Annotated in this window: 42 protein-coding genes and 5 pseudogenes; 20 read left to right on the forward strand and 27 right to left on the reverse strand. The window is 69.6% G+C overall.

The genetic code is table 11. The features are described from left to right. Window positions 1-121 precede the first annotated feature (121 nt). The 4 genes from ACLJQZ_RS46225 to ACLJQZ_RS46240 are packed head-to-tail and all read right to left on the reverse strand — an operon-like array spanning window position 122 to window position 3,755. Entirely contained in the window at window positions 122-658 is a 537-nt protein-coding gene (locus tag ACLJQZ_RS46225; RefSeq protein ID WP_410627858.1) for a flavin reductase family protein, read from the reverse strand. Between the two features lie 39 nt (window positions 659-697). Then, the gene (locus ACLJQZ_RS46230; protein WP_410627859.1) at window positions 698-1,030 is read right to left on the reverse strand and encodes a DUF4387 domain-containing protein; all 333 of its coding nucleotides are present in this window, start codon (window positions 1,028-1,030) and stop codon (window positions 698-700) included. Beyond that, a complete protein-coding gene (locus ACLJQZ_RS46235) occupies window positions 1,027-2,388 on the reverse strand; it encodes an acyclic terpene utilization AtuA family protein (RefSeq protein WP_410627861.1) in 1,362 nt (453 codons plus the stop codon). Before ACLJQZ_RS46235 ends, ACLJQZ_RS46230 begins: the two co-directional genes overlap by 4 nt. After that, window positions 2,385-3,755 carry an LLM class flavin-dependent oxidoreductase gene (locus ACLJQZ_RS46240; RefSeq protein ID WP_410627862.1) on the reverse strand — a complete coding sequence of 457 codons (1,371 nt, stop codon included), beginning with the start codon at window positions 3,753-3,755 and terminating at the stop codon, window positions 2,385-2,387. The genes ACLJQZ_RS46235 and ACLJQZ_RS46240 overlap by 4 nt, the downstream gene beginning before the upstream one ends. Before the next feature lie 115 nt (window positions 3,756-3,870). On the opposite strand from ACLJQZ_RS46240, the gene ACLJQZ_RS46245 reads away from it, so the two are divergent. The 3 genes from ACLJQZ_RS46245 to ACLJQZ_RS46255 all read left to right on the forward strand — a co-directional run bounded on the left by ACLJQZ_RS46245 (window position 3,871) and on the right by ACLJQZ_RS46255 (window position 7,758). Then, the gene (locus ACLJQZ_RS46245) at window positions 3,871-4,719 is read left to right on the forward strand and encodes an IclR family transcriptional regulator (protein ID WP_410627864.1); all 849 of its coding nucleotides are present in this window, start codon (window positions 3,871-3,873) and stop codon (window positions 4,717-4,719) included. A gap of 248 nt (window positions 4,720-4,967) precedes the next feature. Beyond that, a complete protein-coding gene (locus tag ACLJQZ_RS46250; RefSeq protein ID WP_410627866.1) occupies window positions 4,968-6,281 on the forward strand; it encodes an MFS transporter in 1,314 nt (437 codons plus the stop codon). 43 nt (window positions 6,282-6,324) lie between these two features. After that, window positions 6,325-7,758, forward strand: a complete 1,434-nt coding sequence (locus ACLJQZ_RS46255; protein ID WP_410627867.1) for an MmgE/PrpD family protein — start codon at window positions 6,325-6,327, stop codon at window positions 7,756-7,758. An 837-nt stretch (window positions 7,759-8,595) separates the two neighbouring features. On the opposite strand, the gene ACLJQZ_RS46260 is transcribed toward ACLJQZ_RS46255, so the two are convergent. The 3 genes and pseudogenes from ACLJQZ_RS46260 to ACLJQZ_RS46270 form a co-directional block, all read right to left on the reverse strand. Continuing rightward, entirely contained in the window at window positions 8,596-9,231 is a 636-nt protein-coding gene (locus ACLJQZ_RS46260) for a DsbA family oxidoreductase (RefSeq protein WP_410627869.1), read from the reverse strand. A gap of 28 nt (window positions 9,232-9,259) precedes the next feature. Next, window positions 9,260-9,622 (reverse strand): antibiotic biosynthesis monooxygenase family protein, encoded by a 363-nt coding sequence (locus ACLJQZ_RS46265; RefSeq protein ID WP_410627871.1) that lies wholly within the window; start codon window positions 9,620-9,622, stop codon window positions 9,260-9,262. Window positions 9,623-9,850: 228 nt separating this feature from the next. Continuing rightward, a pseudogene (locus ACLJQZ_RS46270) lies at window positions 9,851-10,369 on the reverse strand (OB-fold nucleic acid binding domain-containing protein); the annotation flags it as partial. 704 nt (window positions 10,370-11,073) lie between these two features. On the opposite strand from ACLJQZ_RS46270, the pseudogene ACLJQZ_RS46275 reads away from it, so the two are divergent. Continuing rightward, window positions 11,074-11,270 (forward strand): annotated as a pseudogene (locus ACLJQZ_RS46275) (ABC transporter ATP-binding protein); the annotation flags it as partial. Between the two features lie 84 nt (window positions 11,271-11,354). Beyond that, complete coding sequence (locus tag ACLJQZ_RS46280; protein ID WP_410627872.1) at window positions 11,355-11,774, forward strand: Ohr family peroxiredoxin; 420 nt, start codon at window positions 11,355-11,357, stop codon at window positions 11,772-11,774. 63 nt (window positions 11,775-11,837) lie between these two features. On the opposite strand, the gene ACLJQZ_RS46285 is transcribed toward ACLJQZ_RS46280, so the two are convergent. Both ACLJQZ_RS46285 and ACLJQZ_RS46290 read right to left on the reverse strand, forming a co-directional pair. Continuing rightward, window positions 11,838-12,866 carry an alpha/beta fold hydrolase gene (locus ACLJQZ_RS46285; RefSeq protein WP_410627873.1) on the reverse strand — a complete coding sequence of 343 codons (1,029 nt, stop codon included), beginning with the start codon at window positions 12,864-12,866 and terminating at the stop codon, window positions 11,838-11,840. Between the two features lie 94 nt (window positions 12,867-12,960). Next, complete coding sequence (locus tag ACLJQZ_RS46290) at window positions 12,961-15,927, reverse strand: AAA family ATPase (RefSeq protein ID WP_410627875.1); 2,967 nt, start codon at window positions 15,925-15,927, stop codon at window positions 12,961-12,963. Window positions 15,928-16,076: 149 nt separating this feature from the next. Between ACLJQZ_RS46290 and ACLJQZ_RS46295 the strand changes: the two genes are divergently transcribed. The 6 genes and pseudogenes from ACLJQZ_RS46295 to ACLJQZ_RS46320 all read left to right on the forward strand — a co-directional run bounded on the left by ACLJQZ_RS46295 (window position 16,077) and on the right by ACLJQZ_RS46320 (window position 21,466). Beyond that, the gene (locus ACLJQZ_RS46295; RefSeq protein ID WP_410627876.1) at window positions 16,077-17,618 is read left to right on the forward strand and encodes a tannase/feruloyl esterase family alpha/beta hydrolase; all 1,542 of its coding nucleotides are present in this window, start codon (window positions 16,077-16,079) and stop codon (window positions 17,616-17,618) included. A gap of 106 nt (window positions 17,619-17,724) precedes the next feature. Continuing rightward, window positions 17,725-17,843, forward strand: a pseudogene (locus ACLJQZ_RS46300) (IS701 family transposase); the annotation flags it as partial. A gap of 346 nt (window positions 17,844-18,189) precedes the next feature. After that, the gene (locus tag ACLJQZ_RS46305) at window positions 18,190-18,375 is read left to right on the forward strand and encodes a helix-turn-helix domain-containing protein (protein ID WP_410627878.1); all 186 of its coding nucleotides are present in this window, start codon (window positions 18,190-18,192) and stop codon (window positions 18,373-18,375) included. Between the two features lie 45 nt (window positions 18,376-18,420). After that, the gene (gene istA / locus ACLJQZ_RS46310; protein ID WP_410627880.1) at window positions 18,421-19,680 is read left to right on the forward strand and encodes an IS21 family transposase; all 1,260 of its coding nucleotides are present in this window, start codon (window positions 18,421-18,423) and stop codon (window positions 19,678-19,680) included. Further along, the gene (gene istB / locus ACLJQZ_RS46315) at window positions 19,677-20,507 is read left to right on the forward strand and encodes an IS21-like element helper ATPase IstB (RefSeq protein WP_410627881.1); all 831 of its coding nucleotides are present in this window, start codon (window positions 19,677-19,679) and stop codon (window positions 20,505-20,507) included. The genes istA and istB overlap by 4 nt, the downstream gene beginning before the upstream one ends. 125 nt (window positions 20,508-20,632) lie before the next feature. Further along, window positions 20,633-21,466: an IS30 family transposase gene (locus ACLJQZ_RS46320; RefSeq protein ID WP_410627883.1), complete on the forward strand. Its 834-nt coding sequence runs from the start codon at window positions 20,633-20,635 to the stop codon at window positions 21,464-21,466. Between the two features lie 249 nt (window positions 21,467-21,715). Here the strand turns inward: ACLJQZ_RS46320 and ACLJQZ_RS46325 are convergent, their stop codons facing one another. Both ACLJQZ_RS46325 and ACLJQZ_RS46330 read right to left on the reverse strand, forming a co-directional pair. Beyond that, window positions 21,716-22,396, reverse strand: coding sequence for a DUF998 domain-containing protein (locus ACLJQZ_RS46325; RefSeq protein ID WP_410627885.1), 681 nt, complete (start codon window positions 22,394-22,396; stop codon window positions 21,716-21,718). A gap of 118 nt (window positions 22,397-22,514) precedes the next feature. Then, window positions 22,515-23,588 carry a medium chain dehydrogenase/reductase family protein gene (locus ACLJQZ_RS46330; RefSeq protein WP_410627887.1) on the reverse strand — a complete coding sequence of 358 codons (1,074 nt, stop codon included), beginning with the start codon at window positions 23,586-23,588 and terminating at the stop codon, window positions 22,515-22,517. A gap of 108 nt (window positions 23,589-23,696) precedes the next feature. On the opposite strand from ACLJQZ_RS46330, the gene ACLJQZ_RS46335 reads away from it, so the two are divergent. Together ACLJQZ_RS46335 and ACLJQZ_RS46340 are read left to right on the forward strand one after the other, a co-directional pair. Further along, complete coding sequence (locus tag ACLJQZ_RS46335; protein WP_410627888.1) at window positions 23,697-24,398, forward strand: TetR/AcrR family transcriptional regulator; 702 nt, start codon at window positions 23,697-23,699, stop codon at window positions 24,396-24,398. Between the two features lie 54 nt (window positions 24,399-24,452). Continuing rightward, window positions 24,453-25,160: a TetR/AcrR family transcriptional regulator gene (locus ACLJQZ_RS46340; RefSeq protein ID WP_410627890.1), complete on the forward strand. Its 708-nt coding sequence runs from the start codon at window positions 24,453-24,455 to the stop codon at window positions 25,158-25,160. A 485-nt stretch (window positions 25,161-25,645) separates the two neighbouring features. Here ACLJQZ_RS46340 and ACLJQZ_RS46345 read toward each other — a convergent pair whose 3' ends face one another. The 4 genes and pseudogenes from ACLJQZ_RS46345 to ACLJQZ_RS46360 form a co-directional block, all read right to left on the reverse strand. Continuing rightward, window positions 25,646-25,813 carry a hypothetical protein gene (locus ACLJQZ_RS46345; RefSeq protein ID WP_410627926.1) on the reverse strand — a complete coding sequence of 56 codons (168 nt, stop codon included), beginning with the start codon at window positions 25,811-25,813 and terminating at the stop codon, window positions 25,646-25,648. Window positions 25,814-25,943: 130 nt separating this feature from the next. After that, a pseudogene (locus ACLJQZ_RS46350) lies at window positions 25,944-26,108 on the reverse strand (hypothetical protein); the annotation flags it as partial. A gap of 564 nt (window positions 26,109-26,672) precedes the next feature. Beyond that, on the reverse strand, window positions 26,673-26,825 hold the full coding sequence (locus ACLJQZ_RS46355; RefSeq protein ID WP_410627924.1) for an RNA polymerase sigma factor: 153 nt from the start codon (window positions 26,823-26,825) through the stop codon (window positions 26,673-26,675). After that, complete coding sequence (locus ACLJQZ_RS46360) at window positions 26,826-27,092, reverse strand: hypothetical protein (RefSeq protein ID WP_410627891.1); 267 nt, start codon at window positions 27,090-27,092, stop codon at window positions 26,826-26,828. A 514-nt stretch (window positions 27,093-27,606) separates the two neighbouring features. Between ACLJQZ_RS46360 and ACLJQZ_RS46365 the strand changes: the two genes are divergently transcribed. The 4 genes from ACLJQZ_RS46365 to ACLJQZ_RS46380 all read left to right on the forward strand — a co-directional run bounded on the left by ACLJQZ_RS46365 (window position 27,607) and on the right by ACLJQZ_RS46380 (window position 30,167). Continuing rightward, window positions 27,607-28,263, forward strand: coding sequence for a ferritin-like domain-containing protein (locus ACLJQZ_RS46365; protein ID WP_410627893.1), 657 nt, complete (start codon window positions 27,607-27,609; stop codon window positions 28,261-28,263). A 28-nt stretch (window positions 28,264-28,291) separates the two neighbouring features. Then, a complete protein-coding gene (locus ACLJQZ_RS46370) occupies window positions 28,292-29,050 on the forward strand; it encodes a ferritin-like domain-containing protein (protein WP_410627895.1) in 759 nt (252 codons plus the stop codon). Next, window positions 29,043-29,768, forward strand: a complete 726-nt coding sequence (locus tag ACLJQZ_RS46375) for a class F sortase (RefSeq protein WP_410627896.1) — start codon at window positions 29,043-29,045, stop codon at window positions 29,766-29,768. Before ACLJQZ_RS46370 ends, ACLJQZ_RS46375 begins: the two co-directional genes overlap by 8 nt. A 261-nt stretch (window positions 29,769-30,029) precedes the next feature. Next, window positions 30,030-30,167, forward strand: a complete 138-nt coding sequence (locus ACLJQZ_RS46380) for a hypothetical protein (protein ID WP_410627897.1) — start codon at window positions 30,030-30,032, stop codon at window positions 30,165-30,167. A 78-nt stretch (window positions 30,168-30,245) separates the two neighbouring features. Here ACLJQZ_RS46380 and ACLJQZ_RS46385 read toward each other — a convergent pair whose 3' ends face one another. Beyond that, the gene (locus ACLJQZ_RS46385) at window positions 30,246-30,785 is read right to left on the reverse strand and encodes a hypothetical protein (RefSeq protein WP_410627899.1); all 540 of its coding nucleotides are present in this window, start codon (window positions 30,783-30,785) and stop codon (window positions 30,246-30,248) included. Here ACLJQZ_RS46385 and ACLJQZ_RS46390 point away from each other — a divergent pair. Then, entirely contained in the window at window positions 30,775-32,121 is a 1,347-nt protein-coding gene (locus ACLJQZ_RS46390; protein ID WP_410627900.1) for a helix-turn-helix domain-containing protein, read from the forward strand. The two genes, ACLJQZ_RS46385 and ACLJQZ_RS46390, sit on opposite strands and share 11 nt — an antisense overlap. A 279-nt stretch (window positions 32,122-32,400) precedes the next feature. On the opposite strand, the gene ACLJQZ_RS46395 is transcribed toward ACLJQZ_RS46390, so the two are convergent. After that, complete coding sequence (locus ACLJQZ_RS46395; protein ID WP_410627902.1) at window positions 32,401-32,703, reverse strand: helix-turn-helix domain-containing protein; 303 nt, start codon at window positions 32,701-32,703, stop codon at window positions 32,401-32,403. Window positions 32,704-32,956: 253 nt separating this feature from the next. Between ACLJQZ_RS46395 and ACLJQZ_RS46400 the strand changes: the two genes are divergently transcribed. Then, window positions 32,957-33,436 carry a lytic transglycosylase domain-containing protein gene (locus tag ACLJQZ_RS46400; RefSeq protein WP_410627904.1) on the forward strand — a complete coding sequence of 160 codons (480 nt, stop codon included), beginning with the start codon at window positions 32,957-32,959 and terminating at the stop codon, window positions 33,434-33,436. A 172-nt stretch (window positions 33,437-33,608) separates the two neighbouring features. Here ACLJQZ_RS46400 and ACLJQZ_RS46405 read toward each other — a convergent pair whose 3' ends face one another. The 8 genes from ACLJQZ_RS46405 to ACLJQZ_RS46440 all read right to left on the reverse strand — a co-directional run bounded on the left by ACLJQZ_RS46405 (window position 33,609) and on the right by ACLJQZ_RS46440 (window position 40,705). Next, complete coding sequence (locus ACLJQZ_RS46405; RefSeq protein WP_410627906.1) at window positions 33,609-34,853, reverse strand: hypothetical protein; 1,245 nt, start codon at window positions 34,851-34,853, stop codon at window positions 33,609-33,611. A gap of 338 nt (window positions 34,854-35,191) precedes the next feature. Then, the gene (locus ACLJQZ_RS46410) at window positions 35,192-35,533 is read right to left on the reverse strand and encodes a phosphatase PAP2 family protein (protein ID WP_410627908.1); all 342 of its coding nucleotides are present in this window, start codon (window positions 35,531-35,533) and stop codon (window positions 35,192-35,194) included. Beyond that, window positions 35,509-35,877 (reverse strand): hypothetical protein, encoded by a 369-nt coding sequence (locus tag ACLJQZ_RS46415; protein WP_410627910.1) that lies wholly within the window; start codon window positions 35,875-35,877, stop codon window positions 35,509-35,511. The genes ACLJQZ_RS46410 and ACLJQZ_RS46415 overlap by 25 nt, the downstream gene beginning before the upstream one ends. Window positions 35,878-36,129: 252 nt before the next feature. Further along, the gene (locus tag ACLJQZ_RS46420; RefSeq protein WP_410627912.1) at window positions 36,130-36,801 is read right to left on the reverse strand and encodes a response regulator; all 672 of its coding nucleotides are present in this window, start codon (window positions 36,799-36,801) and stop codon (window positions 36,130-36,132) included. Continuing rightward, entirely contained in the window at window positions 36,798-38,036 is a 1,239-nt protein-coding gene (locus ACLJQZ_RS46425; protein ID WP_410627914.1) for a sensor histidine kinase, read from the reverse strand. Before ACLJQZ_RS46425 ends, ACLJQZ_RS46420 begins: the two co-directional genes overlap by 4 nt. Before the next feature lie 22 nt (window positions 38,037-38,058). Continuing rightward, complete coding sequence (locus tag ACLJQZ_RS46430) at window positions 38,059-38,907, reverse strand: ABC transporter permease subunit (RefSeq protein WP_410627916.1); 849 nt, start codon at window positions 38,905-38,907, stop codon at window positions 38,059-38,061. Next, complete coding sequence (locus ACLJQZ_RS46435) at window positions 38,904-39,833, reverse strand: ABC transporter ATP-binding protein (RefSeq protein ID WP_410627918.1); 930 nt, start codon at window positions 39,831-39,833, stop codon at window positions 38,904-38,906. Before ACLJQZ_RS46435 ends, ACLJQZ_RS46430 begins: the two co-directional genes overlap by 4 nt. A gap of 38 nt (window positions 39,834-39,871) precedes the next feature. After that, on the reverse strand, window positions 39,872-40,705 hold the full coding sequence (locus ACLJQZ_RS46440; protein ID WP_410627919.1) for an ABC transporter permease: 834 nt from the start codon (window positions 40,703-40,705) through the stop codon (window positions 39,872-39,874). 292 nt (window positions 40,706-40,997) lie between these two features. Here ACLJQZ_RS46440 and ACLJQZ_RS46445 point away from each other — a divergent pair, with 292 nt between their 5' ends. Beyond that, window positions 40,998-42,623, forward strand: a complete 1,626-nt coding sequence (locus ACLJQZ_RS46445; protein WP_410627921.1) for an alkaline phosphatase family protein — start codon at window positions 40,998-41,000, stop codon at window positions 42,621-42,623. A gap of 47 nt (window positions 42,624-42,670) precedes the next feature. Here ACLJQZ_RS46445 and ACLJQZ_RS46450 read toward each other — a convergent pair whose 3' ends face one another. Both ACLJQZ_RS46450 and ACLJQZ_RS46455 read right to left on the reverse strand, forming a co-directional pair. Next, window positions 42,671-44,176 (reverse strand): hypothetical protein, encoded by a 1,506-nt coding sequence (locus tag ACLJQZ_RS46450; RefSeq protein WP_410627923.1) that lies wholly within the window; start codon window positions 44,174-44,176, stop codon window positions 42,671-42,673. A 113-nt stretch (window positions 44,177-44,289) separates the two neighbouring features. After that, window positions 44,290-44,665: pseudogene (locus tag ACLJQZ_RS46455) on the reverse strand (hypothetical protein); the annotation flags it as partial.

The following is a 44,665-nucleotide window of genomic DNA, read 5'->3' on the forward strand; positions in this document are numbered from 1 at the left end:
TCATCTGGCGCTGCTGGCAGAACAGCACACCCTACGACCCGACCCTGCACGGAGGCGCCCAGCACCAGGCAAAACAACCACTCGCGGCCTGACTTTGACCCAGAGGTTGACACAAGGGGTGTCATGCCAGCTCCGTGAACGCGGTGTGCGTGCCGAAGAGCCGCCGGTAGTAGGTGAGCGGATCGGCTTCCTGCGCGTCGGCGGCGTGGACGTCGCCGAGGACGATGACGTGGTCGCCGCCGTCGACGAACCGGCTCACGCGGCAGGCGAGCCAGGTCGCGCCGGGCAGCCGGGGGAGACCGTGGTCGGCGGTCCACTCGACGTGGTCGAACTTGGCCGCGCCGCCTTTGCGGGCGAAGGTGAGGGCCAGGTCGGCGTGGCCGGTGCCGAGCACGTTGACACCGAAGCAGCCAGTGGTGCGGATCATCGCCAGCAGCTCGGAGCCACGGTCGAGGCACACCGCCACCATGGGCGGGGTCATCGACAGCGAGGCGAACGCGCTGACCGTGGTGCCGTGAGGCACCTGGTCGGCCATGGCGGTGATCACCGCGACCGGGGTCGCGACACCCGCCATGACGTCGCGGAATCGCTGCTGCAGTGCAGGGTCGGTCGTAGCGGGTGCGTTCGGGCTCGGGCACGGATGGGTGGTGGTCGGCATGGTTACCTCCTCGGAACTGCGGTCGTGGAGACTCGGGGGTCAGCCGGCCGGTGCGGGAATGGGGATGTCGAGCAGGGGCGCGTGCTGCTGGGCGCCGAAGGTGTCACGTTCGCCGATGCTGCCCTGGCGCCCCGGCCGGACGAGGGTGAGCTTGAACGCGAGCGCGGGTTGGAAGAAATCGCAGTAGCGGACGTCCTGCTCGTTCACTCCGTAGGCGCGTGCCATCGTCTGGAGAGTCAGCGCGCCACTGTCGCGCACGTGGGCGTAGGTGGCGTGATCGGTGAACATCACGTCGAAGGTGATCTCGTAGGGTCCGGCGTTCTTGCTGCGGATGACGGCGGCGAGCTGGGAGAGCGGCACGGTGGCGGTCATGATCCGACCTCCTTGGTGGCGGTGGTGAACAGGTCGAGCCCGTCGCTGTGCATCACGTGGTAGAGGGTGAACACGCAGACCGGGCCGATGGGGTTGTCCATCGGGTTGAGTGGCAGGGCGAGGTTGCCGGCGGTGGCCATCTGGCCGGGGTAGCTCAGGTGCAGGACCCCGACGCGGGCCGTGGTGCCGATCGCGTCGGCCAGGGCCTGCGTCGGGGCGGTCGCCTCGCCCAGGACGCCGACTTCGTGCGGCACCCTGGCCGAGGGTTCGGTCTCGCCCATGACGCCGTTGCGGCCATAGACGTGGAAATGCAGTTCCGCCTCGCCAGTGGCGAGGGCAGGGTGCAGGACACCGGCTGTTTTGTGCACCCGCTCTAGGAACGCGTCGATCTGTCCGATGAGGATCGGGTCGCGGACACCGCCGATGAAGATGCTGCGGTAACCGACGATCGCGGCGCCCTCAAGCTTGACAGTCGGGCCGTCGGCGGGCAGGAAGCGGCTGCCGGCGACGCGGACGGTCCGGTCGTCGACGGCGGTATAGGTGCACTTCCGGACGTCCAGGACGCCGGAAGGTCCGGGCAGCAGGTCGGGCCGGCTCTTCTCGTAGAGGGTGTGCGCGGCCACCGACAGCGGGGTGCAAGCCTGCCCCGGGCTGAGCGGGGTCAGCTCGAACGCGTCGGGATACACAGTGGCCAGTACCCCGCCGCCCTTGGGTTCGGCGCACGCGGCACCGCATTCGACGATTTTGCCCATGTGCCAGGCGATGCCGGGGTCGATGCCACGGGAGAGGCAGAACGCGGCGTGCGGGGCCGGGTCGTAGGCCCGGCCGGCGATGACGACGTCGACCGGGTGGTCCTCGGTCAGCAGCGGGAGGAAGGGTTCGGCGCCCATCTGCGCCACGATGGCCGTCGACGTCGAGATGTCCTGCGGGGTGGGGAGTTCGCCGCGCACGTTCGGCTCGATCCTCCCGTCGTCGAGCCGGGCGGCAACCACGTCGGGGGAGACGTCGGCGTAGATGGTGGCGATGCGCAGGCTCAGGTTCTCCTCGGCGGCGATGCGTTCGACCAGGGCGGTCATCCGGTCGACCTGGGCGTTGGTGCCGGCGCCGCCGGCGGAGCTGACGACGACCGGAATGTGATGCTTGCTGCCGGCGAGCAGCATCGGCCGCAGGTCACGCAGGTACGACTCTTCGGTGACCAGCGTCTTGCCCAGGCCCAGCATGTACGGCCCCGGGTCGGTGGATCCGGAGTCGACGATGATGGCGTCGACGCCCAGGTCGACGCAGGCCCAGAAATCCGCGTCGGAATAGCCGTAGCCGAGCATCCCGCACGGGGTCAAGATCCGCACCGGCGTGCTCACCGTCCCACCTCCACGGTCGCGGCCTTGGCCGAATCCGTGATCGGGAGGCCGAGGTTCGAGCGCAGGGTCGAGCCGGCGTACTCGGTCTTGCTCAGGCCGCGCCGTTGCAGTTCGGGAACGACGAGCCGGGCGAAGTCCTCGTAGGTGCCGGGCACGCTGGCCGCGGAGAGCACGAACCCGTCGCAGCAGCTGGTGAACCAGGCCTCCATCTGGTCAGCGACCTGGGTTGGGGTTCCGACGAACGTCGCGCCCTCGTTGAGGCTGCCCCGCCCGGAGTACCGCACGAAGTCGTCGACCGAAGGGTTCGCGGTGCCGCTGAGCTGGATCACCCGATCGCGCAGGCCGTGCCAGGACATCTGCGCGAGCTCGGCGTCGGTGAACGGTTCGTCGAGGGGACGCCCGGACAGATCGGTGTTGATGACCTCGCACAGCAGCGCCAGCCCGTCCTCGGGCCGCGCGAGATCGGCCAGCAACGCCTTCTTCTCCTGGGCGAGCTGCTCGGTCTCGGCGACGATCACGCCGACTGCCGGAGCGACGGTGACGGTGTCCGGGTCGCGTCCGGCGTCGGCGACGGCGCGCCGGATCGCCTGGTACTGGGCTATGCCGGCGTCCTTGCCGGAGTAGGCAGTGAAGACGACTTCCGCCCAGCGGCCGGCGAAGCGCAGGCCTCGGCCGCTGGAACCGGCTTGCAGCAGGACCGGCTGGCCTTGCGGGGACCGGGGCACCGGGAAGGTGCCGTTGAGGCGGAAGAACTTGCCGGCGTAGTCGGTGCGGTGCACCTTGGCGGGGTCGGCGAACAGCCCGGTGTCCTTGTCGAGGACCAGCGCGTCGGAGTCCCACGCCGACCACAGGTCGGTGACGATCTCAAGGAACTCATCAGCGCGGTCGTAGCGCAGGTCGTGCTCAAGGTGCTCACTCACGCCGAAGTTGGCGGCCTCGGAGTCGTTGAGCGAGGTGACCACGTTCCACGCCACCCGGCCACCGGTCATCAGGTCGAGCGTCGCGAACAGACGCGCCACGTGGAAGGGTTCGTAGTAAGTGGTCGAGTACGTGGCGCCCAGGCCCAGGTGCGAGGTCGCCCCGGCCATGGCCATCAGGATCGGGGTCGGGTCCATCTTCACCGACCGGATCCCGTGGCGCACCGCGAGGTCGTGGCTGCGGCCGTAGATGTCGGGCATCGCCAGCCGGTCGTCGAAGAACGCCATGTCGAACCGGGCGTCCTCGAGGGTGCGGGCGATCCGGGTGAAGTAGTCCGGGGTGAGGAAGTCCGTCATGGACAGCGTGTGGCGCCAGGAGCCGACGTAGTTCGAGCAGTTCTGGGCCTGCAGGAACGCGATCAGGGACATGGTGCGTGAGTCGTTCGGCATGAGCCACCTTCATCCTCGGCAGAGAACCGCGTCGTTCGCGTGCTGAGGCCAAGACTGGACATCGGCCGCCGATCGGTGCAACGTTAGTTTCGTGGCGTGAAACCAACGAGGTGTGATGAGTACTTCCGCAAGAGCCGGAGAAACGGTGCAGTCGGACATCCTGCGTCGGTCGCTGCGGGTGCTGGAAGCGCTCGCGGGGATGGAGCAGCCGGCCGGGCTGCTGGCGATCGCGGCGGCGGTGGACCTGTCCAAGGCCAGTGCGTACCGCGTCCTGCGCACCCTGCAGGAGGAGGGCTACGTCGACCATCTCGGACGGCGTGGCTACCGGGTCGGCAGCCGATCGATCGCACTCGCGTCCCTGATCGGCCCACGCCCGGCGCTGCTGCAACGCGCCCGCCCGGTCCTGTCCAAATTGGCCGCCACCGTGCACGAGACCGCGACACTGCACCTGCGCAGCGGCGAACACCGGGTCCTCGTGCTCGGCGCCGAGCCGGCCACGAATCCGCAGCGACGCGGTGTCCACGTCGGTGAGCGGGCCCCGCTGACCTCCGGCTGCAGCGGCCGCGTCATCTTGGCCCACCTGACGGACAAGCAGGCCGCCAAGGTGATCGGCACCCACGCCCGTGGCGAGAAACGCGCGGTGATCCAGCGCGAACTGGACACCATCCGCGCCGACGGCTACGCGATGTCCTTCAGCGAGAACCACCCCCACCTCAACGGAATAGGGGTGGCCCTGCTCGATCCCGACGACGACTATCCTCTCGGATCGATTGTCATCGCCGGTCCCGATTACGCGCTGCCCGCGGACAAGCTGCGCCGGCTCGCGCAGCCGCTGACCGCCGCCTGCACTCAGCTCGCTCCTCACCTGGCGACCGTGCTCGGGCCCAACTCCTCCATTCGCCTCGAGTCCCTCGACGTCACCATCAAGGACTTCATCGAAGCCGCGGATGAGACGGACGTCTGATCCGTCATCGGGCCGCTGCACACGACCGTGACCTGCATGGTTGCGGCAGATGAAACTTAGATTGCGGCGTTCGTGCGTGGTCGTCCAAGGTGGCTCCACCCGTGACAACCGGGCGCGGCACTCCTGAATCCGCCTGGTTCCGACTGTCCCCTCATGCGTGAGTACGGAGACCAATGACGATCTCTGAGCCAACCAAGACCAGCACGTCCGCAGCGTATTCCGCGCCCGCGCGATTGAGCGCGCTGCCTGTGGTCACCCGTTCGCAGAAATTGTGGTGCGTCGTCCTCGGTGCGTTGTTCGCCTTCGACGTCGTGGACATCTACTCCTTCTCCTACGCCGCACCGGCCATCACCCGGGAGTGGGGCCTGTCGCTGCACAGCGTCGGCGCGGTCACCTCGGCCACGTTCCTGGGCATGTTCTTCGGCGGAATCACCGGCGGTCGGATATCCGACCGAATTGGCCGGAAAAAGACGATCATCGGCGCAGTGATGGTCTACTCGTTGTTCTCGTTGACCACCACCTTCGCGAACACCGTCGGATTCCTGGTCATCGCACGGTTCCTGACCGGCTTCGGGCTGCAGGCGATGACGGGCGTGCTGATCGTATACGTCGCGGAGATGTTCCCCCGCCGCTCCCGCGGGCGCTATCAGTCCCTGCTGCTCGCGTTCGGTCTCGTGGGCGTGCCGATCGCCGCCTGGCTCGCCCGGCTGGTGATCTTCCTCGGTCCCGGCATGTGGCGCTGGGTGTTCGTCCTGGGCGCGCTCGGCGCGCTCGTCGGCGTCGCCGCGATCTGGCTGTTGCCCGAGTCGGTCCGCTGGCAGAGCCTGCACGGCGACGACTACCGGGCCAATGTCACCGTCGCGAAGCTCGAGGCGCAGGCCAAAGCCAAGACCCGGGCGCCGCTGCCCGCGCCGGTGGAGGAACCCACGGTCGCCTCGGGCCGGGTCGGTGAGCTGCTGCGTGGACGGAACCTGCGCAACTTCGTCGTGCTGTGCACCGGCTCGGTCCTGATCGCGTTCGCCTTCTTCGGCTACAACGCTTACGTGCCGATCCTGCTGGTCGACCACGGCTACACCACGTCACAAACCTTGTTGTTCGCGTCGATCTTCTCGATCGCCGCGGTTCCCGGGGCGCTGCTGGCGTGGCCAGTGGTCGACCGGTTCGAGCGCAAGCTGCTGATCGCCGGCACGACCGTGGTGGTCGGCGCCCTGTTCGTGGTCTTCGGCGTCACCGGCGGATCGGGGATGGTGCTCGCGGCCGGGTTCATCATCTCGATGTTCCTGCAGACGCAGACGGTGTTCCTGTACGCCTACCTCCCGGAGATGTTCCCCACCCACCTGCGCGGAGTCGGCTCGGGCATCGCCAACGGCCTCGGGCGTCTCGGGGTGTTCGCCGGCGGATTCATCTTCGCCCCGCTCGTCGCCGCGGCCGGCTTCTCCGGCTACTTCATCACCATGGCCGTCATCCTGGTGATCGGCGGCGCGGTCACCGGCATCTTCGGCATGCGCAGCACCAACCGACCACTGGTGGAGAACACCTCCGCTGCAAACGCCCGCTCATAGCGTCACCATCACCCACACACCCACCGCAGGAGGAATGATCACCGTGACCACGGTTGCCCAGACCGACCGGACCGCTGCCGACCAGAAATCGGGCACGGTCTCGGAGAAGCTCGCGCAGTTCGTGTCCGACTTGTCGATGAGCGACGTACCGGCCGCGGTTCGCGCCGTCGCCCGCGCGCACCTGCTGGACGGCCTGGGCATCGCTCTGGCCTCCAGCGACATGGACTTCGCCCACGCGGTCCACGATGCCGCGACGCAGCTCGGCGAGGGCCAGGAGGCACACACCATCGGGTTCGGCACCGGCCTCCCGGCCCCGGCCGCGGCCCTGGTCAACGGCACACTGATCCACGGCCTCGACTTCGACGACACCCACATCGAAGCGATCTACCACGCCACCGCCCCCGCACTGGCGGCCGCGCTCGCGGTCGGCGAGGCCGAGCACGCCGACGGCGAAGCCACCTTGCTCGCCTACATCATCGGCCTGGAAGTCGGGTGCCGGATCGCGGCCGCGGCTGCCGGGAAGTTTCACGACCGGGGGTTTCACCCCACCGGGATCGCCGGCACGTTCGCCGCCGCGTGCGTCGCCGCGAAGCTACGGAATCAGGACGCTTCGGTGCTCGCGCACGCCCTGGGCATCTGCGCCAGCCAGGCCGCGGGGACTCTCGAACTCGGCCAGTCCTGGCTCAAGCGGCTGCACCCGGGCTGGGCCGCGCACTCGGGCATCATCGCCTCGACCCTGGCCGGCGCCGGGTTCATCGGGCCGCTGACGATCTTCGAGGGGGAACGCGGGCTCTACGGCAGCCACCTCGGCGACCCCGGTGCCGCCGCCGCGCTGAACCTGCACGACCTGGGAAGCCGGTGGATGTCGGCCGACATCGCGATCAAGCCGTATCCGTGCTGCCACTTCACACACGCCTTCATCGACGCCGCCCTGCAGATCCTCACCGACCTCGGCGGCGCAACCCTGCGCCCGGACGAGGTCGACCGGATCGTGTGCCCGACCACTGAGCGGGTCATGCCCTCGGTCACCGAACCGGCTACGAAGAAGCAGGCACCCGACACTCTCTACAACGCCCAGTTCAGCGTGCAGTACGCCGTCGCCTACGCCCTGGTCCGTGGCCGGGTCGACCTGGCCACCTTCTACGACGAGTCCCTCGACGACCCGCAGGTGCTCGCGATGGCGGCCAAGGTCACCTGTCCCGTCGACCCCGACAGCGACTTCCCGAAGCATTTCCCGGGCGAAGTTGTCATCCACCTCAGCACTGGGGGGACCGTGCGTCGCCGGGTGCCGGCCAGTAGCGGAACCCCTGGCAATCCGCTCACTCCGGAAGCGATCACCGGCAAGTTCACCACCAACGCCGCACGCACCCTGCCCGATGAGGCTGTCGACGCCATCGCCGCGATGGTCGACGACCTCGAATCGCTGCCGGACATCAGCACGCTGGTGCAGGCGTGCGTCGTCTCCGAACCGCGCTGATACCAGGCACCGTCACGCGACGCACCGGTGCCCGCCGGTGCTCGCGTGACTACGACGAAGAGGGCGAACATCGTGTCCACCCTGTCGCTGGCGGTGATCTTCGGCGAATCGGCTCGCCGTCTCCCGGACAAGACTGCCCTTGTCGAAGGGCAGGCGCCGCCTCAGCTACGCGCAGCTGTGGCCCCAGGCCCAGCATCTGAGCGATTGCGGGGTCAAGCCCGACGACCGGGTCGCGTTGCTCTGTCCTACCACGATCGGGTTCGTCCGCGCCTACTACCGCGTCCTCGCCAGCCGGCGGAATCTCCGCCGAGACGAGCGCGACGATGACGTCTCCGCGCATCTCCCGGTAGCAGTCCTCCCACTCCAGTCCGGCCGCGGCGAACGCAGCCGCATGACCGCGTCGAGCCCGTCGCGCACTGCCTGCAGATGCGGCCCCGTCCGGCTCGGATCCCCGAACCCCTCTCTCCCCGCTTCACAAGAACGCAGGATTGACCACAGTCGCAAAGTTTCGGCGCGAGAGGTAGCCGCTGCACGGGGATAAACTGGTTCTGAACCTGTCGGCGACGCCACGCGAGCGGTCCAACATCAACTTGCGCTGCTCAGAATCTCACGTAAATGTCGTTTAGGACATTCACGTGACAAGACCAGTGAGATTGCGACGCCAATTTCGAGAACCTGCACCCGGTGTGGGATCTCGAATCCTGTGACATGTTGATCTTCTTTGACCTGCGGGTTTTGGTTGTCTCACGCGATGTCACTTGCCGCCAGTCTCAGCTCCGTGGCAATTCCTGGCAGTGTGAGCTTGGCTCTGTTGGCTCCGGGTTCACGCACGCTGCTCTATGTGGTGCGCGAGGCGGCCAAGGCGTGCTCGATCAAGCGGTGGAGTTCGGTGGGTGGTTGGACGCCGGAGACTAAGGGCGTGCCGTCGATCACCACTGAGGGGACGCTGGTGACGCCCAATTCAGTAGCGCGACGCTCATCGGCCCGGACGCTGTCGGCGTGGGCGTCGCCGGTCAATAAGGCGCGCACCTCGGTGGCATCCAGCCCCGCCTCGACACCCAACCGTGCCAAAACCTGCGGGTCGGCAACGTTGAGCCCCTCGGTGTGGTAGCCGTGCAGCAGACGCTCCATCATCTCCTCGGCCAGACCGCGCTGGGCGGCCAGGTGGATCAACCGGTGGGCATCGAAAGTGTTCACCGGCCGAGCGACATGGAGATTGAGCTCCAGTTCGTCCGCGGAGCCACCAGCCTGGATGCGGGCGATCCTGGCTGGTGCCTGCTCGCCCCACCACTGCGCCATTGCCTCGGCCGCCGTCGGCCCGGGAGCCCGTCCCTGCTCTGGCGCCAGTTCGTAGCTGCGCCACACCACCTCCACCTGCTCTCGGTCGGCAACCCGAGCCAGGGCGGCGGCAAGGCGCCGCTTGCCGATGAAACTCCACGGACACAGCACGTCGGCGAAAACTTCGACCCTCATCGATGTCCCTCTCATGATCGACCGGCTGTCAGGAATCTGTCGGGCGTGGCTCTGGGCTGATCTCGCGGGCGAGCGTGTAGGTCGGGGTCGCGCTCACACGGGCCTCGGCCTTGCCGGACAGCAGGTCCATCGCGGTCTGGATGGCAGTCATCCGGCCGTCGGTGTCGGACGTGGCCACGAAGTTGCGGTAGTCCGTCTCGCTGGCCCAGCTCACGATGTTGTAGACCCTCGTTCCGTCCGTGCTTACGTGGAACCGTGCCGACACGTAGCCCGGATAGAAACGTACCCACCGCTGTTGGATCTCAGCGAAGGCGTCCACCAGCGCACGCTGGGTCTCCGGCCCGTCGACAGCGTGCTCGATGATCGAATAGAAACCAGTGTCCGTACTCATCCGCGCTCCTTGTGCAGTAGCCCACGGTTCGGGCTCATCGCCTGACATCAAGCGTCCAACCTCGACCACGCTTGAGGTCAACAGGCTGTGCCCGACCCCACAGGCTCACCGACTGGAGCGTGCTGCTGTGTCTCAACCGCAGTGCATAAATGAGGTTGAGATGAAGTCAGCCTTAAGAAAATGAAGTCAGTTTTGAGATCCTACAGGCGGAGAGGTCGGCCACGGGGACTACCGGAAATCCCGGGACGGTGCGGTGACCATGGACAGGTCGATGGCCTCGAGACGGTCGGCCAGCAGCGTGACGACACTTTCGGCGGCCTGGACTCGGCCACGGATTAGCAGAGCGGAGCTGGTCCGGGCGATGACCCGCTGCCGGGTCCAGAGCCCGGGTGATACCAGGATGTTGGCCATGCCGGTCTCGTCTTCGAGGTTGAGGAACGTGATGCCGCCGGCGGTCGCCGGGCGCTGGCGGTGGGTGACGGCACCTCCGACCCAGACTCGGGTCCCGTCCTCGGCTTGCGTCAGCTCGGCGGCGGTCAGCGCGCCTCGCTTGTCGAGGTATTCGCGCAGGTACTCGACCGGGTTGCTGTCCGGCGAGACGCTGGTGGCCCACAGGTCGGCCGCGGTGACCTCGAACCGGGTCATCCCGGGCAAGGCGGGCGCGTCCAGGCCGGGCGCGAGGCCGGGCAGGTGCCCGGGCCGTGTGGTCGCCGCGGCGCCGGCGGCCCACAGGGCCTGACGCCGATCGGGGGTGCAGTCGTGGCCGCAGGCGGCGACGTTGCTGGGTTCGGTGCAGACGGCGTAGGGGACAGCGACTTCGCCGATCGCGCGGCGGGTGTGCTCGGTGTCGATCAGCTTGCTGGCCTTTCGCCAGATCCGGGTGTCGTGCCGGTCGAATTGCACGGCCGTGACCCGCTCGACCGCGACGCGGCGGCGTTCTTCACCGACGCGGTAGTACTTCTGCGTGGTGGCGAGCCGGCGGTGGTCCATCAGCCGCTTGAGGACGTCGACCGGGATGCCGGCGTCGGCGTGCCGCTGGGCGTAGGTGTGGCGGTAGGCGTAGGGGAAGATCAGTGCCCTGTCGAACGGGATCTCCTTCGCGGTCTGGACACCGTTCTCGCTGATCAGGGCGGTCACGAAGATGCCGGGCAGCCGGTTCAGCCAGGTGCGGTGCTGGGTGGCGAGGTAGGCGTCGGAGACGCCGCGTGTTCCCTGCGGGTTGCGGTATGTGGTCGGGACGAGCTTGAGCTGGCTGGCGGGAGTGTTCGGATAGCGGCGGCGGACCTCGTCCTGCTGGTCAACGATCACCGCGGCGGTCTCGCTGCCGATCGGCAGCCGCCGCCCGTCGCGTTGGTTCTGGTGGTTGTCATAGATCAGGACCGGCCTGCCCTCTTCGTCAGGGTCAGGCAGTCCAGAGGCAGCCGGCAGAGCTCGTCCGGTCGCCGTCCGGTGTCTCCTGCGTCCCGTTGGCCGAACCGGCGCCGCAGCTGCTGTTGCTCGACGAGTCCACGAACAACCTCGATCTGGTCAGCACCGGGCAGCTGGAAGCGCGCTGACCGCGTTCGTCGTCGTCGGTCACGGCGAACGCTTCCTCGCCGAAATCGGGGTCGAGCGCCGGCTCCTGCTGTCGGACGGCCAGCTGTGGTGACGTACACGGATGACGTCGTGCGACGGTCGCCGCGGTGACTCGCGGATTCCTAGCGTGGTGGCGTCACCCGCTGAAAGGAACACCATGTCCGAAGTGACCTACACCGTCGTCGCCACCTCCACCTCGGAGGGCCGCAACGGCGGCCGCGCGACCTCCGCCGACGGCGCGCTCGACGTCACGCTCGCCGTGCCCAAGGCGTTCGGCGGCGCGGGCGATGGGACGAACCCGGAGCAGCTGTTCGCGGCGGGCTGGGCGTCCTGCTTCGTCGGCGCCGTGCGCCGGGTCGCGAGCGTGAAGAAGGTGCCGCTGACCGACCTCGCCGTGGTCGCGGACGTCACGCTGCACCACGACACCGAGGCGGGCGAGTTCCAGCTGAGCGCGGTGCTGCACCTGGAGGCGTCGGGCATCGACCAGGCCACGGCCGACGACCTGGTGAACGGCGCGCACCAGGTCTGCCCGTACTCGAAGGCGACGCGCGGCAACATCGAGGTCACCCTCGCCTGACCGGTCGTGAGTGGTGATTCGAGTTCCAACCCGAATCACCACTCACAACGAGCTGCGGCAGGGTCACATCCGGTCGGCATCCACGATCGCCTGGGCGAACGGCCTCGGCGCTTCCTGCGGTACGTTGTGCCCGATGCCGTCGAGGATCCGGTGTTCGTACTTGCCCGTGAACTTCGAGCGGTACGGCTTTCCGTCCTTCGCTGCAGCGTCGAAGTCGCTGCCGATCGTGATGGCGGGCACCGTGATCGCCGGGCCGGTGGCCAGTTTCTGTTCGTACGCCTCGTACTGCGGCTCGCCCGGGGCGAGGCTCAGCCGCCAGCGGTAGTTGTGGACGACGATGTCGACGTGGTCGGGGTTGTCGAACGCCGCCGCGCTGCGGTCGTACGTGGCGTCGTCGAAGGGCCAGGCTGGGGAGGCGTTCTTCCAGATCAGCTTGTTGAAGTCGTGGCGGTTCGCCGCGTAGCCGGCGCGGCCGCGCTCGGTCGCGAAGTAGTACTGGTACCACCAGCCGAGTTCGGCCGCCGGTGCCAGCGGCTTCTGGTTGGCCGCCAGGTTCGTGACGATGTACCCGCTCACCGCGACGACTGCCTTGCAGCGTTCGGGGAACAGCGCGGCGATGATGTCGACGGTGCGCGCGCCCCAGTCGTACCCGCCGAGCACGGCCTTGCCGATCTTGAGTGCGTCCATCAGGGCGACGACGTCGAGCGCCACCGCGGCCTGCTGTCCATTTCGGACGGTCTGGGCGGACTTGAACGTCGTCGGGCCGTAACCGCGCAGGAACGGGATGATCACCCGGTAGCCGGCGGCGGCCAGGATCGGCGCGACGTCGACGTAACTGTGCGGGTCGTACGGCCAGCCGTGCAGCAGCACCACCGGCTGCCCGGTGGCCGGCCCGGACATGGCGTACGCCATGTTCAGCACCCCGGCGTCGACGTGCTTGATCTCCCCGAGCGAAGTGTGCTCACCGGACCCGGCCCGCAGGTCGGGCGTCGCGGCCGGTGCGCCCGCGGGGGTGCTCGACGAGCAGGCCGCCAAGGACGTCGCCGCCAGCCCCGCCGCGAACGCCTGCCCGAACCTTCTCCTGCTGATCATCTGAGAGCTCCTGTGCGAAAGACCGTGGGACTTTCACAACGTTAGAGCCGGACTGGTGACCTTCGCGCCCGTCGGACGACGCAGCCGGTGTAAGTCACCCGTCCAGGGTCTTCAGCATCCCGGCGAGGGCGGCGCGGGAGCTCACACCCAGCTTGGGGAAGATCCGGTGCAGGTGGGTGCCGACGGTCCGGTGCGAAAGATACAGCCGCTGCCCGATCTCCCGGTTGGTCAACCCCTCCGCCGCCAGCTGGGCGATACCCAGCTCGTGCGGGGTCAGCTTGTCTCGCGCGTCCGGGTCCCGGTTCGGGCTCGACTCGCCCGCGCTGCGCAGCTCCCGCCGGGCCCGCTCGGCCCACGTCGTCATGCCCAGCGCGTCGAAGGTCTCGCGGGCCGTGCGCAGGTGCGTCCGGGATTCGACGACCCGCCGCTGCCGCCGCAGCCACTCGCCGAACGCCAGGTGGATGCGGCCGCGTTCGGCGGGCCAGCCGGTCAGGTCGGCCCCCAGCGCTTGCGCGAACAGCTCGTCGCTCGGGTCGAGCACGGCCCGCGCATACCGCAGGCCGATGTGCAGGGCGGGCGACGGAGTGCTCCTCGCGAGGGGCTCCAGCTCGGTGAGGATGTCACGCATCGCGTCCGTCTGCCCGGCCCGCACCGCCGCCTCGGTGAGCTCCGCGACGCAGTACGCGCGCAAGGCCAGCTGGTAGGCGGGGTCGGCCGGATCGTGGAGCCGCCGCAGATCGGCGAACGCGTCTTCGAACCGGCCCTCGCTCAGCGCGGACAGGCCCCGGGCGAGCTGGACCGTCGCCAGCACCGGCCGGGCGCCCGCCGCGAGCCCGGCGCGTTCGGCTTCGCCGGCCAGCGTCTTCGCCTGCTTGTGGTCGCCGCGCAGGGCGGCGATCTCGGCCTGGACCGCCGTGGCCAGGCCGTACATGAACGGCTGTCCGGTCTCCTGGGCGAAGCGGGCCGCTTCCGCCGCGACCGGCACGGCCGCGGCGAGGTCGCCGAGGCGGACCCGGCTCCACGCCTGGACGGCGAGCGCCCGCGGCAGCAGCCCGAGCCGGCCCTGGGCCCGCAGGCCCGGCGCCGCGGCCGCGGAGAACCGCGCGGCCAGGTCGAACGCGCCGACCTGCAGCGCGGCGCTGCCCAGGTACCGGTCGACCTCGGGGTCGGCGCCGGTCGCGCCCACCAGCTCTCGCAGCCGTTCGAGCACGACGCCGCCGCGCTCGAACGGCGCGACGTACGCAGTGACCGCCACGATCCGCGGGTCGTCGTCCGGCACCGGCAGCCGATCGGCGACGTCGAGTAGCGCGCGCCGGGCCGCGTCGCCGGGCTCGATCCAGAAGCAGCGCATGGCGGCGCTCCACAGAATCCGCATGGCGGCGTCGGTTTCGCCGTCCTCCGCGACCGAGCCGGCAAGGGCGGCCAGCTGCGCGACGCGGGCGGGGTCTTCCCGTACGCCGTCCTCGAACTCGCTGAGCAACCGGCTCGCGGTGGCCCGGCGGCGCGGGTCGGCGGGCCGGGCGTCGCGCACCAGGCGTTCGGCGGTCTCACGGCGGCCCGACTCGACCGCCAGCGCGGCGGCCCGCAGCAGCCGATCGGCCCGGCAGTCCGGCTCGCAGCTCAGCCTGGCGGCCTGCTCCAGCGCGGCGATCGCGGCGGCGGCCCCGCCCCGGTAGCGGGCTCGCTCGGCGGTGCGTTCCAGGGCGGCGGCGACGTTCTCGTCGGGCCCGGCGGTCGCGGCGGCCTGGTGCCAGGCTCGCCGGTCGGGCTGGTCGTGGAGTGCTTCGACGAGGGCGAGGTGGGCGCGCCGCCGATCGGCTGGTGAAGCGGCGGCCGGGATGGCCGACCGCATCAGCGGGTGGCGGAAGGTCACGGCGCCGGCGGAGAGCTCGATGAGGCGGGCTTCGACGGCGGGGGCGAGGACTTCGGGTTCGAGCGCACCGGGCGGCAGCGCGCCGGGGCGGGTGCTTCCGGCGGAAGCCGGGTCCGGCTCGAACGGCAGCCCACCCGAGCGAGTGCTCTCGCCCGCAGTCGGCTCCGGTCCGAGCGCGCCACCCCAGCGAGCGCCCCTGGCAGAAGCCGACCCAGGTCCGAGCGCGCTACCCGAGCGAGCGCCCCCACCAGCAGCCCACTCCGGTCCGCCACTCGGCCCCAACGCCCCGGTCGGCAACCCGGTAAGGCGAGCGTCGACAGCCGGTTGTCCCTCCGCCGCAAGGAGCGCCCCCGCCGCGGTGAGCGTCTCGGCCAGCGATGTCGCCTCATTCAGCGCCGCGACCAGCAAAGCAGTGCGTGTCGGCGCCGGAAGGCCCGCAACTCGAGCTGTGAACGTGTGCTCCAGCCGTTCCGTCAGCGGCAGCGCCGGGTCGAGCCCGTCGAGGTCGGCCACCGCCGAGGGCAGCTCGATCAGAGCCAGCGGGTGCCCCGCTGCCTCCTCGAGCAGCCGGGTCCGGACCGCCGGGGCGAGGCGCGGCGCGACCGCGTCCAGGAGATCCGCGGCCGCGTCGGCGGGCAGGCGGTCGAGCACCATCGGCGCCAAGCCCGCGTCTCGCAGCGGGGTTTCGGCGCCGTCCCGCAGGGTGGCGACCAGGACGATCGGCTCGGTCTCGATGCGCCGCGCGACAAAGGCGAGGACGTCCGCGCTGGCGCGGTCGAGCCAGTGCACGTCCTCGGCGACCAGCAGCAGCGGCTTGGCGGCGGCCTCCTCGGCCAGCAGCGTCAGCGCGGCCAGCCCGACCAGGTAGGCGCTCGGCTCGGGGCCGTCGGCCAAGCCCAGCGCCGTGCGCAGGGCGTCCCGCTGCGGCGCGGGCAGGTCCACGACTGCCGCCCGGACGGGGTGGAGCAGTTGATGCAACCCGGCATAGGCGAGGTGAAGCTCGGCCTCGGCCCCGGTCGTCCGCAGCACCCGCAGCCCGGCGACCGACGCCGCGGCGGCCGTCTCCGCCACGAGCGCGGACTTCCCGATGCCGGCTTCGCCGCGGATGAGGACGCCGCTGCGGTCTTCGGGGCCGTCGACGAGCTCGCTCAGCTCCTTCAGCTCGGTTTCCCGTCCGTGCAGCACCATGGAAACGACCTTACCCAAAGCACGTTTCCACAGCTCAGAACAGAGTGACGTACGGCGACAGCGTCATTCGACGGGCGCGGGCGCCGCGGCCGCGCCCCTAACTTGGGCGCACGTCCACATCGGACGGAAACCGGCTACCGAGGAAAGCGATGAGACACATCTCCAAGTTCCTGGCGGCCGCCGTGCCGCTCCTGCTGACCGGCCTGATTCCGCTCGCCCCGCCTGCGGCGGCCGCGGCGCCGGCCTGCGCCGCCGTGTCGGTCCCCGCGCCGGCCGGCACGAAGATCGAGTCGGTGCAGGCCGAGCGCAAGGCTGACGCCGGCGCGCCGTCGTACTGCCAGATCACCGTGACGCTGACGCACACCGGAAAGGACCACGTCAAGACCGTCGTTGTCCTTCCGGAGACCGGGTGGACCGGACGGCTCCAGGCGGTCGGCGGCAGCGCCTACGCCGCGGGCAACTTCGGCGACCCGCTCGTCCAGTCGGTCAAGGACGGCTACAGCGGCGTGACGACCGACGCCGGCGTGTCCTCGGACGCGCTCGACACGTCGTGGGCGGTGACCGCCGACGGAAAGGTCGACCAAACGCTTTTGGCCAACTTCGCCACCCGCTCGGTGCACGAAGAGGCGCTGATCGGCAAGGACGTCACCCAGCGGCACTACCACCGGCCGATCACGTACTCCTACTGGAACGGCTGCTCGACCGGCGGCCGCCAGGGCTACTCCGAGGCGCAGAACTTCGCCGGCGACTTCGACGGCATCCTGGCCAACGCGCCCGCCGTCCAGTGGACGCAGTTCGCCGTCGCGACACTGTGGCCGCAGATCGTGATGAATCAGGACCACGACATCCTGAGCACGTGCGTGCTTACCGCGTTCCGGCAGGCCGCGATCCAGGCTTGTGACGCCCGCGACGGCGTCACCAACGGCGTCGTCGATCGGCCCGACGAGTGCAGTTACGACCCGCGGGGCCTGATCGGCACGAAGCTGCTTTGCGACGGCAAGGAAGTCACCGTGACGGCCACGGACGCCGAGGTCATGCGCAAGATCTGGGCCGGGCCGACCGACGAGCGTGGCCGCAAGCTGTGGGACGGGCTCCCGAAGGGCGCGGACTTCGCGTACCTGGCCGGGACCGAGCCGAACCCCGCCGACGGCACGCTGACCGCGCCGGGTTTCAAGGTGGCTGTTCTCTGGGTGCAGTCCTTCCTGGAAAAGCAGCCCGGCTTCGACACCTCGAAGCTCACCTACGGCCAGTTCGCCGACTTGTTCCGGCAGTCGGTCCGGGAGTACGACGGCGTCATCGGCACGGCCGACCCCGACCTGTCGGCTTTCCGCCGGACCGGCGGCAAGCTGCTCAGCTTCGTGGGCGCGGACGACCAGCTGATCCCGCCCGGCGGCACGCTCCACTACCGCGAGCGGGTGGAGCGCGTGATGGGCGGTTCGCAGCGGGTGAACGACTTCTACCGGCTGTTCCTCGCCCCGGGCGTCGAGCACTGCGGGGGCGGCGCCGGCGCGCAGCCGACGAACGCGCTGGGCGCGCTGGTCGACTGGGTCGAGCACGGCCAGGCGCCGGCCACCCTGGCGGCGTCGACGCTGGACGGGAAGGCGACCCGCGACCTGTGCGCTTACCCGAAGGTGTCGCGCTACACCGGTGAGGGTGATCCCGCAGTGGCGTCGAGCTACCGCTGCGGCTGATCCGGCGCACTGATACTGCAACCGCACTCGGGTGGAGAGTGCAATTCATCCTGGTGGTGGTCGATGTGGTGACGGATCAGCTGGATCGGGTCCGTGGGCGGATCGCGGGCCGGAGCGGAAGAACGGTGGGACGTTGGCCCAGCAGGCCGGCGAGGTGTCGCCGGACGGCGTGCAACGGCTGCTGCGCGGGGCGGACCGGGACATCGACGTGTCCGCGATGACGTGTGTCTACCGAGGAATTTTGTCAGCCTCAGCGGGGCTGTCCGCCACTCGGACAGCCCCGTTCACGTCCAACCAGGAGCGCGCCGACGTCTTCGGTCGTCGCTTCTTCGCGTAATGCGGTAGCCGAAGACGAACGTGCGGTCGGATGCCGCCGCGGCCGGTCTGCTGCTGGCCGGCCGCGCCGGCATCCGACCGCGGTCACGCTCAGCGCAGCAGTATTGGCAGCTGATCCTCTCCGGGATGGGAATGGTGGGGGCATGCCAGGCCGTCGGGATCGGCCGCAAGACCGGCTACCGCCGGCGAGCAGCGAACGGCGGACTACCTCCGGTGCGGGTCGTCGAGCCGGTAGTTGTCCACACTGGAACGACAGCGCATCGCGACACTGCGAGCCCGGAAACTCTCCATCCGGGAGATCGCCCGTCGACTCGACCGCAGCGCCTCGACGGTGAGCCGGGAGCTGAAACGCAACCTTCGTCCGCACGACAACGGCTGCTACGACGCCGACCTGGCGCTGTCGGCGGTTCGTGAAGACTGACCCCCAGGCGATCTCTGAAAATTGACCCCCTCCGATGCTAGGAGGGTGCTGAACGTGGAGGACTGGGCTGAGATCCGCCGTCTGCATCGTGCGGAGGGTGTGCCTATCAAGGAGATCGCCAGGCGGCTGGGCGTGGCCCGCAACACCGTGCGGGCGGCGCTGAACTCGGATCGGCCGCCGAAGTACGAGCGAGCCGCGCGGGGCTCGGTGGCGGATGTGTTCGAGCCGCAGATCCGGGCATTGCTGGCGGAGTGGCCGAAGATGCCTGCTCCGGTGATCGCGCAGAAGATCAGCTGGCCGTATTCGATGTCGCCGTTGAAGAAACGGCTGGCGGCGATCCGGCCGGAGTATGTCGGCATCGACCCGGTCGACCGGGTGATCTATGAACCCGGGCAGATCACCCAATGCGATCTGTGGTTTCCCGAGCCACGGATCCCGGTCGCGGCGGGGCAGGATCGGGTGTTGCCGGTGCTGGTGATGACGTTGGGGTTCTCGCGGTTCCTGACCGCCACGATGATCCCGTCGCGCCAAGCTGGGGACATCTTGTCGGGTATGTGGCAGCTGATCGGCGGGATCGGGCGGGTGACCAGGACGCTGGTCTGGGATCGCGAGTCCGCGATCGGCGGAACCGGACGAGTCAGCGCGCCAGCGGCGGCGTTCGCCGGAACGTTGGCGACGAAGATTCTGCTGGCGCCACCGCGGGATCCGGAGTTCAAGGGCATGGTCGAGCGCAACAATCAGTTCTTGGAGACCTCGTTCCTGCCCGGCCGGATTTTCACCTCGCCGGCGGACTTCAACACCCAGCTCGGCGACTGGCTGGGCCGAGCCAACGCCCGGACGGTCCGCTCCATCCAGGGGCGGCCGGTGGACCTGCTGGAGATCGACTACCTGTCGATGCTTCCGCTGCCGCCGGTGGCTCCGCCGATCGGGCTGAACAACCGGATCAGGCTGGGCCGCGACTACTACGTCCGCGCCGACACGGTCGACTATTCGGTCGACCCTCGGGTGATCGGCAAGTTCGTCGACGTCACCGCCTCCGCGCAGGAGGTGACGGTGTTCTGCAACGGCGAGGTCGTCGCACGCCACGTTCGGTCGTGGACCAAACACGGCGTGATCACCGATCCCGCCCACCAGGCCATCGCGGCGAACTTGCGTAAAGCCTTTGCCGCAGAAAGGAAACAACGTGCAGGAATGGACCGTCAGCACGCCGACGGACACGTCGTCGCTTTGCGGGCACTGCCGGACTACGACGCTCTGTTCGGCGTCGATTTCACTACTCCTTCAACGAAAGCGATTAACACATGAGCGCCTCCAGCGCGACGAAGCCTCAGATTTCAGGGACGGCACCGAAAGACGGCCTGCCATCGATGATCTCCTATCTGACTCGGGTCTTGAAGACCCCGACGATCGCCACGTTCTGGGAGCAGCTGGCCGAGCAGGCACGGGATGAGAACTGGTCGCATGAGGAGTATCTGGCTGCGCTGCTGCAACGCCAGGTCGCCGATCGTGAGTCCAAGGGCACGGTGATGCGGATCCGGACCGCGCATTTCCCGGCGGTCAAGACGTTGGAGGACTTTAACCTCGACCACTTGCCGTCGCTGCGCCGGGATCTGTTGGCACACTTAGCAACGAGCACGTTCGTCGCGAAAGCGGAGAACGTGATCCTGCTCGGTCCGCCAGGGATCGGCAAGACGCACCTCGCGGTCGGGCTGGGGGTCAAAGCGACCCAGGCTGGCCACTCGGTGCTGTTCGACACCGCCAGCAACTGGATCGCCCGCCTGGCCGCGGCTCACCAGGCCAACCGGCTGGAAGCGGAGCTGAAGAAGATCCGCCGCTACAAGCTGATCATCATCGACGAGGTGGGATACATCCCGTTCGACCAGGACGCGGCGAACCTGTTCTTCCAGCTTGTCGCCTCCCGCTACGAACAGGGCTCGATCATGGTCACCTCGAACCTGCCCTTCGGGCGCTGGGGCGAGACCTTCTCCGACGATGTCGTCGCCGCGGCCATGATCGACCGGCTCGTCCACCACGCCGAGGTGCTCACCCTCACCGGCGACTCCTACCGGACCCGCCAACGCCGCAACCTGCTGACCAAAGACCACCAGCAGAACCACCTCGACCAGGACTGACCCCAACCCCAGGGGGTCAATTTTCCGGGACCCGCTGGGGGTCAGATTTGAAGAAGCGTTGACAGGCGCATGCCCGGGCACGCACCCATTGCCCCAAGCGCACGCGGCTGATCCTCGATACGCAGTTGCGGGCCGAAGTGCAGGCCAAGCTCGAGCTGGAGTGGAGCCCCGAACAGATTGCCAACCACCTGCGCACGGCATTCCCGGACCGGCCAACCTGGCACGTCTGCCACAAGACGACCTACCAGGCCATCTACCACGGCGGCAAGGGCGGCCTGAGCCGCTCCCTCACGAGGAAGCTGCGGACCGGGCGTTCGATGCGCAAACAACGTCGGCGTCCGGACGAGCGGCGAAGTCGGTTCGTCGAGCCCGCCCAGCTGGTCGATCACCGGCCTCCGGTCGTCTGCACCCGAACTCGGATCGGTGACTGGGAAGGGGATCTGATCGTCGGTCGCGGCAACCAGTCCGCGATCGCCACCCTGGTTGACCGCACCAGCCGCTACCTCAAGCTCGTGCACTTGCCGGTTGACCGCAGCGCCGGCACCGTTCGTGACGCCCTCATTGCCAGTTTCGGGGGCCTTCCTGCGGACGTCCGGCTCACGCTGACCTGGGACCAAGGCTCAGAACTCGCACCCGGCAACCCCGGACCGACGGCCGTTCACTCGGCCGGCCGCCGGAGGAGTCCGAACGGTCGTGATCCGTGCGTGCCCCGCCGCCACCCCATGACCACCGCCCCGGCATCCGCCAGTCCAGCGCGTGACACCCGGACCCGTCCCACAGCACGCCCAGCGTCCCCACGCCCGGCATTGCGCCGGCAGCTCCCGGCACAAACCTCGAACACGCCACCGCCAGCGGCCCGGGCGTCACACAGAACCACGCTACGATTGAATACTCACGGGGCGTCAACTCAATCCCGGCGTCCGCGAGAGCGGTCAGCACGAATTCGTGGGTCCCGGTGAAGAGGACGCGGGGCAGCCGTGGAGCTCCTGGGACCACGGCCTCCCGGGCCAGCCTGAGGCCGGGGGTGGCCTCGGCGGGAGGGACACGCACGACATAGGGGCGCTGGTCGGGATGCCCTTCCGCCAACCGCACGCGGGCGCCTTTCTTCAGGTGCCCCTCCAGTGCCTGAATGTAGGCCGTCCACACCGGATAGCGCGGGAAGTTTCTTCCTGTTCGGCAATCCGGCTTTGACAATCCGCGACTGCGCGCTACTGATTCCGGACTTTGCCGGCGGCGGACCGGATGAGTGCGAGGCCGGTGAGCAGAGCCCAGAGGAGATAGCTGTAGAGGGAGATGCGTTCGGCCAGCCCAGTGGGCACCCAGCCGTAGGTGAGAGGGATGTTGAGCAGCCCGATGGCGCCGATGGTGATGCTGACGATCGCGAGCCGTCGAGGGAGCCCGAGGGGCCGGTGGGAGAGGCCGGTGACGATGGCGAGGGCGTTCCCGGCGATGATCGAGAGGAACGCTCCGGCCAGGTAGAGCGGCAGGGTCCCGTCGTCGAAGCGCGCCGGGCCAAGCGGAAACACGGCGAAGAGGATCAGGGCGATCGCCTGCGCCGAGCCGAGAGCCGTGATCGTCCGTCGTCTCCAACCGGTGAGCCGGCGGCCGAGGGCGATGCTCGCGGCGGCGGCGAGTGCTCCGGCGACGATCCAGGCGATGCTCATCAGCCACCACAGCGGAGACGAGATGAGGACGCCGCGGAATTCGCCGGCGAATGGGCTGCCGAGGAAGTTGACGTAGTCGTCGATGTAGCTGTACGGACGCCGGTCCCAGGCGCTGGCGACGATCGCTTCGGCGATCAGGCTGACGAGCACTACGGCGATGAGGGCGGGTCCGGCCCACCGCGCGACGACTCGAGGCGGGGTGGCCGTGGTGGATGACGTGGTCATGCTGATTTCCTTCAGGTCGTCGCGGTGATAGACGTGGACCAGCCGGTTGCCGGCGCAGTGCCTCGCGGAGGCTTTCGTCCGTCCAGGGCGGAGCGCCGCTCGGCGCTGGGTGCGGACGTCAGGGCGCGAGGATGATCTTGCCGAGCGCGGTTCGGTTGGACGACTCGGACAGCTCCATGGCCGCGGCCGCGTCGGCCAGCGGGTAGCGGGCGGCGACCTTCGCGGTCAGCACGCCGTCGCGCAGCAGGCCGAAAACGTGGGTGAGGTCGGTGCGAATCCGGGCCCGGAACGCTTCGCGCTTGGCCGAGTCCGGCTTGCCCGCACCCGACCACACGTCGTAGAAGCTCGCGTGCTTGCCGGTGGGCAGGTGGTTCCAGAACGCCAGCTTCGCCAGCAGCGGCAGGAAGCTGAGCAGTACCGGCGTGCTGTCGTCGAGCTTGCTGGCGATGCTGTAGGAGACCAGGGTGCCGGTGCGGTTGAGCAGCCGGTAGGAAAGGGAGAGGCTCTTGCCGGCGAGGTGGTCGAACACGGCGTCCACGCCGTCAGGGGCCACCTCGCGCACACGCACGGCGAGGTCGGGATCCCGGTAGTCGATCGGCTCGACTCCCAGCTCGCGCAGTGCGTCGTGATGGCGCGGGCTCGCCGTCCCGATCACGCGGACGCCCGCGTGCCGGGCGAGTTGCACCAGGATCGAGCCCACACCGCCGCTGGCGCCCAGCACGAGCACGGTCTGGCCGGCTCGCACCTTCGCCGTGTGGTGCAGCATCTGGTAGGCGGTCAGTCCGTTGACGATCAGGGTCTCCGCCTCGTCGGCGCCGATCCCGTCGGGCACCTCCACCAGGTCGGCGGCGGTCAGCAGCACCTTGGTGGCCCAGGCGCCCGTCTTGGTCAGCGCGGCAACCCGCCGGCCGAGCAAGGCCTGGTCGACGCCGGGGCCCACGGCCTCGACGACGCCGGCGAGGTCGTAGCCGGGCACGAACGGGAAGGCGGGCTGGCCGAAGTAGCGGCCGCGGCGCATCGCACTCTCGGCGAAGGACACTGCGGTCGCTTCGACGCGCACCAGGGCCTGTCCGGCGGCGAGGGCGGGCAGCGTGCGCTGGACCAGCTGCATCCCGGACGGCTCGACCTTGCCCGGCAGCACCATCTCGGTCGTGGTCAGGGTGGCCTCGGCGGAGGTGTTCGTCTCGGTCATTTCGGCTCCTCGGTTTTCTGCGACGGTCCGCCGTTCTGTTACTGGTCGTAACTATGCACTGGTGTGTCATACTGCGTCAACAAGTATCTCTCGAAAGAGGTGGCAGCGATGTCCGAGCAGGAGCCGACCCGGCGCGAGCGGTACCGGCGCCAGACCGTCGCGGAGATCAAGGCAGCGGCCATGGCCCGGCTGCGAGAAGGCGGTGCGGAGTCGATGTCGCTCAACGCGATCGCGCGCAGCATGGCGATGTCGACGCCGTCGCTGTACCGCTACTTCGGCAACCGCGACGAACTGCTCGCCGAACTGGCCGTCGATATCCACCTCGCGCTGGCCCGCACCCTCAAAGCCGCCACCGAGCCGGGAACCTCGCCCGCCGCGCAGGTCCGGGCGGTCGCCAACGCCTACCGCGACTGGGCGCTGGCCCAGCCCAACGCCTACCACCTGGCGTACGAGACCACTCACGGCTCCGGTCGCGACTACGCCGCCGGCCCCATCGTGCCGGTCGCGCAGCGGAGCATGAACGTGTTCCTCGGCGTCGTGGCCGAGGCGGGTCAGCCGCCCACCATGCCGATCCCGGCGACACTGGAGCGGCAGATCCGGTCCTGGAACTGCGGCGATCAGGGCGTCCTGCCGACCGGAGTGCTGCACTTCGGGCTGGTCTGGTGGTGCCGGCTGCACGGCTTGATCAGCTTGGAGCTGGGCCGGCACCTGGTGGCCACCGGGGTCGACCCCGCGCTGCTCTACCGGACCGAAATCGAGGCGATGCTGAGCGGCCTGCGCCGCTACGGCGCCCGATCGTTCTGTTACTAGTCGTAGCAGAACGAACTACTCGTCGAAATTCGCATGGTCCGTTACGATGCGATGATGGACAACCAGCCGCGGACGGTGAGCAGACGCGAGCGTCTGCGGGCCCAGACGCTTCAGGAGATCGAGGACACCTCGTTCGCGATCATCGACGCGGAAGGCGTGCACGCGCTGTCGATCGCGGCACTGGCCCGCAGCATGGCGATGTCCGCGCCGGCGGTCTACCGCTACTTCCCGTCGCGGGACGCGCTGATCGCGCACCTGATCACCCTGTCCTACCACCAGCTCACCACGGCGATGAGTCACGCCGTCGAAGGCAGCAGGCGGGCACCGCGCGCGCGCATCCGACTTGTGGTCGCCGCGTACCGCGACTGGGCGCTGCATTACCGGTGGCGTTACGCGATGCTGTTCGGCACGCGGCCGGGGGACGCGCCGGGCGAGGCGGCCTCGCAGACCCCGCTGGACCAGGCGATGGCGCTGCTCGTCGACCTGCTGGTCGCGGCCCAGGACGGCGAGCCGGCCGACAGTAGCAGCGGTGACCGCACGCTCGACGCGCAGTTGCGGCAGTGGGCTCGTATGCAGGAACGGCCGGACACCACGCCGCGCACCGGCCGGGCCGCGATCCTGATCTGGACGCGGGTGCACGGGATCGTCAGCCTCGAACTGACCGGCGTGCTGAGCACTCACACCGTCGACGCGCAGCGGCTGATCGACCTGGAGATCGACGACGCCATCCGGTCGGTGTCACCTGGGCAGGCCGACGCCTGACCGGCGCCCCGGATGCTCGCACAGGCGACGCCGGCACTCAACCCGGAAGGTTGCCGCGATTGACGTTCAGCTGCTGGTGGACAGGGTGATGGCGGTTGTGCTGCCCACGTGCCGACCACCCGAGGCGACCTTGGCGATCCGGTTCGATGATGGTGCGGTGCGACATCGTGATGGGTGCGGTCTGACAGGTCGCCGGAGTCTTCGGGGCGGCCGATGCGGTGTGGTCGCACAGATGCGCAGCGGGGTGGAGCAGGCGACGGTCAGAGCTCACGCTGGGATCGGGTTGGACGGCACGGCGGACCAGGCGTTCGGGCCCTCGATCTCGCCGGCGCGGGGATTTGTCGCACCACCTGGTCGTGACGACCACGGCGTGTCCGCGGGCCGGGTTTCAGTGATCGATCGCTGCGGCGAACCGATGCTCGTGCACGGCCGGTGGACCAGGCGTTCGGCGACGATCTTCCCGGCGACGTCAGCACCCCGGCGCTTCAGTTCACACCGTCGCCGAAGTGGTAGTCGAACGCCCAGATCTTGGTCGCGCCGACGCCGTTGTTGGTGAACTCGGCGCGCAGGGCACTGGCGAGTCGCCGTTCCCGGTCGGGCGTGACGGTCGTGCCCGGGTAGTCCGGCGGGGCGAACAGGGGCTCGTTCTGCATGGTCACCGCGTGCAGCGGCAGGCCCTGATCGGCGTAAGCCTGGATGGCCTTGCGGAAGTAGTGGCGAGCACGGGATGCCGGAGTCGATCAGCGACCCGCCGATGATGTTGTAGTCGATGTCCTTCTGGAGGGAGAACCGCGACAGGGCCGGGTCGGGCGCGCCGTCGTCGTAGGTGTAGAAATCGCGTCCGGTGAAGTCGCTGGAGCCCAGGGAGATGCGGGCGACGTTGAACCCGGCACCGGTGTTCGGGTCGAGCAGCTTGCGCAGCACCGCCTCGCGCGTGGTGGGGTTCATCCGGGGACAGGTTGTAGATGGTCGACTCCTCCAGCGAAGAGCCGACGCCGAGCACGTTCTGGTCCGCGTGGTGGTGTCGGCGGTGATGGTGGTCAGATCGGCTTGCCGGGACAACTGGTGAGGTGTGCCGGCCAGGCCGGCCGCCGGGTTGGTGAACCAGTTGCCGTCCTTGGGGCCGTAGCCCGGAGTCTGGGATTCCGAGCTCCAGTAGACCTGCACCGCGGTGGGTGCGGCGGCGGTCCGGGCCGAGGAGACGATCGTGGGCACTCCGGCCAGGACGGTGGCCGCGGCGACGAGTCCAGCCGCGGCTAGAACCGGCCCGCGGCGTTTGATCACACCGCCGGGTGCTGTGGCTCCTGTCCGGCAACGGCCGGCGCGCCGGGATGGGCGGCCGGCCGTTGCCGGATCGACGTTTCAGGAGCGAGTGCCGGCCGGAGCCGGCAGGTCAGGCCTTCGCGACGAGACGGAAGGCCTGGGCCGGACCGTTGTGACAGCTCCATTGCTGCAGGCGGGCCCCGTCACCAGTGGAGGCGTCACGGACGTCCATCTTGGGCTGACGACGGTTCACTGCGGGATCAGGGCCCGGAGCTTGGCCGCGGCCAACCGGACCCGCGACTTCACTGTGTTGACCGGAATCCCCAGTGTGGCGGCGATTTCCCGGTAGGTCACCCCGTCGATGTAGGCCTGCGTCAGCAAAGCACGCTGGGCCTGCGTCAGTTAGGCCAGTGCGGCCCGGATCCGGTGGACCTCGGCGTTGCCCAGCACGAGCTCGCTGGGATCGGGCTCCGTCGGGATCAGCGCTTGACGCGCGATCAAGGTGTCGCGCTCCCGTGCCGCTTGCGCCGCCCGCACCCGGTCGACAGCCCTCCGTCGCGCGATCATCGTGACCCAGCGTGCGCCGGTGCCCTGCGCCCCGTTGAACCGCGCGGCCGTCGACCAGAGCTCGAGAAAGGGTTTCTTGGGCGACTTCTTCGGACTGTGCATGGTCCTGCACGACCGCGTACACGGTGTGGAAGACGAGACCGAAGAACTCGCGGTACAACAGCTCGAAAGCGGAGCGATCACCGCTCGCCACCCGTTCGAGTAATTTTTCCATGGGCTCGTTCCAGCCTCAGCAGTCCGACCGGCAGAAGATGAACGCGCGTGCGGCAGCAGGGGCTGGGCTGCCTCTTCACAGAACGTTCGAGGCATTGCCGCGCCGGGCTTGGTCCGAGCCGGGCCGGATCGCGGCCGTTAGACCATCAGAGTGATTCCCGGTCGTGGTCACGTTCCGAGACTTCAGCTCTTCCGTCGACGTCGCCGCAGGTCGAGGTCGTGGCCGAGCAGATCTGCCGAGGGTGGGGGACCGTCGAGTCTTCCCGGCCGCGTAAACCCGAACGGGCGTGCCTCCGAATCGTGGTCGTCGGCGGACACCGGTTTCCCGGGTGATCCGGCTGGATCTTCACCAACGAGCCTGCCCGGCCCAGCCGCGAGCAGAGCGCAGAGAGCGTGATGTCGAATGCGATCGTCCAGGAACGACAGGGTTTTCGGCGGCAAGCCGGTGCTGGGTATCGCGAAGGAGAGTGACCGCAGGGCCTTCCTGCGGATGGCGGGTCTGGTCGGGGTCGGCGCGACGCTGGTCGCCGGCGGCCTGGGGTCGGCGGTGACCTCGGCGATCGCCGCGCCGGCCGCGGGCAACGCGGGTGATCTCGAGATCCTCAACTACGCGCTGACCCTCGAATACCTCGAATCGGACTTCTACACCATGGGATTGGCGAAGAAGCTCGTCAGCGGGCGCGAGCTCGAACTGATCACGGAGATCGCCGACCACGAGAGCGCCCACGTCACGGCGGTCACGGCGTTGATCAAGCAGCTCGGCGGCACTCCGGTCGCCAAGCCGGCGATCAAGTACCCGGCCGAGACGTTCGCCGACAAGGCGGGCTTCCTCAAGTCGGCGTCGACGTTCGAAGAAGTCGGGGTGACGGCCTACCACGGTCAGGTCGGGCTGATCAAGAGCGCCGACGTGCTGAAGGCGGGCGCGTCCATCGCCGGTGTGGAGTCGCGGCACGCGGCCGTGCTGGCGTCCCTGATGGGCGGGGCGCCCTTCCCGGCGCCCGTCGAGAAGCAGCGGACGAAAGACGAAGTCCTCGCCATCGTCAAGCCGTTCCTCTCCTGACTCCCCGACCTCGTAAGGAAAAGCATTCATGAACAGGCGTGATCTCATCCACGGGCAGGCCACCGAGGTGTCGCCCCAGCTGGCGCTCGGTGCGCTCAACAACCGCTGGGCGCTGGCCCAGAGCGGCGACTTCGGGAGCGACCTCGACGTCCTCAACTACGCGTTGACGCTGGAGTACCTCGAGTCGGCCTTCTACGTGCAGGGCAACAAGGCCGTCTCCCTTTCGGGGGCCGAAGCCGACTACCTCAAGAAGATCCAGTCCGACGAGGAGTCACACGTCACGACTCTGACCGCGACGATCAAGACGCTGGGCGGGACCCCGGTCGAGGCGCCGATGGTGAAGTTCGGCGGCGCGTTCGAGAACCGCATGAGCTTCCTGACCGCCAGTCACACCTTCGAGAACGTCGGGGTTGGCGCCTACCTCGGCGCGGCCGGCTTCGTCAAGGACAAGACCATCCTGCAGGCCGCGGCCGGGATCTTTGGCGTCGAAGCACGGCACGCGGCGGTCGTCGGGAACCTGCTCGGCCTGCCCGCCAAGGGCGGGGTCTTCATGGGCAACACCGAGACCCCGAAGGACAAGGCCACCGTGCTGGCCGCCGTCGCCCCGTTTCTGGTCGCCACCCCCACCGTCCCGGCCGGTGCGCCGGACATGGGAGCGGGCGGGTCGAGCGACGACCCGACCGGCGTCGCCCTGACTGCGACGGGTGCCGTCTTGGTCGCCGGCGCGGCGGCGGTCGCGGTGGGACGTCATCGCCGCCCGGACGGCGACGTAGAAACCGATGGCTGACACGGATTCCGTTGGTTCGAAAGCGGCCGGGTCCGGCGGGCGTCACGTCGACTCCCGCCGGCGCCGGCGCGTGCTCCTCCTCGCGCTGGCCCTCGTGCTGGCCGTCGTCGGCGGCGGCCTGGTCTGGATCGGTGTCACGCGCACGTCCGGTCCGGAACCGGTCGCCTCGGCCGGCAGCATCCCACCGCCGACGACGATGACGGTGGCGGCGACTTCGGCGCCGGTGACGACCGGTCCGGCGGCTCCCCGTCCGCCGGTGCCGTTGTCCCGGTCGACGCCCGTCTCCCTGCAGGTGCCCAGCATTGGTGTGAGCAGCTCGCTGTTGTCCCTGGGGCTCAACCCCGATCGGACCGTCGAAGCGCCGAAAGACTTCAGCAAGGCCGGGTGGTACGACAAAGGGCCGACGCCGGGTGAGGCGGGCGCGTCGGTCATCCTCGGGCACATCGACTCCTACCGAGGGCCGGCGGTGTTCTCCAGGCTCGCCAAGCTCGGCCCCGGAGACCAGATCGACGTCCTGCGCAGCGACGGCCGGACAGCGACGTTCATGGTCGACGCCAAGCGGCAGTACCCGAAAAGCCGGTTTCCCGCGAACGACGTCTACGGCGCGGTGGAGTACGCCGGGCTGCGGCTGGTCACCTGCGGCGGTGAATTCGACCGTGCCGCGCGTAGCTACCTGGACAACATCGTGGTGTACGCGCACCTCACCGGAACAACCTGAGCCGTCCGGGCGGTTCACGTAAGTGCCGTCCGGTTTCTCTTCCGCACGCGGTGAGGACAACGCGACCTTTGCTGCGCAGCAGCAAACCGCCTTCGTGGCGAACGGCCACGAGGAGGCCGTCAGCGTCTTGTGTTCGCGACGGGGACGCCGTCTTCCACGCCGTTCCGGAAGACGGATTGATCACCTGATCGAGGCGATACCGCCGAGCTGGAGGCTTATCCTCGCGCTCGCGGCCGGGGCGGGAATCCGTCACCGGACTGGATGCGTGTGCCCGCCGGCCGCGGCGGGCTGGACCTCGGCACGGGACCGGTCAGTCTTGCCCTGCTGGTGGCGATTCTCGCGTTCGTCGGGTACCTCTCGGCCACCCGCGAAGACGTCGCGCGCGTCGACGCCGGGTGAGACCTCACCGGCCATCGCCGGTGTCCGGCACCACCACGGTTGCGCGGTGATGCCGGACGTCGTCGTCGTTTCCGGCAGTCAGAAGCGCCAGACGTTCACTTCGAGGCCGTTGCGAGTGGCCGAGGTGAACGGGTTCCAGGTGTGGTGGCCGATGATCTCGTTGAGGCTGTAGTTCGAGTCGACGACGTCGTAGTTCCCGCTGCCGAGGTTGGACACGATGATCGCGGTGTGCATGCCGTTGTAGTAGCCGTCGCGGTTGCCCGGGTTGTTGAGCTGGATGATGTCGCCGCGCCAGGCGTTGCCTGCGTTGATGCGGCCGCCGCCTTCGCGGGCGTAGTCGGAGAAGTAGCCGCCGCCGAGGTTGACCTGGCCGTGGGAGGCCTCGCGGAAGATGTCGTTGACCCACTGCTTGCACTGCCCGCCGTGCTGCCCGACGCGGGTGAGGCCGAGGTTGGCGGCGTCGACCGGGTTGAAGGTGGCCGACGCCGGTCGCGCCACCGCGGGTGCCGTGACCGCGGCGGTGGCGGCCGGCGCGGTGGCCGCGAGCCCCGCCGCGGCGGCGGCAGCGACGGCGAGGGCCAGCAGCCCGTTCTTGATGGTGGACAACGTGGATGTCATCAAAGGGTTCCTTTCCGGATGCTCGGCCCACGAAACCGGTTGGCCGGGGCCGCTTGCCCGGCTCATCCAGCCAGCCGCGTCCGGACTGGGCCAGAGGGGCGAGCGACATTGCCGGGGACCCGCGACAATCGGACAATCGGACAACGCTTGTGGCCTGCACAACGCAGGTCGGCTACTGGGGGTGGCTAGGGTGGGTGCGGGACGTCCGGAGCGCGCTGTCGTCGAGAGCACGGATCCGGCGGTGATGCTTGCGGTGCGATTGCGGCAGCTGCGCAAGGAGGCGGGAGCGCCGACGTATCGGCAGATGGCCGCCCGGGTGCACTATTCGCCGTCGACGCTTGCCGCGGCCGCGGCGGGGAAACGACTGCCGTCGAGGGAGGTCGTGGCCGCCTATGTGAGCGCCTGTGGAGCCGAGCCCGAGCCGTGGCTGCTCGACCTCGACCACCTCACCGCCGCGGCGAAGGATTCGGACCCCGTCACCGGGCCGCCGCTCGATCAGCTCGGCGCCGGCGAAACCGTCGACGTCGACGTCGTCGGGCCGTCGTTTGCTGCGGTGGCACCGCGTCGAGCGTGGTGGCGACGGCGGTGGCCGCGGGTGACGGTGCTGTCGTGTGTGGCAGTGCTCGTCGCGACGGGGGCGCTCGTGTGGAAGAGCCGGGACGCCACGGCTCCGGCCGGAGCGGGTGGTCCGGGGTGCCCCGCCTCGCCGGCCGGCGCCCGGTGGACCGGCACCACTCACCCGGACGGGGTGATCGTCCGCACCGGGCCGGGCAAGGACTACCCGCCTGCCGGGCCGCGCCTGGTCGGAGGGTGCAGCATCGCGCTGGAGGGGTACTGCTTCGGCCAGACCGTCGCCGATGCCTGGCTCGACACGCCGGACGACCGGTGGTTCATCCTTCCCGACGGCCACTACGTCGCCTCAGCCGTCGTCTTCGGCAACCCGCCACCTGATCTCACCGCTCAGCACTGCGCCGGCGGCCGTGGCGCGCCCCAGCTGGGCGCGGTGACGATCACCGGCGTTCCCGGTCAGGTCACCCTTCATGTCAAGGGCCGGGACCTGCCCCTGGTCGGCGTGGCCGCACTCGGATCGGGCACCGCCTGGACGCACTCGGCGCTGGCTCCGGTCACTGACTCGGATGAGGTGGAACTCACGGTGACGCCGCCTGCGCGGACGCCCGCGCTCACGGTGACCGCATGTGCCGCCGCTGCCGCGCCCAGCACTTCGGCCATCGTGATCGATCTCCACTCGGCTCCGCACACGATCACCGCGGTATCCGACCCGCAGGCCCGCCACGCCGCCTGCCGCCCACCTGACGATCTCACGCCACACCAGTAGCACCTCGCTCAGTGTGGCAACAGCAGCCGGCTGTGTTGGGTAGCTCGTCGTTGTGGTGTTCGGTGAAGCGCCTCGCCCAGGTCTTCGCAGTCAGGTTCGCCACGACCTCGACGCGCTCACGGCGGACCTGCCGGTATCGGACGTGCCGCACATCCCCGCGGCGGGATGGCTGATCTTCGAAGGGACCCGCCGTCAACTCGCGGCAGAAGCGCGGGCTGCCGCCCGCCGGGGTCTGACGACCGTGCTGATGGTGCTGATTCGTGACCGAGCGTCCGGACCTCACCGTCGCGGCGCGTGGTAGCGGTGCTCCGGAGGTCCCGCGGCGCCGTAGTTCAAGCTGAGGTCCAGCAGTCCGCGGCGTACGAGGTCGGCCAGGTATTGCTGCGCAGCCGCCCGGCTGACACCGAGCTGTTTGGCCACCTCGACCGCGGACTGGGCGTGTCGCGCGGTCCGTGCCTGCTCCGGTACCTGGGCCATCGTAACGGTCAGCCGTCGCCGGCAGGCCTGGTGGACGGCCGGGCCGCACAAAAGACCGTAGAGAGTATCGACGGTTTCCTGGTACGCGATGTCGCGGGTGAACACGGGACGAAGGTGCTCATCGACATGCGTACCGCTGACAGCGCCGCCAAGGCCCCGGCGGACGAAAGGGCGTCCACACCCGGACGGCATCATTCCCGAAGGTGGCCCCAGACGGTGCTGAACGTCCTGTCCTCGATCGACCCCGACGTCAAGGGGCCCGGCAAGACCTTCACCACCGAGTTAGCCTTGCAAGCCAACAAGAACGTCAGGCGAGCACGCCGTACAGTGGGAACCGGACCGGTGAAGGGCGGAACTCATGCGGCCGTATCGCGCGCTCGCGGCCGTGTGCGCGCTGAGCATGGCCACGGCGGGGTGCGCCGCCGCTCCGGGGGCCGGTATTCCGGCGGCGTCGGTCACGCCACCCGCACCCGCCACGAGCTCCTCCGCTCAGGCCGCCCCGGTGAACCCCGATCACGCGAAGTTTACACCGCAGGTCATCGCCCGGGCTCGTGAGGCGGGCGTCGACGCGCAGCTGGTGCTGGCCGTTCTTTACGACGAGTCGTACAAGCCGCACGACCCGCAGCTCGAGCGGGCTTGGCAGAACTTCAAGCCGGACGCCGCGTTCGGGGTGGCGAACATGCACCGCGCGACGTTCTACCAGACCCGCCGCGGCCGGTCGTTCTCCGGACGCGATTGGCAGGAACTGCCCGACGATCCGGACCTCGCCATCGAGGCCGAAGCCTGGTGCCTGCACGATCTGGCGACCCAGCTGCCCGCGAAGCACGCCGGTCAGTAAACCACCGACGAACTGCTCGCGTTGGGCTACAACGCCGGGCCCGGCAACATGAAGGCGTGCGCGCCGGGCGCGGTACCGCGCCCGGCGCGCAGGCCCGGACCTATCTGGCGGACCTGCGCTCCACCTGGGCGAAAGCGGGCGCGGCGGTGGGAAAGCCCTGAGCCCGCCGGGCTCAGCCGAGAGTCGCGAGCAACGCGGTGAGAGCGTCCTTTTCGCCGGCCTGATCCGGGTTCGCCGCCCGGAGTTCGCGCAGGACCTTGTCGATCTTCCCGTCGACCTTCGTCCACTCGGCCTTGTCCTTGGGCTTCAACCGCGCTTCGGCGTCGTCCCACTGGATTTCGAGGTCGTCGACGCGGCTCGTCGCACCCGCCTGATCGCCGCTGCTCAGCAGGTTCAAGGTGTCCTGGCCGATGCCGCGGAACGTCGACAGGTCACCGAGGGGCGAGGTGGAAACCGGTACCGGCTGCGCCGGGCCGCCGCCGGGCACGGGCTGCAGCGCGACCGGCACCTGCGGCGAGGGGTCGGCCTGCAGCGCCGACGTGCGCAGCGCGTATCCCACACCCCCGGCGGTGAGGACCACCGCCAGGAACACGGCCGTCTGCCACCCCCCGCCCCGACCGGGTTCGTCGACGGGTGCGGCGGCCTCGCCGGGAACGACGTCGGCCTTGGTGGCCGACAGGTACACCACGGTGACGATGATCGCCGCGACGAAGATCAGGCTGGTCACCGTCGCGCCCAGGCCCAGCCCGCCCTGGCGCGAGGGCTGGGAGAGGTAGTCGCCGAGCGACGCGCCGAGCGGCCGGGTCAGGACGTAGATGAACCAGAAGGCGAGCACCGGGTGCAGGCCGGACTGCCAGGCGATGGCGGTGACGGCGACCAGCGCGACGACGATGGCGCCGGTCACCAGGTAGCCCAGGCCGAGTACCTCGGCCATGAGGTCACCGGTCGCCGTGCCGAGGGCGAAGGTGAACAGGATCGCCAGCCAGTAGAACGTTTCCCGCCGGCGGGTGACGATCGAATGGATGGACAGCGTCTTCTCGGACGCGTACCAGACCACGAAGGTCACGGCCAGCAGGACGCCGAACAGGATCGTGCTCGCTTCCAGCGGCAGCCCGGCGTTGTCGGTCAGGTTGTCGGTGACCAGGGTGCCGAACACGCTCACGATCGCGACGGTCAGCCAGTACAACCCGGCGACGTAGCGGGTCGCGCGGAACTGGAAGACCAGCGCGACGGCCAGGAGCACACCGGTGACGATCGACACCCCGGTCAGCCCGAAGCCCAGGTCGACGTTGAGGAAGTCGGCCGCTGTCTCCCCGACGGTGGTGCACAGCACCTTGATGAGCCAGAAGTAGAGCGTGACTTCCGGCACCTTGTTCAGGAGTGTGCGGTTGGGCACGGGGACCCGTACTGAGGTCATGGGCTCGCAATCTCGGTCGTTTCGCAGGGGAGAGAGTCGCGATTCGGGTGCGACTCGGCGCACGGTAACGAGATCCGGGTTCACGTCCTGCCAATGCGAGGTGAGCGAATGGCAAAGTCCGGCGTCACGATCGAGTGATCAGCCCGGTCGCAGGTCGTGGAGTTCCTCTGCAGCGGGACGGGCGCGAACCCTTGACGAGCTTTGCGAGCCGCCCCGTCGATGACGGTGCGCCAGGGGCCGACGTTGTAGGTGGTGAGCACCGATGCCGCGATGGCGACGCAGGCCCCGGTGGTTGCGGACCTGACATTCTCTGCGCGTGGGAACTACCGCACCATTTGCTACGTCCTCGTCTCGCGTTCTTCGAGCCGTTGCAGGGTGAGCGCTCCGGACAGCCAGGCCGTGGCGAACGCCCAGCTGCCGAAGACGTCGGTGGGCCAGTGCACGCCGAGGTAGACGCGGGTCCAGGCGATCAGCAGGGCGTAGGCACCGGCGAGCAGCGATCCCACCCACGCCGTGACCGGGCCGGTGAACCGGCGGACGACGAGCCAGGCGATCAGGCCCGCGGCGAGGGTGACGTCGGAGGTGTGTCCCGACGGGAAGGCCAGGCCGCCGGTTTGGACGGCCCAGTCCGCCGTGGGCGGCCGTGGCCGGGCAATCAGCTCGGAATCCCGTAGCGGCACAGCACCGGGGACAGCATCACGACGAGGACGAGCCCGGCGCGGACGAGCCGGGCGCGCAGGCTTCCCCGCGTGAGCACGGCGGCGACCAGGAACACCAGGGGGGCGGCGAACGCCGAGGACGCCGTCGAGGTGATCACCGCGGCGATGGAGGCGAGGGCCGCGATCCGGTGCGCCATCATCCACGTGTGGACGCCGAGATCGAACCCCGAAACCCAGGGCAGCGCGTCGCTCGCCGACGCCGGCAACGCCACGAACACCAGCGCCACGAACACCAGTGCCGCGAGCGCCGCAGTCAGGAGCGGGGCCCGGACGCTACGGGCGGTGTCGTGCTTCGTCGACGACATGGAGGCCACCAGGTCAAGCTGGACGGACAACGGCCAGGGACCGGTTCCCTGCGGGTTGAGCCGCGTTGACCTCGCACGATGAGGATCGTGCGGACCGTCGCGCAGGTGGTGTGGCCCGTCAGCTGTCGGGGAAGGCGGTGACGCCGAGGCCGGGCGTTCCGCTGCGCTGCCTGCGCGTGGTTGCGGTGGTGTGACCGGTCGTGTGTCGGGAATCCGCCTTCGATGCGCGGCCAGGTCGGACTCGAGCCGGGCTCAGGCCGGCCGTACCAGGCCGACGTCGTAGGCCAGCACGACGGCTTGGACGCGGTCGCGCAGCTCGAGCTTGTTGAGGATGCGCCCGACGTGGGTCTTCACCGTCGCTTCCGACAGCACCAGCTCTTCGGCGATCTCGGCGTTGGAGAGTCCGCGGGCGAGCTTCCTCAGGACTTCGAGTTCGCGTTCGGTGAGCCGTTCGAGGCCGCGTCCGGCGATCGGGGCATCCCCGGCCGGACTCCGGTCGGGGAGGCGGTCGGCCATGGCGTCGAGCAGCCGCCGGGTGACGCTCGGCGCGACCACCGCGTCGCCGCTGGCCACGGCCCGGATCGCGGAGATCAGGTCCTCGGGCGGGACGTTCTTCAGCAGGAATCCGCTGGCCCCCGCTTTGAGTCCGGGGAAGGCATACTCGTCGATGTCGAACGTGGTCAGGATCAGCACCCGGGAGCGGGCGTGCGAGCGGACGATTTCGCGGGTGGCTTCGATCCCGTCCACGCCGGGCATGCGGACGTCCATCACGACGACGTCGGGGTCGAGCTCGGCGGTGCGGCTGACCGCGGCCGCACCATCGGCGGCCTCACCGACGACCGCGAAGTCCGGCTGGGATTCCAGGACCAGGCGGAAACCCAGCCGCAGCAGGGGTTCGTCGTCGACGAGCAGGATGCTGATCACGCGTTGACCGCCGATCCGGTGTGGCCGGGTTCGAGCCGGGCCGTGACCCGCCAGCCCCCGCCGGGCCGGGGTCCGGCGGTGACCTCGCCGCCGAAGACACCGACGCGTTCACGCATGCCGCTGAGCCCGTGCCCGGACGGCGCGCCCGCGGTGCCGCGGGGCCCCGCTCCGTCGTCGTCGACTTCTAGGGTGACCGCCGAATCGAGGTAGGTCAGGCGGATGTGCGCGGCCGACGGCCGGACCGCGTGTTTGAGCACGTTGGTGAGCGCCTCCTGGGCGACACGGTAGAGCGTGAGCCCGGCGGTGGGGGAGAGGGGGAACCACTCGCCGGTGATCGTCCACGTCGTGGGGAGGCCGGTGGTGCGCACCTGGGTGACGAGCTCGTCGATCTGGGCGACGCCGGGCTGCGGCGTACGAGGGCTTTCGCCGCCGTTGCTGCGCAGCACGCCCAGTAGCCGGTGCATCTCGTCGAGCGCCTGCCGTCCGGTCGAGGAGACGTGCAGCGACGCGGTTTCGGCGGCGGCCGCGTCGGTGCGCGCGGCGTAGGCGGCCCCGTCGGCCAGGGCGATCATCACCGAGAGGCTGTGCGCGACGATGTCGTGCATCTCCCGGGCGATGGTCGCCCGCTCACGCGCGGCCGCGATCTGCGACTGCTGGTCGCGTTCGCGTTCGGCCCGCAGCGCCCGGTCCCGCAGCGACACCAGGTACACCCGCCGCATCCGCACGTTCACCCCGAGCACGAACGCCGCGACGACGACGGCGGCGGCGAACACGAACCGGGCGGCGGACTCGGCGAGCTCGTCGCCGCGGACGACCTCGACCGCGATCAGCACGCCGAGGATCGCCAGCGCCGTCAGTGCCCGCCGCCGTCCCGAATGCGCACCCACGGTGTAGACGGCGACGAGCACCGCGATGGAGGTAGGCGGGAACGGTGGCCCGAAGAGCCCTTGGACCAGCGCGAACACGCACGCCGCGGCCAGGGTCGCCAGCGGGAACAGACGGCGGAACGCCAGTGTCGAGACCAGCAGCGCGCCCGTCCCGAACAGGAGCGGACGGGCCGCCGCCGCTACCCCGCGGTGCTCGACGACCAGCGCGAGCGGCAGCAGGGCGCAGGCCAGCAGCACGTCCGTGGTTGTGGGGTGACCCCGGGCCCAGGCGCGCAACCGCTCGGCCCCGGGCCACCCGCTGACCAGGCCGTGCTCGGAAACCGGCCACGCCGAACCCGCGTCGCTCACCCCGCCATCCTCCTCCACGGCCTCAGGCGTCGCGGCGCTTGAGCAGAACGACCGCGGCCACGAGCGCGACGGCGACGTAGGCGCAGAACACCGCGAACCCGGTCCACGGGGCGAGCATGGCCGCGTCCGGGCGCACCGTGATCAAGGCCTGTCCCGCGTTGCTCGGCAGGTACGGCACGACGTGCGGGGCCCAGCTGTCCGGCAGTGCGTCGGCGATCCCGGGCAGCACCAGCAGCAACCCGAACAGCGTGGCGATGGCGCCGGCGGTGTGCCGGATCAGCCAGCCGAGCGCGACGCCGAGCATGCCCACCACGGTGAGGTAGAGGCCCACGCCGAACACCGCCCGGAACACCCCGGGCGCGGCCAGCGTCGTCTCGATGTGCTGGGAGCTGAGGAACGCCTGCCCGCCGAGGAACGCGGCGAACGAGCTGACCGTGCCCACCACGAACGACACGACGGCGAAGATGACGAGCTTCGCCCACAGCACCGGCGTCCTCGTCGGGACGGCGGAGAAGGTCGCGCGGATCATCCCGGTGCCGTATTCGCCGGAGACGACGAGCACGCCCAGCACGCCGATCACCAGCTGCGCCAGCACGTAGCCGCGGATGCTGACGTCGGTCGGGTCGAAGCGCAGCTTGGCCTGCGCCCGCATCACCGGCCAGCGGCTCGCGTCGGCGGCCGAGAAGATCCAGCCGAGCGCGATCATCCCGACCACGGTCACGGCGACCGCCAGCGGCGACGAACGGACCGTGCGAAACTTCAGCCACTCCGAGCGGAGCACCCGGACCGGGGTGACCTTGAGGTCGGCCGGCAATGGCACCCCGGGTGACGGTGCGCCGCCAGTAGTGACTGGGGCGGTGGTGGTCGTCATGACGCGGACCTTTCCTGGGCCGCCGGGGTGACCCGGTATTCGAGGGCGTCGTCGGTGAGTTCCATGAACGCTTCTTCCAGGGAGGCCTGGACGGGCGTGAGTTCTTCGAGCGGGATGGCGTCGCGGCAGGCGATACGGCCGATCTCGGCGCCGTCGAGGCCGCTGACCTCGAGCAACCCGGGTGCGAGGCTGGTGACGCCGACGCCGGGTCCGGTGAGCAAGTCGCGGAGCTTGGTGGCTTCGGGGGTGCGCACCCGCACGACCCGGCTCGAGGCGCGCCGGATGAAGTCCTCGACCGAGGTGTCGGCGATGAGCTTGCCCTTGCCGATCACGATCAGGTGCTCGGCGGTCAGGGCCATTTCGCTCATCAGGTGTGAGGAGACGAAGACGGTCCGCCCCTCGGCGGCCAGGCCGCGCAGCAGGGTGCGGATCCAGAGGATGCCCTGCGGGTCGAGGCCGTTGACCGGTTCGTCGAGCACCAGGGTCGCGGGATCGCCGAGCAGGGCGGCGGCGACGCCGAGGCGCTGGCCCATGCCGAGGGAAAACCCGCCGACGCGCTTGCGGGCGACCTCGTGCAGTCCCACGAGGTCGATCACCTCGTCGACGCGCCCGCGCGGGATGCCGGTGCTCAGCGCGAGGGCGAGCAGGTGGTTGTAGGCGGACCGTCCGGTGTGGACGGCCTTGGCCTCCAGGAGAGCGCCGGCTTCGTGCAGTGGCGCGGCGTGTTGCTTGTAGGGCTTGCCGTTGACCGTGACCGAGCCGGAGGTGGGCGCGTCCAGGCCCATGATCATCCGGATGGTGGTGGACTTCCCGGCGCCGTTGGGGCCGAGGAATCCGGTCACGACGCCGGGTTTCACCGTGAACGTGAGGTCGTCCACGGCCTTCTTCTCGCCGTAGCGTTTGGACACGGCACGTGCTTCGATCATGGGCGTTCTCGTCCTCTCGGGCATGGCGTGGGCGGAGCCTAGGACGGAGCTCGACGGCGGAGCGACAGTCTGGCGGGCGATCTGCGCGGGCCCGGGGTGCGACTTCCGGCGTAGCGCGTACGCCGGAAGTCGTATGTTCGGTCGGTGAGTTTCCCGGCGGCGACGCACTGCACGGTCACCAGGATCGAGACGGCTTCGGCGGCGAGCAGCCCGATCAGGACCAGCACCTGGGTCGTGCCCGCCTGCAGCGGGCCGGCGCCGCCGAGCAGGACACCGACGTACGCGCCGGGCAGTGTCACCAGGCCGACCGTGCGCGTCTGGTCCAGCGCCGGGATCAACGCGTGCCCGGCCGACGGACGGCAGATCTCCAGCGCGGCCGGGCGGGGCATGAAGCCGAGGGCGAGGGCGGCTTCGTACTCGCCGTGGCGGGCCTTCAGCTCGTCCAGCGCCCGGCGCGCGGCCTGCGACGTCGCCGTCATCGCGCCACCGATGACGGCGATCGGCACGACCGCGATCGGACGCAGCGGGACGACCCCGGCGCCGAGGACCAGCGCCAGCACGGGGGCGACGCCGGCCGCGATCGCGAGGGCCGTCCACGGGAGGTTCGCCCAGCCGCCGGCACGGCGCGCGGACGTCGCCGCGGCGATGCCGAACATGAGCAGCACGAACAGGCCGGTCAGCGGGTTCGAGCGCAGGATCGCGGTGATCACCAGCGACACGAGGGCCAGCTGGGCGACCGCGCGGACGGCGGCGATCAGCACCGCCCGCCCCTGGCCCAGCTCACCCCAGCGGACGATGGCGGCCCCGGCCGCGGTGAGCAGGACCAGCACCGCGATGAGGGCGGGCCCGAAGGTGATCACGGCGTCGTTCACACCCCCGATTCCGTCTCGGCCCGCCGAGTGCCGAGAGGGCCCGGTGGAAATTCTACACGCCCGTAGTTTAAAGTGGGCGGCGGACTCGGAGGGTCGGGCGTCCGTCGCGGTCGGCATTTGTCCGAAATGGACAGATGGTGCCGTGGCTTTCTGCCGTGCGCCAGTATTTGTCCACAATGGACTGTGGTGGTCGCTGTGTTCACCGGCTGTTCGCGCCGAGGTCGTGTCACGGCCGGATCGATGGCGTGGGATGCCGGAGAGGCCCCGTCCGGGGCCCGCGAGGAGGAAACCCTTGTCCCCGAAACGGATCCGCATCCCGGCCGCACTCGCCGCGCTGGGCTTGCTCACTGCCGTGCCCGTCGCGTCGGCGTCGGACGGCCACGCCGGCACCCGCCACGTCCTGCTCGTCTCCGTCGACGGCCTGCACCAGGCCGACCTGACCGCGTACGCCGCTCGGCACCCGCGCTCGGCGCTGGCAGGCCTGCTGGCCCGGGGGACGTCGTACACCGGCGCGCGCACGCCGGTGCCGTCCGACTCGTTCCCCGGCCTGATCGGCCAGCTCACGGGCGGCGACCCGGCCACCACCGGCGTCTACTACGACGCCACCTACAACCACGCGTTGCTGCCCGCGGGCACGACCTCGTGCGCCGGCGTGAAACCGGGGGCGCAGGTCGATCTCACCGAGAACCTCGACCGTGACCAGACCCGGCTCGACGCCGGGCAGGGCCTGTCGGGCCTGCCCGCGTCCGTGCTGGGCATGACCGGCGCCCCGCAGACCCTGCTGAACCAGGCCGGCCTGCCGGTCGACCCACGCACCTGCCGTCCGGTGCAGCCGCACCAGTACCTGAAGGTCAACACCGTCTTCGAGGTGGCCCGCCAGGCCGGACTGCGGACGGCGTGGTCGGACAAGCATCCCGCCTACGAGATCCTGAACGGCCCGTCGGGCACCGGCGTGCAGGACCTGTTCACCCCGGAGATCAACAGCGCGGCCGGGACCGGCGACTGGACCACCGACAACGCCGCCACGCAACAGTACGACGGCTACAAGGCCCAGGCCGTGCTGAACGAGATCGACGGCTACGACCACAGCGGCACGCACCGCACCGGCACCCCGGCGGTGTTCGGGCTCAACTTCCAGTCTGTGTCCACCGCGCAGAAGCTGCCGACCTCCGGCGGACAGCCCGGTGGCTACCTGCCCGGCGGCACGGTGCCCGGACCGGTGCTGACCTCGGCGCTGGACTTCGTCGACGGCCGGATCGGCGCGTTCGCAGCCGAACTGCGTCGGCAGCACCTCGACCGGTCCACGACGATCATCCTGTCCGCCAAGCACGGCCAGTCGCCGACCGACCCGGGTGCGCTGACCCGCGTCGACGACGCCAAGCTGCTCGCCGGGCTCAACGCGGCCTGGCAGGCACGCCACCCCGGCGCCGGCGACCTGGTCGTCCACTCGGCCGACGACGACGCGATGCTGCTCTGGCTGACCGACCGCTCGCTGGCCGCGACGGTCTTCGCGAAGCAGTACCTGCTGGCGCAGAACGGAACGGGCACCGACCGCACCGGCGCGGCGAAGGCGTTCACCCGCTCGGGGTTGCAGACGGTGTACGCGGGTGCCGACGCGGCCCGCTACTTCGGCGTGCGGCCCGGCGACGACCGGGTGCCGGACCTGTTCGGCGTCACGCAGCACGGCGTCGTCTACACCGGCGGCACGAAGAAGATCGCCGAACACGGCGGCGTCTCAGCGGACGACCGTGCGGTGCCGCTCGTGGTGAGCAGCCAGGACCGCGACCGCCGCACGATCGCTGCACCGGTGGCGACAACGCAGATCGCGCCGACGATCCTGCGCCTGCTCGGGCTGGATCCCCGCGCGCTGCAGGCGGTCCGCGAGGAGGGCACGCGAGTGCTGCCGGGTCTCGGCTGACGGTGGGTGTGCGTCGGCGGACCGCCGACGCACACCAGCCGAGGTCGTTAGCCGACCTTCTGGATCTTCGCGTTGCGGATGAGCTGCTTGCCCGGCTGGTGGATCTGGGTGAAGGCCGAGTTGTTGAGCAGCGCGCAGCTTCCGGATGTCGCGGTCACGGGCACCGTGATGGACTTCCCGTTGTCCAGGTTCGTGACCTTCAGCATGGTGCCGGCGGCGAATTGGTTGCTGGACGCCGCGGGCGAGCCCGCGGCGCCGGAGAGCGTGACGGTCGAGCCGGGGCAGACGACCTCCCCGGCAGCCGCGGTGTTCTGGCTGCCGGTGGCCTGGGTGCCGTCGGTAGCCGTGGCCTGCGTGCCGGTCGCTTGGGCACCGGTCGCCTGGGCAACGTTGGCAGCCGTGGCGACGCAGTCGGCCGCGATGGTTGCCGCCCGGTCCACAGCTGCCTGATCGGTGGCTGCGAGGTCGGTGGCCTGCTGACCGGCGTTGCCCTGGGTTTTCGCCTTGTTTTTGGCTTTCCCCTTCTGGTCGGCGCCGTTGGCCGTGCCTTGCCCGCCGGTCATGCCCTGCTGGTCGGCTGTGCCGGCCTGACCGGTGGCTGTTCCTTGCTGGGCGGCGGCCGCGTTGGGATCGGACTGGGCGACACACTGCAGGATGGCCGCGCAGTCCTGGCCCGCGGTCGCGTCCTGGGGCGCCGTCCCCTGCTGATCGGCTGCGTTCGGGTCGGCCGTGTCGTTCTGGGCCATTCCGTTCTGGCCGGCCGCCTGCGTCGGCCGTGGCGTGCCCTGCTGGGTGGCCATCCTGTTCTGCTTCGCCGTGCCCTGCTGGTCGGCCGTGCCGTTCTGCATGCTGCTCTGGTTGCCCATACCGTTCTGGGCGGCTGCTCCGGCTTGGCCGGTCATAGCCGGTTGCGTCATGCCGTTGGCGTCCACCACCGCGGCCTCCTGCGCCACACACTGCTGGACGACCGCACAGGCCTGGTCCGCCGCGGCGGCTTGACCGGCTGCCGGGTTCTGATCCGCCATGTCCTGCTGGCCGGCCATCCCGTTCTGGGTCTGGCCGTTCTGATCGGCCATACCGCCGTCGGCCGCCGCGCTGTTCTGGTTCGCCATCCGCTTTTTGCGGGTCATGCCGCTGTTGCCTGTCGCGCCGTTCTTGCCGGCCATGCCGTTCTGCGTTGTGCCGTTCTGATTCGCTGTGCCGTTCGGGTCGGCTCCGTCAGCCTGGCCGGCGACGCCCTTCTGGTCGGCCACCGCAGTGCCGTCGGCGGCTCCGGCGACCGCCGCGCAGTCGACCGCCGCCTGGCTCGCCGTGACCTTGCTCTGACAGCCCACGGCCTGCCGCTGCTGCTGGATCTGGTCGACCACGGCCTTGCGGTTGGCGATGCGGGCCGCGGACTGGGAGTCCGGCGCTGCCTGCTGGCTCGCGATGAAGCTGAGATTGTTCTGCATCGCCGTGTCCAGCGCGGTGCAATTCTCCGTTGCCGCGTTGCTCGCCGGACTGCTCAGGGCGATCACTGTGGCCGTCACCCCGGCCACTCCCAGCAGTGCCACGAGTCCGATCGTCGCCGGTTTGCGGTGTCGTCCGGACGTACGCAAGTGGGGCATCGGCCCCTCCTCTCAGGTCGCCACCTCACCACGGCACACGGCGGAAAACCCTGAGCGGTTCAGAAGAATTCTGAGAATGAAGTCCACAGTGGACTAATATTGCACCTGCATACCAAACCCGAGGTTATCGGGAGGTTAGCGCGCGTTTCAGAGTTTTGCTTTACTTGGCGACGACCTCCGCGACCCGGCTCGGACAGCGCGTCGACTGCGGACGCGAACTGCTTGATCTGGTCCGGCGAAAGCTCGGTGTAGAGCTTGAAGGTATCGCCTGTGCGCTGGGCGTCGATCAGCTTCTGCACATCGGCGAACCCCGCGCCGTGGATGACGGCGTTGTCGAGCAGGACGCCGACGATCTGCCGCACCGCGGCCTCGGCGGCTCTCGGACGCCCGTCGGCGTCGGGGGAGATGACCAGCTGCCGTCCCTGGGTGGCGAGC

The organism is Amycolatopsis sp. cmx-8-4 (assembly GCF_046548675.1).
Taxonomy (GTDB): Bacteria; Actinomycetota; Actinomycetes; order Mycobacteriales; family Pseudonocardiaceae; genus Amycolatopsis.

What these genes read in the sequence shown, in the direction of transcription:
- ACLJQZ_RS46225 (WP_410627858.1), bottom strand. Translation starts at nt 658, where the DNA reads ATGCCGACCACCACCCATCCGTGCCCGAGCCCGAACGCACCCGCTACG.
- ACLJQZ_RS46230 (WP_410627859.1), bottom strand. Translation starts at nt 1,030, where the DNA reads ATGACCGCCACCGTGCCGCTCTCCCAGCTCGCCGCCGTCATCCGCAGC.
- ACLJQZ_RS46240 (WP_410627862.1), bottom strand. Translation starts at nt 3,755, where the DNA reads ATGCCGAACGACTCACGCACCATGTCCCTGATCGCGTTCCTGCAGGCC.
- ACLJQZ_RS46245 (WP_410627864.1), top strand. Translation starts at nt 3,871, where the DNA reads ATGAGTACTTCCGCAAGAGCCGGAGAAACGGTGCAGTCGGACATCCTG.
- ACLJQZ_RS46260 (WP_410627869.1), bottom strand. Translation starts at nt 9,231, where the DNA reads ATGAGGGTCGAAGTTTTCGCCGACGTGCTGTGTCCGTGGAGTTTCATC.
- ACLJQZ_RS46265 (WP_410627871.1), bottom strand. Translation starts at nt 9,622, where the DNA reads ATGAGTACGGACACTGGTTTCTATTCGATCATCGAGCACGCTGTCGAC.
- ACLJQZ_RS46280 (WP_410627872.1), top strand. Translation starts at nt 11,355, where the DNA reads ATGTCCGAAGTGACCTACACCGTCGTCGCCACCTCCACCTCGGAGGGC.
- ACLJQZ_RS46285 (WP_410627873.1), bottom strand. Translation starts at nt 12,866, where the DNA reads ATGATCAGCAGGAGAAGGTTCGGGCAGGCGTTCGCGGCGGGGCTGGCG.
- ACLJQZ_RS46290 (WP_410627875.1), bottom strand. Translation starts at nt 15,927, where the DNA reads ATGGTGCTGCACGGACGGGAAACCGAGCTGAAGGAGCTGAGCGAGCTC.
- ACLJQZ_RS46295 (WP_410627876.1), top strand. Translation starts at nt 16,077, where the DNA reads ATGAGACACATCTCCAAGTTCCTGGCGGCCGCCGTGCCGCTCCTGCTG.
- istB (WP_410627881.1), top strand. Translation starts at nt 19,677, where the DNA reads ATGAGCGCCTCCAGCGCGACGAAGCCTCAGATTTCAGGGACGGCACCG.
- ACLJQZ_RS46325 (WP_410627885.1), bottom strand. Translation starts at nt 22,396, where the DNA reads ATGACCACGTCATCCACCACGGCCACCCCGCCTCGAGTCGTCGCGCGG.
- ACLJQZ_RS46330 (WP_410627887.1), bottom strand. Translation starts at nt 23,588, where the DNA reads ATGACCGAGACGAACACCTCCGCCGAGGCCACCCTGACCACGACCGAG.
- ACLJQZ_RS46335 (WP_410627888.1), top strand. Translation starts at nt 23,697, where the DNA reads ATGTCCGAGCAGGAGCCGACCCGGCGCGAGCGGTACCGGCGCCAGACC.
- ACLJQZ_RS46340 (WP_410627890.1), top strand. Translation starts at nt 24,453, where the DNA reads ATGGACAACCAGCCGCGGACGGTGAGCAGACGCGAGCGTCTGCGGGCC.
- ACLJQZ_RS46345 (WP_410627926.1), bottom strand. Translation starts at nt 25,813, where the DNA reads ATGCAGAACGAGCCCCTGTTCGCCCCGCCGGACTACCCGGGCACGACC.
- ACLJQZ_RS46360 (WP_410627891.1), bottom strand. Translation starts at nt 27,092, where the DNA reads ATGCACAGTCCGAAGAAGTCGCCCAAGAAACCCTTTCTCGAGCTCTGG.
- ACLJQZ_RS46365 (WP_410627893.1), top strand. Translation starts at nt 27,607, where the DNA reads ATGCGATCGTCCAGGAACGACAGGGTTTTCGGCGGCAAGCCGGTGCTG.
- ACLJQZ_RS46370 (WP_410627895.1), top strand. Translation starts at nt 28,292, where the DNA reads ATGAACAGGCGTGATCTCATCCACGGGCAGGCCACCGAGGTGTCGCCC.
- ACLJQZ_RS46375 (WP_410627896.1), top strand. Translation starts at nt 29,043, where the DNA reads ATGGCTGACACGGATTCCGTTGGTTCGAAAGCGGCCGGGTCCGGCGGG.
- ACLJQZ_RS46380 (WP_410627897.1), top strand. Translation starts at nt 30,030, where the DNA reads ATGCGTGTGCCCGCCGGCCGCGGCGGGCTGGACCTCGGCACGGGACCG.
- ACLJQZ_RS46385 (WP_410627899.1), bottom strand. Translation starts at nt 30,785, where the DNA reads ATGACATCCACGTTGTCCACCATCAAGAACGGGCTGCTGGCCCTCGCC.
- ACLJQZ_RS46400 (WP_410627904.1), top strand. Translation starts at nt 32,957, where the DNA reads ATGCGGCCGTATCGCGCGCTCGCGGCCGTGTGCGCGCTGAGCATGGCC.
- ACLJQZ_RS46405 (WP_410627906.1), bottom strand. Translation starts at nt 34,853, where the DNA reads ATGACCTCAGTACGGGTCCCCGTGCCCAACCGCACACTCCTGAACAAG.
- ACLJQZ_RS46415 (WP_410627910.1), bottom strand. Translation starts at nt 35,877, where the DNA reads ATGTCGTCGACGAAGCACGACACCGCCCGTAGCGTCCGGGCCCCGCTC.
- ACLJQZ_RS46430 (WP_410627916.1), bottom strand. Translation starts at nt 38,907, where the DNA reads ATGACGACCACCACCGCCCCAGTCACTACTGGCGGCGCACCGTCACCC.
- ACLJQZ_RS46435 (WP_410627918.1), bottom strand. Translation starts at nt 39,833, where the DNA reads ATGATCGAAGCACGTGCCGTGTCCAAACGCTACGGCGAGAAGAAGGCC.